The organism is Pseudoalteromonas sp. DY56-GL79 (assembly GCF_041414765.1).
Classification (GTDB): domain Bacteria; phylum Pseudomonadota; class Gammaproteobacteria; order Enterobacterales; family Alteromonadaceae; genus Pseudoalteromonas; species Pseudoalteromonas piscicida.
On the sequence record NZ_JANHZS010000033.1, the window covers coordinates 1 to 57,671 of the forward strand.

The 57,671-nt window shown below is 42.8% G+C and carries 43 protein-coding genes (1 of these 43 running past the window's edge); 16 read left to right on the forward strand and 27 right to left on the reverse strand.

Translation table 11 applies throughout. The features are described from left to right. Positions 1–501 precede the first annotated feature (501 nt). From NO992_RS20490 to NO992_RS20500, 3 genes are all read right to left on the reverse strand, one after another. A complete protein-coding gene (locus tag NO992_RS20490; RefSeq protein WP_371380185.1) occupies positions 502–789 on the reverse strand; it encodes a type II toxin-antitoxin system RelE/ParE family toxin in 288 nt (95 codons plus the stop codon). Next, positions 786–1,067, reverse strand: coding sequence for a type II toxin-antitoxin system Phd/YefM family antitoxin (locus NO992_RS20495; RefSeq protein WP_010377832.1), 282 nt, complete (start codon positions 1,065–1,067; stop codon positions 786–788). Before NO992_RS20495 ends, NO992_RS20490 begins: the two co-directional genes overlap by 4 nt. A 313-nt stretch (positions 1,068–1,380) precedes the next feature. Beyond that, the gene (locus NO992_RS20500) at positions 1,381–2,079 is read right to left on the reverse strand and encodes a hypothetical protein (protein WP_045963565.1); all 699 of its coding nucleotides are present in this window, start codon (positions 2,077–2,079) and stop codon (positions 1,381–1,383) included. Between the two features lie 332 nt (positions 2,080–2,411). Between NO992_RS20500 and NO992_RS20505 the strand changes: the two genes are divergently transcribed. Beyond that, on the forward strand, positions 2,412–3,020 hold the full coding sequence (locus NO992_RS20505) for a hypothetical protein (protein ID WP_017216656.1): 609 nt from the start codon (positions 2,412–2,414) through the stop codon (positions 3,018–3,020). On the opposite strand, the gene NO992_RS20510 is transcribed toward NO992_RS20505, so the two are convergent. Then, entirely contained in the window at positions 3,021–3,827 is an 807-nt protein-coding gene (locus tag NO992_RS20510) for an aminotransferase class IV (protein WP_371380189.1), read from the reverse strand. 107 nt (positions 3,828–3,934) lie between these two features. Between NO992_RS20510 and NO992_RS20515 the strand changes: the two genes are divergently transcribed. Next, positions 3,935–4,861: a LysR substrate-binding domain-containing protein gene (locus NO992_RS20515; RefSeq protein ID WP_371380191.1), complete on the forward strand. Its 927-nt coding sequence runs from the start codon at positions 3,935–3,937 to the stop codon at positions 4,859–4,861. Here the strand turns inward: NO992_RS20515 and NO992_RS20520 are convergent. The 3 genes from NO992_RS20520 to NO992_RS20530 all read right to left on the reverse strand — a co-directional run bounded on the left by NO992_RS20520 (position 4,823) and on the right by NO992_RS20530 (position 7,478). Continuing rightward, on the reverse strand, positions 4,823–5,443 hold the full coding sequence (locus NO992_RS20520) for a LysE family translocator (protein WP_371380193.1): 621 nt from the start codon (positions 5,441–5,443) through the stop codon (positions 4,823–4,825). The two genes, NO992_RS20515 and NO992_RS20520, sit on opposite strands and share 39 nt — an antisense overlap. Before the next feature lie 104 nt (positions 5,444–5,547). Further along, positions 5,548–7,161, reverse strand: coding sequence for a PepSY domain-containing protein (locus NO992_RS20525; RefSeq protein WP_371380195.1), 1,614 nt, complete (start codon positions 7,159–7,161; stop codon positions 5,548–5,550). Beyond that, entirely contained in the window at positions 7,158–7,478 is a 321-nt protein-coding gene (locus NO992_RS20530) for a hypothetical protein (RefSeq protein WP_253106845.1), read from the reverse strand. Before NO992_RS20530 ends, NO992_RS20525 begins: the two co-directional genes overlap by 4 nt. A 541-nt stretch (positions 7,479–8,019) precedes the next feature. Here NO992_RS20530 and NO992_RS20535 point away from each other — a divergent pair. From NO992_RS20535 to NO992_RS20565, 7 genes are all read left to right on the forward strand, one after another. Then, positions 8,020–8,769, forward strand: coding sequence for a substrate-binding periplasmic protein (locus NO992_RS20535; protein WP_371380198.1), 750 nt, complete (start codon positions 8,020–8,022; stop codon positions 8,767–8,769). Between the two features lie 115 nt (positions 8,770–8,884). After that, positions 8,885–11,035, forward strand: a complete 2,151-nt coding sequence (locus NO992_RS20540; protein WP_371380200.1) for a DUF6351 family protein — start codon at positions 8,885–8,887, stop codon at positions 11,033–11,035. 59 nt (positions 11,036–11,094) lie between these two features. Next, entirely contained in the window at positions 11,095–11,448 is a 354-nt protein-coding gene (locus tag NO992_RS20545; protein ID WP_371380202.1) for a gamma-glutamylcyclotransferase family protein, read from the forward strand. Between the two features lie 245 nt (positions 11,449–11,693). Further along, on the forward strand, positions 11,694–14,030 hold the full coding sequence (locus NO992_RS20550; protein WP_371380204.1) for a TonB-dependent receptor: 2,337 nt from the start codon (positions 11,694–11,696) through the stop codon (positions 14,028–14,030). Between the two features lie 76 nt (positions 14,031–14,106). Continuing rightward, a complete protein-coding gene (locus NO992_RS20555) occupies positions 14,107–15,234 on the forward strand; it encodes an alkaline phosphatase family protein (protein ID WP_371380206.1) in 1,128 nt (375 codons plus the stop codon). Then, positions 15,231–16,310, forward strand: a complete 1,080-nt coding sequence (locus NO992_RS20560; RefSeq protein WP_371380208.1) for an alkaline phosphatase D family protein — start codon at positions 15,231–15,233, stop codon at positions 16,308–16,310. The genes NO992_RS20555 and NO992_RS20560 overlap by 4 nt, the downstream gene beginning before the upstream one ends. Before the next feature lie 198 nt (positions 16,311–16,508). Then, on the forward strand, positions 16,509–17,264 hold the full coding sequence (locus tag NO992_RS20565; protein ID WP_371380210.1) for a hypothetical protein: 756 nt from the start codon (positions 16,509–16,511) through the stop codon (positions 17,262–17,264). A 287-nt stretch (positions 17,265–17,551) separates the two neighbouring features. Here the strand turns inward: NO992_RS20565 and NO992_RS20570 are convergent, their stop codons facing one another. The 10 genes from NO992_RS20570 to NO992_RS20615 all read right to left on the reverse strand — a co-directional run bounded on the left by NO992_RS20570 (position 17,552) and on the right by NO992_RS20615 (position 36,473). Continuing rightward, a complete protein-coding gene (locus tag NO992_RS20570) occupies positions 17,552–29,533 on the reverse strand; it encodes an Ig-like domain-containing protein (protein ID WP_371380212.1) in 11,982 nt (3,993 codons plus the stop codon). Positions 29,534–29,635: 102 nt separating this feature from the next. Then, positions 29,636–30,958 (reverse strand): S8 family serine peptidase, encoded by a 1,323-nt coding sequence (locus NO992_RS20575; protein ID WP_371380214.1) that lies wholly within the window; start codon positions 30,956–30,958, stop codon positions 29,636–29,638. 145 nt (positions 30,959–31,103) lie between these two features. Then, positions 31,104–31,637, reverse strand: a complete 534-nt coding sequence (locus tag NO992_RS20580; RefSeq protein ID WP_371380216.1) for a phage tail protein — start codon at positions 31,635–31,637, stop codon at positions 31,104–31,106. An 11-nt stretch (positions 31,638–31,648) separates the two neighbouring features. Next, positions 31,649–32,173, reverse strand: coding sequence for a phage tail protein (locus NO992_RS20585; protein ID WP_211865748.1), 525 nt, complete (start codon positions 32,171–32,173; stop codon positions 31,649–31,651). A gap of 10 nt (positions 32,174–32,183) precedes the next feature. Continuing rightward, positions 32,184–32,705: a phage tail protein gene (locus tag NO992_RS20590; RefSeq protein ID WP_371380219.1), complete on the reverse strand. Its 522-nt coding sequence runs from the start codon at positions 32,703–32,705 to the stop codon at positions 32,184–32,186. A gap of 12 nt (positions 32,706–32,717) precedes the next feature. Continuing rightward, positions 32,718–33,011 (reverse strand): hypothetical protein, encoded by a 294-nt coding sequence (locus NO992_RS20595; RefSeq protein ID WP_223192109.1) that lies wholly within the window; start codon positions 33,009–33,011, stop codon positions 32,718–32,720. Positions 33,012–33,130: 119 nt separating this feature from the next. Continuing rightward, complete coding sequence (locus NO992_RS20600; protein ID WP_039494928.1) at positions 33,131–33,640, reverse strand: GNAT family N-acetyltransferase; 510 nt, start codon at positions 33,638–33,640, stop codon at positions 33,131–33,133. Positions 33,641–33,658: 18 nt separating this feature from the next. Then, positions 33,659–34,966: a hypothetical protein gene (locus NO992_RS20605; protein WP_371380222.1), complete on the reverse strand. Its 1,308-nt coding sequence runs from the start codon at positions 34,964–34,966 to the stop codon at positions 33,659–33,661. Between the two features lie 59 nt (positions 34,967–35,025). Beyond that, complete coding sequence (locus NO992_RS20610; protein WP_253106873.1) at positions 35,026–35,643, reverse strand: aspartyl/asparaginyl beta-hydroxylase domain-containing protein; 618 nt, start codon at positions 35,641–35,643, stop codon at positions 35,026–35,028. A 98-nt stretch (positions 35,644–35,741) separates the two neighbouring features. Further along, positions 35,742–36,473 carry a hypothetical protein gene (locus tag NO992_RS20615; protein ID WP_371380224.1) on the reverse strand — a complete coding sequence of 244 codons (732 nt, stop codon included), beginning with the start codon at positions 36,471–36,473 and terminating at the stop codon, positions 35,742–35,744. Positions 36,474–36,729: 256 nt separating this feature from the next. Between NO992_RS20615 and NO992_RS20620 the strand changes: the two genes are divergently transcribed. Genes NO992_RS20620 through NO992_RS20635 form a run of 4 tightly spaced genes read left to right on the forward strand, consistent with a single transcriptional unit; the run spans position 36,730 to position 43,255 of the window. Next, positions 36,730–40,602, forward strand: coding sequence for a TOMM system kinase/cyclase fusion protein (locus tag NO992_RS20620; RefSeq protein WP_371380226.1), 3,873 nt, complete (start codon positions 36,730–36,732; stop codon positions 40,600–40,602). Continuing rightward, on the forward strand, positions 40,595–42,082 hold the full coding sequence (locus NO992_RS20625) for a hypothetical protein (RefSeq protein ID WP_371380228.1): 1,488 nt from the start codon (positions 40,595–40,597) through the stop codon (positions 42,080–42,082). Before NO992_RS20620 ends, NO992_RS20625 begins: the two co-directional genes overlap by 8 nt. Further along, positions 42,075–42,320, forward strand: a complete 246-nt coding sequence (locus tag NO992_RS20630) for a hypothetical protein (protein WP_069019668.1) — start codon at positions 42,075–42,077, stop codon at positions 42,318–42,320. The genes NO992_RS20625 and NO992_RS20630 overlap by 8 nt, the downstream gene beginning before the upstream one ends. 20 nt (positions 42,321–42,340) lie before the next feature. Beyond that, positions 42,341–43,255: a hypothetical protein gene (locus NO992_RS20635; RefSeq protein WP_174169354.1), complete on the forward strand. Its 915-nt coding sequence runs from the start codon at positions 42,341–42,343 to the stop codon at positions 43,253–43,255. Between the two features lie 140 nt (positions 43,256–43,395). Here NO992_RS20635 and NO992_RS20640 read toward each other — a convergent pair whose 3' ends face one another. Then, positions 43,396–45,579, reverse strand: a complete 2,184-nt coding sequence (locus NO992_RS20640) for an OsmC domain/YcaO domain-containing protein (RefSeq protein ID WP_371380231.1) — start codon at positions 45,577–45,579, stop codon at positions 43,396–43,398. 263 nt (positions 45,580–45,842) lie between these two features. Between NO992_RS20640 and NO992_RS20645 the strand changes: the two genes are divergently transcribed. Beyond that, positions 45,843–46,745 (forward strand): phytanoyl-CoA dioxygenase family protein, encoded by a 903-nt coding sequence (locus NO992_RS20645; protein ID WP_371380233.1) that lies wholly within the window; start codon positions 45,843–45,845, stop codon positions 46,743–46,745. Between the two features lie 81 nt (positions 46,746–46,826). On the opposite strand, the gene NO992_RS20650 is transcribed toward NO992_RS20645, so the two are convergent. From NO992_RS20650 to NO992_RS20680, 7 genes are all read right to left on the reverse strand, one after another. After that, the gene (locus NO992_RS20650) at positions 46,827–47,435 is read right to left on the reverse strand and encodes a GNAT family N-acetyltransferase (RefSeq protein ID WP_010377767.1); all 609 of its coding nucleotides are present in this window, start codon (positions 47,433–47,435) and stop codon (positions 46,827–46,829) included. Between the two features lie 128 nt (positions 47,436–47,563). Beyond that, positions 47,564–48,157, reverse strand: coding sequence for a sulfotransferase family 2 domain-containing protein (locus NO992_RS20655; RefSeq protein ID WP_081629142.1), 594 nt, complete (start codon positions 48,155–48,157; stop codon positions 47,564–47,566). Between the two features lie 69 nt (positions 48,158–48,226). Further along, positions 48,227–48,889: a hypothetical protein gene (locus NO992_RS20660; protein ID WP_371380236.1), complete on the reverse strand. Its 663-nt coding sequence runs from the start codon at positions 48,887–48,889 to the stop codon at positions 48,227–48,229. Positions 48,890–49,086: 197 nt separating this feature from the next. Then, positions 49,087–52,200, reverse strand: coding sequence for an efflux RND transporter permease subunit (locus tag NO992_RS20665; RefSeq protein WP_371380238.1), 3,114 nt, complete (start codon positions 52,198–52,200; stop codon positions 49,087–49,089). A 12-nt stretch (positions 52,201–52,212) separates the two neighbouring features. Further along, positions 52,213–53,940: an efflux RND transporter periplasmic adaptor subunit gene (locus NO992_RS20670; protein WP_371380240.1), complete on the reverse strand. Its 1,728-nt coding sequence runs from the start codon at positions 53,938–53,940 to the stop codon at positions 52,213–52,215. Continuing rightward, positions 53,933–55,255, reverse strand: a complete 1,323-nt coding sequence (locus tag NO992_RS20675; protein WP_371380242.1) for a TolC family protein — start codon at positions 55,253–55,255, stop codon at positions 53,933–53,935. Before NO992_RS20675 ends, NO992_RS20670 begins: the two co-directional genes overlap by 8 nt. After that, on the reverse strand, positions 55,255–55,728 hold the full coding sequence (locus NO992_RS20680; RefSeq protein WP_371380244.1) for a DUF411 domain-containing protein: 474 nt from the start codon (positions 55,726–55,728) through the stop codon (positions 55,255–55,257). The genes NO992_RS20675 and NO992_RS20680 overlap by 1 nt, the downstream gene beginning before the upstream one ends. 267 nt (positions 55,729–55,995) lie before the next feature. Here NO992_RS20680 and NO992_RS20685 point away from each other — a divergent pair, with 267 nt between their 5' ends. Continuing rightward, complete coding sequence (locus tag NO992_RS20685) at positions 55,996–56,136, forward strand: hypothetical protein (RefSeq protein ID WP_371380246.1); 141 nt, start codon at positions 55,996–55,998, stop codon at positions 56,134–56,136. A gap of 11 nt (positions 56,137–56,147) precedes the next feature. On the opposite strand, the gene NO992_RS20690 is transcribed toward NO992_RS20685, so the two are convergent. Beyond that, positions 56,148–56,333 carry a hypothetical protein gene (locus NO992_RS20690; RefSeq protein ID WP_371380247.1) on the reverse strand — a complete coding sequence of 62 codons (186 nt, stop codon included), beginning with the start codon at positions 56,331–56,333 and terminating at the stop codon, positions 56,148–56,150. 55 nt (positions 56,334–56,388) lie between these two features. Between NO992_RS20690 and NO992_RS20695 the strand changes: the two genes are divergently transcribed. Then, the gene (locus NO992_RS20695; RefSeq protein ID WP_371380249.1) at positions 56,389–56,997 is read left to right on the forward strand and encodes a hypothetical protein; all 609 of its coding nucleotides are present in this window, start codon (positions 56,389–56,391) and stop codon (positions 56,995–56,997) included. Positions 56,998–57,030: 33 nt separating this feature from the next. Here NO992_RS20695 and NO992_RS20700 read toward each other — a convergent pair whose 3' ends face one another. Beyond that, positions 57,031–57,671 carry the 3' portion of a LysR family transcriptional regulator gene (locus tag NO992_RS20700; protein ID WP_045963512.1) on the reverse strand. The gene runs 277 nt beyond the window's last position, so only the last 641 of its 918 coding nucleotides appear in the window; the start codon falls outside the window, past its right edge; its stop codon occupies positions 57,031–57,033.

Consider the following 57,671-nt stretch of genomic DNA (forward strand, 5'->3'; position numbering starts at 1 on the left):
AGCCCAGCCCCAGTGCGATATCGACAGCTTACTGCCCTGGCATGTTAGCCTCCAGGTGTAGTTCGCCGTACGCTTACCTTTTTTACTTCACTTCCCCAGCTTGAATATCAATAGTGGTGGATGTCACTTATTTTCCCTCCTTATTTTCCCTCCTTATTTTCCCTCCTTATTTTCCCTCCTTATTTTCCCTCCTTATTTTCCCTCCTTATTTTCCCCCAGCTTGAATATCAATAGTGGTGGATGTCACTTATTTTCTTCAACTTATTTTCCCTTATTTTCCTCACAAGTAAAGGGCATTGGCGCAGTTCCCCCCAGTATTCAATAGGCTTTAAGCTTAAATTATCTGAAAAACGAGGGACTATATTCACTCAGAGACGGATGGATAAAAGTGCATTACCCAACCGGGTAATCTGTTAGATGAAACGCCCTGTACGGACCCGTATGCAGGGTGTTGTGGGGCTGAGGGCTAGATACCCTCGGCTACTCGATTATAAAACAGTTTTACACGTCATCTTCTGACAACATTTGACGACAATTACGAACTGTTAGTACGCGAATCTCATGGCTTAAGCTATAGATAATACGATAGTGATCAAAAATGATTTCACGATAGTTAGTATTGGGCATTTCAGGAACAAAACGCCCCATTTCAGGCATACTTCCAAGTAGTTCAGTTTTGTCAAAAACTTCGTTTACCCACTTTTCTGCCGCAGGTGGATTATCCAAAGAAATAAATTCCGCTGCATCTCCTAGCTTCTGAAGCGCTAATGGAGACCAAACTACTTTCATTTCTTAATGCGCCCCAGTGCTTGAGCACGAGCATCTTCATTGGAAACACCAAGCCCTGAAGCAAATTGAGCTTCAGCTGTGCGCATTTCTTCAAGTAATTCGATTTTCTCTTGCATTGCTTCATACTCTGCAACATCGAGAACAACAGCTACACCTTTACCACGTTGTGTAATGACCAATGGACGGCGAGTCTCATTGATTTGTTTGATGTAAGAAGCCACACCTGAGCGAAATTCAGATAACGGCTGAATATCTTGATCGAAATGAATACGACTCATATTGAACTCCAATTGGTACAAAATAACGTACAAATAATAGTTCAACTAACCGTTTTGAGCAAGGAGTTGATTCTGTGTTATAGACATAATGACTCCCACACGGTGTTAGCCTTCGCTTTTAGTGGGTTAGCTTAATAGAACGTGCGCTTTGTGGAACAAAAGTAACGTTGACGACCGTCTTTTGTTCGCTCAAAACGTATGTCAGATAAAGTCTAGCCCCGTTCTTTTTAAACGGTGAGATTCGGGTATGGGCTACTACATTTTTTACCTGGTAAAAAGTGCAGATCCCAGCAAACAATAATGTTCACGGCAATCAAGTCGCGCCAGTTACTGGCATATCCGAATCAAAGCCAACACTGGTAAACAGGCTATCTAATTCAAGCTCAAAATCTTTGCGATTAACATCCAACGCTTTTAATGTTGTTCCGCCAAGTAACGCCTCTTGGCCCTTCTCTAGGCGTGCATGTAAACTGGCAATTACCGCACGAATGCGATCTCTATCTTGCTGTGCCAATGCTTTTTGACTTTCAGTTTCATGGTCAAGCTTTGCTAACATTTCCAACCGCTCAGAGAGCTCCTTGTACGCTAAAAAATCTAGCTCTAAATTTTTAAACAGTAATTGCTGCGCTTGGTCTTTACTGCTGATATCAACCTTTACGGGTCTTGTCATCATATCAGCCAGCAACGCTCGGAGCTTTTCGTAAGCAGCCTCATCATGAGAGGCGATGCTTGTAAGGTCGAATAGTATTTCATGATCTGCAAATTGGAACTGCAGTAGCGCTTCACTTTTGTCATGTTGCGACGTTTCGCTAGCCGAGCCATTGCTCATGGCATTCATAAAGTTTTGTTTAAAGGTGTGAGCACGCCCCCCACCAGCAGCAAGGCGATTGTCATTTGCTGTAAGCTGATTATGAGCGCTCGGGATCACTAACTTCTCTCGCTCTACAGGTGAAAAGTTCAGTGAAGTAGGCTCTATGAGCGATACTTGATGTCCAGTTAAAAACGTTGGCATTGGGCAAGTCTAAAAAAACAATCTCGGTGCTAGACCTTTGCAAGCATTATTCCAAATAAATATTTTCAACAATCAGCCGATGAATTCATATCAATAGCCACTGAACACGGAAATATTTCATTTTCTTAAATAACTCGTACAGCTTCATGGGCAATTCATTGCCGCTTAGGTACGTTAGGTTGCCCTATTTGAAGGCTAAATGGCAACAAGTCTACTGCTGAACAAATTGCAAAGCCCGTACTTAAAAAAGAAACGCCGCAATAGCAACGAAAGCGGAATTTGGTATAAACCTTGCTGTATAAATATCAACCACCCAATGGATGTGCTTAATCATGAAATTGACGAAGGAAGAATTACAATTCATTAACCGAACCCTAGCCGGTAATCGCGTTGCAGGCTCGCTATTGCCGGAAGCTAGGGATCAAAAACAGCAAACTCACAGTGAGATTAAAAAGTTACTTGCGAGTATTTCAAATAGTTCTCAGTTTAGTCTCGTTGCCAAAAATGCCAACGAGCAGGTCGAGTTTCCACTTAGCGACCTGTCGGCATTGATGGAGATTTTAGACAACAACTTAGAAGCACCTAATATCGTGGAAGCCGCTAACTCTAGTGCGCCACGTAGCTGGCGTACCTGCCCATCAACGCCGGTCAGATTTAGATTGTCTCCTCAAATGATGCCGTTTAACATGGTCTCCATATCCCAATCTGGTGGACTGATTAATACTTTTCCCTACCAAGCAAATGCAATCCAAATTAATGTGATCAGTCGGATAGCTAAATTATATCTTGCTGACCCTATTCCACTGTTTGCAAACGTCCACTCAATAAAAGTGGCAAGCCCGCTGGAGCTCGCCGTATCCTTTGCAATGAATAAAACCGATAACGAAAAACTCAAAGCATTTATTCTTCATAACTACATACAGCGCAAAGGGTTAGATTAGTTAGACCAAGCTAGTCACAGGCGCCTTATCGTGTAACGTTCGTAGTAATGTATAAAAGTCTTGGTTTAGATTTAGCTGTATACCATCAAGCGCAGCAACCGGAACACAGGGTGTCCAAGAGTTGAGCAGTGCAAGCCCCTCTAGCTGAGCTATTTCACTGATTGAAATATCAACACTTCTTTGCTTTATACCGGTTTGATGCGCCATTGCTTCTATTGTTTGCATCATAGTACCGTGTAATTTGGCCCCTTTTGGCCAAACTAACCCTTCGCCATCCCAGCCAACAAGATTCCAAATACTGCCTTCCAATACTCGATTGTCATGAACGAAAAGTGCGTCGTCAAACCCGGCTTTGTTTGCTTCACGCAAAAAATAAGTTTTTGCGATTTCACCTACATGTTTAATGTCAGCAAGTGGGCGCTGATAATCATAAGATTTAAGGCTCATCGTCCCCGCTGGACCATCATGTGCAGCACTTGTTTTAATCATAATATTGAGATCCGCATCTTTTGATTTTTGCGTAAATTCACCATCTGAACTAAATACCGTGATTAAGATTGAGCCATCCTTTGGAGCTTCCTTTACCGCAGCTTGTAGCTGCTCTACCACATCAGTCTCTTTCAACTCCATTGAAAATATTTTTTGTGAAGCTTGCCGTAACCTTGCAATATGAAACTCAAATCCTTTTACTCCATATTCTCGCATTTGCATTGCAGTAAAATGTGCATGCCCTGCAAATGCCAGATTTTCTAACTCCTCTATTTTCGCTACATTACCATTGATAAAAGTAGAAAACTTATCTTTCATTTCACTAGTCCAAATACCTCTGTGTGGTATTATTCTCTCGAAACTAGGGGGTTTTGAAAAACGAATAGTTTTTTCAAACACTACAAATTTAATTTGCAGGGTATTAAATGAAGTACTTAAGTGGTTCTCTCTTACAAATCTTAGATGCAAGCTTGCGGCTTAACAACTTTTCAAAAGTAGCAGAAGAACTTGGACTTACATCTGCAGCCGTGAGCTACCAAGTTAGACAACTTGAAAGTCGACTTGGTTTTTTGTTATTTACACGACAAAGTGGAGGTCTTGAAGTGACCAAAGAAGGGCAACTCATTTGCCAACAAGCTTCTAAGTCGCTTACACAAATGCACTCGGCAATAGCGCAAGCAAAGCAGCTCAACCAAGGTAATAAAACATTACGCATTACCGCCAGTACGCGCTTTGCCACTCAACTACTGTTACCTAATTTAGCTCGTTTTAAATCATCAAACCCTGATATCAACATTGAAATCGATATTTCGGATAAAATACGACCATTGGTACAGAGCGACTTTGATATTGCGATACGCTTTTGTGATGGTGTGTTGGAAGGAGCTGTTGAAATAAAAAAATTGATGAGTACCAGCCTTATCGCCGTCTGCAACAAGGCTTTTTGGCAACAGCATCAAGCCTTGTTGGAAAATCCTAAAACATTTCCTCAATTTTTGTTGTGTTCAGTTAAGTGTCGCGTCGGTTCTTTAGAGTGGCCTAGTTGGTCAACTTGGTACGAAAGCATCACCAACAACGAGCTCAGCAGTTTTGAACAAATTTCGTTCGATGAAATGACACAAGTGATCCAGTATATACAAGATGAGAATGCAATTGGCCTAGTTGAGCCTAAACTGGCTACTAGAGAAATTTCTAGTGGTCGATTAGTTCAGCTTGATAAGCGCGAACTGGCGATCCCCGCTCCCTATGCATATTATGCGATCATCCCTGATGGGCGCAAAGATAGAGCGCCGACCAAGAAGTGCTTACAATGGCTACAAGGATTGGTAAATCACTCGCATGGCAAGCAGTAAAAAGGCACAGCCCAGTATTTTATCAATCACAGCACGTTTGGCCGTTAAATCGAATTTATCTCTTGCTGAAGCACTCAAAATTGAGACAATAAAATACCACAACGCATCTATCGTTAGCACGGTGATACACATGATAAAACCTACCGTTAGTGTCATCTTTTCTGGGTCGATAAACTGCGAAAAGAGTGCGACGAAGAAAATAGCCAATTTCGGATTCAAAAATGCAATTGCAAAACCATCCTGCGCAGCGTTGGCATACGACGTTGCTGCTTGAAACTGTGATACCGCTAACCCTTGGCTCTTACTCATTAAGATTTTTATCCCCATCCATGCCAAGTAGGCAGCACCACCGTAAACCAAAAATTGGTATACAATCGGAAATTGATGAATGAGCCCTGACAACCCTAAGATTGCTAGGCTGGCATAAATTCCAACTCCCAAACCATGCGCAAGGCTTGCGACGATACCATGTTTGGCACTATGAAATAGGCTATAACGCAAGACAACCGCTAAACTTGGGCCTGGTGACATCGCACCAAAAGCACAAATAGCAGCAAGGCTTAACCAAGCTGTAAGCTCCATAATTTTTCCGTAGAGAATTGCAAAGCGAGTAGGATAACAGATTTGAAAAAATAGATGACACTTTGTAAGTAAAAAGGAGCTACTCGCCCCTTTTTACATTTTTACTACGCTGACTGCGTTTGTAATTCACATTCGCTTTGATGTTGACCAATAAACCAAATGCTATTGGCTTCGCCATAGTAAGCTCTATGCTTTGTCTTATCTGCCATTCGCCAAAAAATAACACCTAAGATCATAGCAGTTAACTCCAAACCAATAGAGGACCAAGCTGTCGCAGGCCAAATGCCAAGACTTGGGATTGCAAACACAATGACTGAAGTCAGTGGCAACGAGAAGCACAAAATGGCAATCGCCCTTTGTGACCAAATTGCCGTTTTACTCATACCGATAACGAATGCCGCAATCAAGGTAAACCCAAAACACAGATAATAGACCCACATATACACAACATTAATGTTCATTGTGGTCAACGCAGTCCATTTTGTTACGGCAAACGCCGCGGCTACACCCAATAATGAGCCCATTGCCACGCCAATAGTTAATTTACCCATCACTCGGCTTGATTTTGATTGCTCTGGCTGTTTTTGCTTACGGCGCTTCTCAAGCCACAATAAGTTACCTGTATAAAACAGCACTGCGCCTAAAATCCCCATAATAAAATAAGCCCAGCGTCCAAATTCACCACCGTAACTCCCAAAGTGAAGACCGAATAACGTGGTAACCACCGCCCCCCAGATACCTTGATCGCCGTTCATAACACTGCTTGTAGAAATCTCAAACGTATAAGGATTCATAAACAAAAAGTCTGTGTTAGGTCCGCGCATTAAGTGCTCATCACTTACGAGTTGTATAGAAGCTGAAGGTCCTTTGCTATTTAAGCGACTGAGGGTAATTTCTTTAATTTGATGTTCAGGTGCATAAGCACGTGCCTTTTCCATGATTTCTTCAATGCTGGGTAAGTTCTCAACTTTAAACTCAACCGCTGACGGCGCTTCACGCCCAAATAGTGGTTTATCACCGTAAAGTTTGCCTAGACCATCGTATAAGAAATCATGAAATGCGAATACAATCACCGTAATCGCGATAATAATATGAAACGGTAGGCTGGTGATCCCAATTAAGTTATGCGTATCTAACCAAAAACGGCTAGCCCCTTTTTTGTCTCTTAACGCAAAGAAGCTCTTCACTAGGGTTGGCAATAAGAAGATCACCCCAGATACCAGTGCTAAAAAATACAAGATTGCAGCTATTCCAAGTACATAAACTCCAGCATGGTCGTGACCGATTTCACCTACAATACCTGCGCTGCGGTGAAGGTAATCAACCAATGACGACAACTCATTGATATAGCTGGTATGGGCTTCAAGCTCACCGGACTCATTCAATGTACCATGCCATAGCTGCTTATCTAAGCTTAACCCTCTCGCATTACCTTGTTGGTACCACGTAATGGGAGATTGTCCTTCCTCAAAACTGACTTTAATCCCGTTTTGTGACTCTGGATATTGTACGAAAGCACGTCGGAGCAACTCATCGTACTGGGTGGTTTCTACTTGCGACAATTGATGGGAAGGAGGCGTAGCCCATTTATCGATACTGCTCGCAAACATCGTAATAGCACCAGCAAAGAATCCGATAAACAGCAGCAATCCTGTGGTGATCCCCGTCCAAGTATGAACGCTCTGGTAAATCCTTAAAATATCAGCGCGGATCTTCATGCCATCCCTCTTACAAAATACAATAATACATACACAACGATATTCGCCCCACCCAACCAAAGTACTGCTTGCTTATAATTTTTAAACATAAATACAAAGCTTAAAATTAACAGCCAAATAGGTGAAACCATCCACATATTGAACTGGGTGCGCCAACTGTGCTTCTCGACACTTATAGTTTGAGTTAGGCCATCGCTACCAAGCCAAGCGAAAAGGCCAACTAGACCAAAACTCAACGCTAGGCCTAAAATAATACCTGCCAGCGTTTTACCTAACCAATCGGGTTGAACCTTTTCGACTTGTGACAACCGGCTCATTGTGATTTCCTAAAAAGTATTAAGATGGTGAAGGGAATAAGCGCGGTAAGCACCATGACACCGATAAGCCAACTAAATACGACCGCTGCACCTGCAAAAATTTGTATTGCAAAAATGAATGTAATTGCCAGAAGAATGTAGCCAGCAGATCTGGCATTGTTTGGCAGAGGTCGCTTTAACAAGCGCTGATGCTTGTTTGTGCAGTAAATTAACGTAATTGCAAGGCTCAGAAGAGCGACAAAAAACACACTTAACAAGGTAAAACTCCGTTTTACAATTAGATTGAGGATTAAGGTGAGGTTAAGATTATAACTAATGTTTTATTTTCAGCAACACAAAATACAATTGATATGATAATCATTTTTATTACATAAAAAGTTATAGTGAATATCCTGATACTTCTGTGTGCAAAGGCATGTTAATAGCAGCCACATTGAATTGATTTTTGTATAAACATGAAACGCCCATAATATGTTCTTTTGTTGCGCTTTTTCCAATCTATCATTACGCTTAGAGAAGGTAATTTAGGATAAACGCACTGATGCAAATTGTTCTCTTATTGCTACTCGCCCTACTTAGTACCAGTGCACTTGCAAAAACGGATAGTCGTGCGGTACACATTTGCTTTGAGCGGTGGTGGCCTTACAGCTTTGTTAATGAGCAAAAACAAGTTCGGGGCATAGAGGTTGATATAATTAAATCAGCACTTATTGGCACTCCCTATCGAGTGACATTTCATGAACTTCCTTATCGTCGCTGTTTAGCAGGCGTTGCCGATGGTACTTTTGATTTTACTTTACATGTGGATGAGGCCGATGGCTTTCCAATCATTGATGTGTCATTCACCACTTGGCTGCTCTCTCTTGCGGTAAAACAAGGTCGCTTCAGCAACCCTGATGACTTTTATCAACTTGCCGCCCCAAGAGTCATGATCTCAGAGGATTACAGCTACCCGGAAGCGGCTGTACAAGGGCTGAAAAAAATCAACGCAGCCATTGTCAGCCGTTCATTTTATGAGCAAAACCATGACGACGGCAAAAAGTTTTTTAGCGTACTCAATAACAACAGAGTTGATGCAATTTTAGTCGATAAAGTGTGGGCTTTAGAGATGATCCGCCGCCATCAACTCGAAGTCACTTTTCTACCGCGTCCTTTTCATGCTGAGCAGCAATTTATGGGATACAACATCGCTAACCAAGCGATGGCGAAGCGTATCGAATCGCTCTTAGAAAAGGTTTCGGATAAAACAATTAAAACTATTGAGATTAAATACTTAGGCGATGATTTTTAATTCCTAACGCAATAATTTCATGTTCAAATAACAAACAAATAACCACACTGCGATGATCTAGTTCTACACTTATAATATCCGTTTATCCATTTGCCTCGCACTCGAAGGAGCTCATATGAAGTCCTTATTTTCTTGGCTCACCGCATTATTATCTTTGATTATTCTTGGCGCTTGTGGTTATTGGTTTTGGCTAACGAGTGAGCAAGAAGAAATATACAGTGTAGAAAAAATAGCAAACAGCGAAAGCAATCCTATCATTGAGTTTTATCCGCATATTTCAAAAGTTACAAGACCCGTCGATACCTTCGTATTTCCGATTGCGATAGGAGATATTGGTCCTAATACCAACCTATACTCTGGCCCTAACCAATATCCTTTTTACTGTATGACTCTCGACTCTGGCCTTGGTCAGCCAGAGATAGATAACCACGCGGGACTCGGAGTGCCGGTGATGGATGAGCAATCAAACCAAGTACTTGGTTTTAGTAAAGATTGCATGGCAAAAACACGGTTACGCTACTTTGCGATAACCTCTGACAATCAAATCAAGCAGTTAGACAAGGGAAACAAAGCGATAGACACAAGCTTACTGTTGCGCGTCGAGCAAGGCACCATAAATCGCTTCATTTATACCATAGTGATGCCAATCACAGTTGACGAAATGGGTGATAGACAGGCAAAGTCTCAATGGAATAACCGACTTATCTACCAATTTAATGGTGGTTCTGGGATTGGCTTTAGACAAGGCAGGCAAAAACCGGAGCGTGTGATAGATAGACAGCTTGAGCAGTTAAAGCTTGGCTACGCAGTTATAAGCTCTAGTGGCAATAAAACCAGCTACACCTACAACATGTTATTAGCCGAAGACACGGCAAGACGGGTGAAAAAGCAATTTACTAGTTTGTACGGAGAGCCGCTCTATACGGTCGGAATTGGCGGCTCTGGCGGTGGACTCGCACAATATTTGATTGCACAAAATAGCCAAGGGATCTTAGATGGCCTTATCCCACTTTATAGTTACCCTGATATGATCACCCAAACCACTTACGCGTTAGATTGTGATTTACTAAATAACTACTTTACTTTTAGAGCTAATGACAGAAAAGCATGGCGTGATTGGACCCGCCGCCGTCATATTGAAGGCATGAATGCAATTAACGACTTTCCGCAAAGGGCTGGTTTTTTGCAACCACTCAACCAATTAATGTCAGGATTTGTGCCTTCCTTCCCTGATGGCAATAGTGAATGTATTAATGGCTACTTTGGATTATCTACTTTTATTAATAATCCAAGGCAAGGGTTTTTAAGGGCCTTTTTTGAGGATGAGGTAGTAGAGAGAACAAACTGGAGTTACTGGCAGGACATGGCCAACGTATTTGGCACGGATCAATCAGGCTTAGGATTAAGCACTTGGGATAACGAAGGCGTTCAATATGGACTAGAAGCATTAAAGGCTCAGCAAATCACAATGGCTGAATTTATTGATCTCAACAAAAAAATAGGCGGATGGAAGCCCCAAAACCAAATGCAACAAGAAGAAATTGTATTACCGTTTGGCCACAAAGTACCTATTTGGCTCACTCTTTGGGGCAATCATAATATCACCACGCCAGATGATAATGGTGTCGCACCGAGGCACAGCGGTAACCTTGCGGCGATGGAAAAAGCATATCGCTCTGGACAGGTATTTATTGGCAAAGTTGATATTCCCATCATTGACGCCAGACATTATCTTGAGAATGAGCTAGATATGCATCATATGTCTGCTTCATTTTATACGCGATTGAGAATGTCCGCCGCAGATTCAAACCCAGAGAATCAAGTGATTTGGGTCGCACATCAAGCATTTAATCCAACTCAGCTCGCATTTGAAAAAATGGATGAATGGTTACTCAACCTCAAAGCACAGCCAAATTTATCCGTTGCAGACGCAAAACCGAAGACACTTGCTGATACGTGTTTCGACGAACAAGGTAAAGTCATCGCCAGCGGCAAAGCAGTGTTTAATGGTATCTGGAATAACCAGCCGCAAGGGACCTGTACCGCTAGATATCCGATGTTTTCTACCAGCAGAATTCAAGCCGGTGCAAACTGGGCTGGTGATATATTTAAGTGTCATAAAATATCGATTGAAGAGGCGCTTGCCAAACGGATCTACGGGGATGTAGATATCTCAACGCAACTCACCACACTTAAACAAATTTATCCAAAAGGCGTATGCGATTATAGCCAGTCCGATATGGGTAGACCGCAAGATCTTGATTGACCGTGAAAATGTCGCAGCTTAGACTTAGACCTCGCAGGAGAGCAACGGATTAGAATTAAGTGATGCAAGCATTATTTTCATACGGCACATTGCAACAGGAGCAAGTGCAACTAGATACGTTCGGCAGACGCTTAGAAGGCGAGAAAGCGGTACTTTGTGGATTTAAAGTAGGCCAAGTTAAAATAACGGATCCTGCTGTTATCATCAGTAGTCAAATGGATATTCATCCCATTCTAATCGCGACAGGTAATGTAGAGGATGAAGTCAAGGGCACTGTATTTTTAATCACTGAAGCTGAATTAGCTCATGCAGATGAGTACGAAGTGGATGACTATCAACGTATTTCAGCAACACTAAGCTCGGGAAGAATCTGCTGGATTTACTCGGCAGCTCCCAATGCCCAATTAATTTAGTTCCTAACTAATCCTCGAGTTATTCGTTGTGAATAACTCCGCTTTTCCTTTGTTTGCTATTCAGAGTCACTCTCAAATATAGATCTTACGTCCCACGAATAAAATACAAATATGCCCTGTGTCTTAATTCTTTAAACTTTTATTAATTGAACGTTCAATAAAAATGGCCTGAATTGTCATAAAAGCTCCCCATACTTGCGCCGACTCTTTCAGCGATCACAATTAACCTAGAAGTTGGAACAATTATGAAAACGCAACGCAAGCTAAACCTGATCACTACCGCACTATTATCCACCCTAGCAATTAACGCCTACGCTAACGATGACAAGACTAAAGACGATAAAGTCATTGAAGAAGTTACGGTTGTTGGACAAAGTGTTTCCTTTGCAAATAACGCAACAAGTGACGAAATGAGCAAGCAACAGTCTGCTATGACATCAGCTTTGGCTGTTATCGATAATTTACCTGGTGTACTCATCAACGAAGGGGATACATTTGGTTCTGACGACTGGTCAACCACCGTTTCTATTCGTGGCTTTCAGCTGAGTTTAGACGAGCAGCAAATCGGTATTACGGTTGATGGCATTGCCAATGGTAACTCAAACTATGGTGGTGGTGCGAAAGCAAACCGCTACATTGATACTGAAAACTTGGGTGCAGTGCAAGTATCTCAAGGTACCGCTGATATTGCCTCACGCTCCAATGAGGCATTGGGTGGTACACTTAACTTCACAACCATTGACCCCACTGAAAAACAAGGCTTAACGCTCTCTATCACCAGTGGTGACTTTGAAGCTCAAAAGTACTTCGCTCGTTATGAAACCGGTGAAATAATTGAGAATACCTATGCTTGGATCAGCGTTTCTAGCTCAAGTAACTCAGACTGGATCCAACAAGTCGCGAATAATGAACGCGACCATTTAGCCGCTAAAATAAAACACCAAAATGGCCCACTGACGGTAAAAGCTTATGCATCTTATGACGATGTGGTTGAAGCAAACTACCAACGTGTAAGCCAAGAACAATTTGAAGCAGATCCAGCATGGGATAGACTAACGGATACTATCACCGGTATTCCACATATAGACCAAGTATACCGCAATGGCTGGCGTACGCACCGCGAAAACATTTTCGGCTACATAGAAGCAACCTATGAACAAACTAATTGGGCACTAACGAGTAATGTCTATTATCACACCAATGAAGGTCGTGGTGATTGGGTTCCTCCCTATTTAGTTGATATCAACAACGACGGATTAAATCAGCCTCATTCAGAAGTAACAGGTACTGCGCCTTATACTGGCGGTAGTCCTATCGGACGCATTTACTTCGTTGATAGCGAAGGTAAAGCACTAAAACCAAATGCAAAATGTACCTCAAGCCTGACTTTCCCATACGGTGGTGCTGACGAAGAGTATGATCCGGCATGTTATGGTGCAGGCGCAATTCCGGTAGGCTCTTATCGACATACGCACTACGGTAAAGACCGTCTCGGGATCAATGCTGATTTTACTTTCTACGGTAAAATTGCCGATATGAATAACACCATTCGCGCAGGGTTTTGGTATGAAGACTACCAACGTGAAGAATGGCGAGATTGGCACAAGCGTATTGATGCTCGAGTCTCTACTAATTTTGATCATACGCCATATTGGATCCAATATAGCCGTGAGTTTAATGTCGATACAACCATGCTCTACATTGAGGATGAATTAGACTTTGGCTTGGCTCGACTGCGTGTTGGCGCCAAGAAATTCTTGGTCGAGTTAGAAGGTCTCGACAAGTTTAGCGGTCAAAAAGTGGCGCTAGACTCAGACTCTGACGCATTGCTAAGCGCAGGGATCGTCGCCCCTATGCCAATCGAAGGCCTAGAGTTATTTGCAGGCTATGCCGAAAACTTTGCAGCTATAAAAGACAACGTACTAGAACGCGAAGCCTCTGCACTTGAACAAATCGAGCCTGAAACTGCTGAAAATATTGATTTAGGTTTTAGGTATTCATCTACCGAATTTAATGCCAGCCTGACCTACTATGATGTAACGTTTGATAACCGAATTAGTTTTATTGCTCCAGATTCACCAGATGGTATTGATTATCTGATTGGCACTAATGGTTCATATGTGAATGTTGGTGGTATCGAGTCGAGCGGTTTTGAAGCTTCTGCAACTTGGTATGTAACAAACAGCTGGGGGATTTATGCATCATATACATATAACGATTCCACCTACACGGGTGGTTTGAATGACTTCCCGGCGGGTAACACAGTATTTGGCTCTGCAGAAGATTTAGCTGTTATTTCTATTGATTGGGCTGAGGGGCCATATTTCGCGGGTCTTTCAACGAAATGGGTGGGCGAACGTTACATGGATGCGAAGAATACTCAAAGAGTCGATAGCTATATGACTTCAGATTTTTATGCCGGTGTTGCGATTGATTCACCGCTATCTGGTGTTGAAAATATGGAACTAAGATTAACTATCAATAACCTAACTGATGAAAGTTATTTGGGTGGTATTGCAGGTCAATCTGCATGGATAGGTGCTCCACGCACCGCTGCTGTGAACTTTAAGCTCACTTTTTAATAATAAAAACAAGTAAATAAGGGCACTTCAGTGCCCTTTTTACACAGATACGCCCTAATGTGGATTGGGAGATAAAATGAAGCGTGCAATGTGGTTATTCATACTCACTTTTAGTGTATTTACTCAAGCAAAGCAAAGTGATCCGAACCTTATTCTGGTTACAATAGATGGTGTGAGATGGCAAGAAGTGTTCTACGGATTGGATAATCAGTTAGTTACCGATAAAGAATCAACAAGCGATCCAAAAGCGCTAAATACACTTTTTCAAGGGCACAACGCTCAACAAAGCCGTGAAAAGCTAATGCCATTCTTATGGCAATACGTGGTCGAAAACGGCGTCATTCTCGGCGATAGAAAACAAAACTCAACAATGCGAGTTTCCAATCCATGGTATTTTTCATACCCGGGTTACAACGAGGTAATTACTGGTATTGCCGATCCCAATATTGACTCAAATGACAAAAACCCGAACCCAAATATATCGTTTTTAGAATGGCTGCAATCTCAGCCTAGTTTCGAGCCAAACCTTGCCGTGTTTGGTAGCTGGGACGTGTTCCCTGCGATTTTTAATAGTGAAAGGAGCAAATTGCACATAAACGCTGGATTTGAAATTGCAAAACACACAACTAATCCCAAGCTGCAATTTTTAAATGAATTACAAGAGCAAGTTCCGAGCCCCTGGTCTTCAGTGCGCTTAGATGCCTTTACGTATCAATATGCAAAAGCCTATCTTCAAACCCAAAAACCAAGAGTGATGATGCTAGCACTTGGCGAGCCAGATGATTATGCGCATGGTGGAAACTACGACGAGTACATCAAAGGTATTCACCGTGCTGATAAAATATTGGCCGACTTATGGCAAACCTTACAAGCAATTCCGCAATACAAAAACAACACCTACCTACTCATTACTACCGATCACGGCCGAGGTATGGATCGTGAGGATTGGAGACACCACTCATCAAAAGCAGCGATTGAAAAGAACTACCCAAGCATGCTTGAGAAGCAGCCTGAGGGGATCGTAGGTTCTGAGCAAGTTTGGTTTGCAGCAATCGGACCCAAAATAAAAGCTAAAGGATTAGTGTTCCCAAAGCAAGAGCAAACCTTGTCGCAAGTTACCGCGACTGCGCTTCAATTACTCGGACAAAACCCTTCTACCTTTAACCCCAAGATAGCACCGCCGCTTGAAGGCATCGCGAAATGATCAAACTAAAACGAGCTAAACTCGCTAAGCGCAAGCATTTCACTTGTCTCATGCTATTTCCTTTAATGACGTTTGTTGCAATGAACGTGTATGCCAATGAGCAAGCCACTTTGTCAACAATTCGCTTTGGTTCATGTTCTCATCAAGATAAACCTATGCCTATATTAGCGGCAATTAATAAAGAGAACCCAGAGCTATTTATCTTTCTCGGAGACAACATCTATGGTGACACCACGGATATGGATGTGCTTAAGAAGAAATATGAAAAGCTTAACGCAAACGCGGCTATACAAGAATTACGGCAACAATCTCAAATTATCGCCATTTGGGACGACCATGACTACGGTGAAAATGACGCAGGTTTGGAATATTCTCAAAAAGAAGCCTCACGAAAGATCATGTTAGGCTTTTGGCATGAGCCTGCAAACTCTTTGCGACGCACTAGAGACTCCGGAATTTATACCTCGTATGAATATGGCCAAGGAAATCAGCTAATTCGCGTCATTATGCCCGACTTGAGATGGAACCGACCGGCGTTAACGTCAGTATCAAAATCAGAGTACGACAACAAACGTAAGCCAAAAAATAGGGGACCGTATAGCCCGGTTCCAAATACGAGTATGCTGGGTGATCAGCAGTGGCAATGGCTTGAGTCTGAGTTAAAAAAACCTGCCGCTATTCGAATTATCGCCTCTAGTCTACAATTATTACCCGAATTTACTGGGTGGGAAGCTTGGGCCAACTACCCTACTGATAGATCACGCCTTCTGAACTTCATCACGCGCGAAAAACTTGGTGGCGTTATCATTATTAGCGGTGATACACACTGGGGTGAAATTTCGAAGGTAGTACACCAGGACTACCCTTTTTGGGAAGTCACCAGCTCGGGGCTTACAGAAGAGCGGAAACAAGTCAGCCCAAATCAACACCGAGTGTCTGGGTTTACTCATGATGTGAACTATGGGTTCATCGATATTGATTGGTCTCAACCAGATCCCACAATCACAATTGGCTTAAAAGATGTGGAAGGTAAAGAAGTGATGTCAAATATGCTTAAGCTATCTGATATTCAATAAACACCGCCAGTTAAGTCAGATACCTCCATTGTTTCTTCATATTTACACAATAATATGACAGCGTTTTTATCTAGGAACACGGAGGTTCCCTTTCTACTTTACATCACCACAAATTGTTATAATTTGTTAAACCCTATTCTAGAAACATTAAAATAGCGCTACACTCTTTTTGCACATATTGAAGAAAAGGAAATATTCGTGAAACGAGCCAGCGTTTTATCGAGCTGCATTGCTTTAGCATCAATAATTGGTTGTTCAACTGAATCAACACAATCAGATGTAGTAAAAACAGAAGGGATTTGGGCAGATATTCGTGTTACTTCAAATGCTGAAGGCTCCCGAGTTGTTACTGAGTTCAATTTAAACAGTAGTTCTGGTGCGAACGTCATTCTTTCTGATGGAGATAGTGTTAGAGCAACACTCGGTAATGAAAGAAAGATATTGGTAAAGGATAACGACCTATTCGATGTCGATTATCAGGGTTATTTTACAGCAACCGCAAAGAATTCTGAGCTAACACTTGAGTTCATTCGTGATAAAGAGAATGAAAAATTAACCTCTAGAGTGAAACTTCCTGCACCAATAAAACTTTACGCTCCAGTTTCTGAACGATTCAACCGTAATGATGACATTTTGGTCGAGTGGAGAGAGGAGAGTGACATCACTACCAAGCTTTTTCTCGAATTTAAATCGTTTTGTACAAAGACGACTGGCGACTCAAGCCTTATAAGCTTCGAATCTGAAATACTAGAGTCTGGTGGGCAATATAAAATTCTATTGAGTGAATTTGCAGGCTTTGATGATGACACACTGGATAAAACAAAGCCATGCGACACGACTGTAACATTGTTCCGTACCCGAAGAGGCGCTATCGATACCAAATTTAAATCTGGCAGTCGAATAAATGCCATTCAGGAAAAACAATCTGAAAAGTTCCAAATTACTCTTAACTAGTTAATTTCAATAACTTTCCCCCTCTTCTAAAAGTTATTTTAAAAAACTAATTAAGAGTAAACATAGCCCAAAGCTCTCGCAAGAGAGCTTTTTCTTTAATGTTTATCCCATCCCTCATATGTACTTTCCGATTCAAAGCAGATAAAGATTTCCAATAAGTTATTGAAGAAGCTTGCCTTGCATCAAAATGTCTCCATCATGAAACACGCTGGTACTGGGTGGCGTCCAATATAAAAAGGCCTCAACATGTAGTTGAGGCCTTTGCAATGCTAAAACTGTAGTTAAACTTAAAAACGATAGCTCAAATTCAGTGCTAAGTCGTTTACATCATTTGCAGAAATGAAGTAGTGGCTAAAATCAACTCCTAATGTCAAAGCTTCACTGAGTTGATAATGAACACCGCCTCCTATGTAACCGCTAGTACCGCTGTCTTCGTAACGAGTGGAAAATCGACCATCCCGAACGCTGTTAATCTTGTAATCCCAATTAAACGCACCCAAGAACATTTTACCAACAAACTTATCTGCAAATGATTTTGAGTAATTGAATTGTAATGCAGGACCTTCAGGCAAAACCGGGGCAACTCGCGCCAAAGCCATTTGGCTTTGCTCAGGATCCGCACTCAAGCCTGTAAACTCCACGCTTCCCTGACCAAGGTCAATGTAGCGAAGTCCTACTTGCCAATTAGGGACTAATTCATAAAACGCCCCTATTGACCAACTACTGCTGTCTTCATCTAAGTTGACGATGTTTAAGTCTGAAGCGTTAATTTCACTATCTGCTGTAGATTGTCCGAGCGTTGCCTCCACTTGCCAATTGCTCGCCTGTGCTTGTGTGCTTAATAAACAACTCGTACTCACCAATGCAAAAGCGGGTAAAAGTGATTTTTTACGGCGCAGTACCAGCGCGCTGATTAATAGTAACAACATGCCTCCCATAGTCCCTGAGGACTTATTAGTTATGGATGTAACTTGTTTAACTGATACCGTGACGCTTACCTGGCCCTCAGCCATAGCGCCAAATTCATCTTTAACAACATAGTTAATTGTATCAACACCTTCAAACCCAACTTTTGGTGTGTAACTCAGCGTACCATCAATATTAATGGCCACTGTACCTTGGCTTGCAGTTGCAGAAACAATGCTTAACATTCCACCTTCAGGGTCACTATCATTTGCAAGTACATCAATAATGATTTGCGCACCATTTGAGGTTGCGGTGTCATTCGACACTTGCGGTGGTTGATTGGCGATAATAGAAACAGTCGCAGTACTATTACTCGAGCCGCCCTGTCCATCAGTCACACTATATTGAATAGTCGCATTACCTATAAATGCCGCTGGTGGCGTATAGCTCAATTGATTATTTTCGATACTAACAACACCGAAATCGACACTCGCCCCCGTTATGGAAAGTGTATCATTGTCACTATCCGTATCGTTTTCGAGCACATCAATTATAATTGTTTGACCAGAGACAATTGTCACACTATCAGCATTAGCGACAGGTTGTGCGTTATTTGAGATTGGTACTGCAATTCCACCTGGGTCGACAATACTACCATTGGCAATACCATCATCATCATTTGGACCCCCATCAACAATACGTAGTTGCACACACCAATCACCATCGCTAAGGCCTGTGCTCCATTCGTTGCTTCCTGGAGGAGGACAGAAACCTGGCTCACCTTGAGTTGAGAGCAACTCGTTACCTTCTCCAATCACAAAGTCTTGCCACTCACCGCCAATTAATTTGCGATAAACCGCATTAAGTGGGATAGGTTTGCGTTGTGGTAACACGATACTATATACATCACCGGGTTGTGGTAACCCCGTCGCAATAAAGTCGAACAAACCACCTGCATTATTGGCATTGGGATCTGAAGGCAGCTCTGATTCCAACAGCTGTAGACCACCCGTATTATTTTGTGGCACGGTAGCGCCTTTACGTAAACATACACCTGGGTCACCTTCAACTAAGAACTGGCTAGATTCTAACGCTTGTTCTTGCACCACATTACAATCAGTGATCGCATCCATGAAATCAGGAATACCGTCTTCGTCCTCATCGGCATAGCCTTCTTGATCATCCGGAATTAAGTCACCGTCACTATCCTCTCCTGTCAACGGTGCTAAAGAATCAACAATTTCTACAAAGACATTGCGAGATGTTGACAGACTTGGCGTCGCATTATCTTCAGCCGTAATCCTTACTTTATAAATACCCGCAGCGACATTGGCAGGGTTAAACTCAAAGATAAATGGATCATTCGATGTATTGACTAACGCCGCATCCGGCTGCCAGCTGACACTCACAAGATCATTCGGGTTAGGATCAGCGACTATAGTTTCTATGGTAACCACTTCATTAGAGGCGGTAATTAAGCTACGCTCTTCACCATTTTGCTGCACAACTGCCGATAAACTTGGTGCCACATTTTGCTCAACAATGGTTACTGTTGAAGTAGATTTAGCGCCTCTGTTTACTGAGTCACTCAGGGAGATCACAATGGTTTCGTTATCTTCGCTTATACCATCAGCAAATATATTAAAGCTAATGCTAGCACTCGTGCCTGAGCTTATTACTACTTCACCCGACTGTAAGTCATGATCACTGCTATCCGCTGAACCCGAAACGGTATAAGGTACGGTTACTGGGTAACTTGGTGCAGGGCCATTTAGATACACCTTAATCGAGTGACTGCGATCTTCTGCAACTCTACTATCTTTTTGCAGTGACACCAGAGGGTTGACGTTAAGATTCTGGCTCGCAGTGGCTTGTTGTCCTTGATTATCCGTTGCCTGCCAATAAACAATGTGTTTACCAGGCGCGAAGATAGGAATTCCTCTGACTAAAGATACCGGAAGTGGGTTCCCCGAGCTATCTGATGCGACAGCAGTACCAAGATTCACTTTGGTGAATAAACCAGTTGCGTTAACGGTTAAGTCACTCGGTGCAGTAATTGATGGCGCATTGCCCGTACCCGTACCATTAATCGTGATACTAGCATTTGCCTTTGCTCTTGCTTTACTATCATCCTCAATCAAATAAGTAACGACTATTGGCGCTTGTGAGTTTTGCACAGCTTGGTAAGTCAAGGTGTTATTGGCGATGAACGCAGAACCAATTGAGGCTTTAGCGCCAATAATTCTGAGCGGTCCGCCATCAGGATCACTGTCATTGCTCAACACAGGAAGCACATACTGATTAGAAGCTACTGCATCGAAGGTGAAACTGTCATCAACGGCAATAGGTGCATCATTTACGGAAGTTACTGTCATCGCGACTGAAGCCGTATTTGACTTAAACTCACCGTCTGACACTGTGTAAGTAAATACATCAGAGCCATTAAAGTTCGGCAATGGTGTATAGCTAAACACAGTACCTTGAATTTGAACTACACCATTTTGTGGCTGCGATACTAACTCCATTGTTAATGCATCACCATCGGCATCACTAACCTCTGCCGAGAAGCTCGTAGTACCATCTTCAAGTACCGTTCTTTGCATGTTGTTTGCTACCGGCGCGGCGTTAACCGGCTCAACGTCAATTTCAAATGCCGGTAAACTTGCTTGTAATGCACCATCACTGACACTCACGATGATATTACTGTAAGTGCCCACGTCATCTCTAGTCGGTGTCCCCGCCAAATTACCTGAGGACGTATCGAAGCTTGCCCAAGCTGGTAAATTGGTTACAGAGAACGTCAATGTTTGAGAATCCACATCGGATGCTGTCGGCGTAAAGCTGTATGCTTCGTCTTGTTTGACACTTGTTGATGGTGTACCCGAGATAATTGGTGCGTCATTTACAGCATTCACCACTATGCTAAACGCAGGCAAGGATGCGTCAGCTTGACCATCCGACACCGTAATTACGATGCCGCTATAAGTACCGTCTTGTCCTTCACTTGGCGTGCCAGTAATCGCGCCTGTTGTATCGTTGAAACTTGCCCATACTGGCAGGTTCGCCACACTGAATGTTAAGCTATCACCGTCGGTATCCGATGCCGAAGGAGTAAAGTTGTATGCAACATCTTCATTAACAGACGTTGCTGGAACTCCAGAAATAACCGGCGCATCATTTACTGATGTCACTGTAATATTGACTGTCGCTGCGTTCGACACTAACCCTTCTGCATCTTGTACCGTATAAGTAAAGCTGTCATTTCCGAAGAAATTAGCATTCGGCGTATAAACAATACTACCTGTCGTTAGTATTTGCAGTGAACCGCCTTGAGGCTGACTAACAATTGCAACACTTGCGGCATTGAGCTGACTATCTACGTCCGTGTCATTACCCAATACGTTGATTTCAATATTACCATCTTCGAGTAATTGAGCTGTATTGTTAACAGCAACTGGCGCATCATTAACCGCGGTGATATTGACTGTAACCGTTGCAGGGTCAGAGCGTAATCCTTCACTATCTTCGATAGTATAAGTGAAAGTCAATGTACCATTTTGATCTTGTTTAGGTGTAATCGCTAGCACACCATCTGAACCAACCGTAACGGTGGCAAGGTCGTAGTTGCCCGCACCATCGCCTTTATCTTCAAGCACAATATCCGAACCATCAAAACCTTGATCTTCAACATCAGAGTCATTTGCAAGAATTGCCAATGTTGTTGCAGTATCTTCGTTTGTTGTTACCGTGTCATTTCCTGCCACAGGTCGGTCGTTTACAGCACCAATATTAACGGAAATCGTGGCAATATTTGACTTACCACCTTCACTGTCAAGAATCGAGTAAGTAAAGCTATCACTCCCCGTCTCATTAGCATTTGGCGTATAAGTAATGGTGCCATTATTCAAGTCTATTGCCGCTTGGCCTTTACTTGGCTGAGACTCAAGTGCAATAGCCCCTGTTGGGTTGGTATCTTCGACATCCGTTGCATTTGCCCTAACCGCCAATGCTGATGTTGGCGTGTCTTCGTCTATATTCGGTGTAAAGTTAGCCGCGACTGGTAAGTCATTTACCGGCGTTATAGTAATACTAACCGTTGCCTCATTTGATTCAGCCTGAGTTGAATCTTTAACCGTATAAGTAAATGAGTCAGCACCATTTGCATTGGCAGTTGGCGTAAAGGTGACAATGCCATTGGTCACACTGACTTGGCCTTTTGTTGGCTGCGTTTTAATCGTGACCGATGATGCTACCATGTTGTTTTCAGGGTCACTATCATTGGTAAGCACATTCACCGAGTTAGAAGCATCTTCAAGCGTAGTGAGCGTATCGTTCACAGCCGTTGGTGCATCTTCAACCGCATTCATATTGATTGTCACGGTATACACAGGCGAACTAGCATTCGCACTGTCTTCAACATGATAGGTGAAGCTATCGGTATGATTTTCACTCCCCCCGTGAACATAGCTAAAACTACCGTCGGTGTTGAGGGTTAACGTGCCGTATTGCGGATCGGTGTCTTTCACTATCGTTAGACTGTCGTTGGAATCAAGATCATCGTCACTCGCAAGCGACAGTAGACCATTATTGAAGTCCCGCGTTAGTGTTGCGCCTTCATCTATCGTGAAGCTAGTATTTTTCCCCGTTGGAGCATCATTGGTATTAACAACTTCAATATTAAATGCGGTGAGCGTATCGCTATCCGTACCATCGCTTACTGAAATTTCAATATTAGAAGTGGTGCCAACGTGAGAATCATCAGGAGTACCTGAGAGCTTACCCGTTTGCGTATCAAATGTTGCCCAACTTGGTTTATTCGTAATACTAAAGGTATGAGTATCGGCTGTGTCAGAATCAGTCAAGGTCGGCGTAAAGTCGTATTCACTGTCTTCATTGACGCTCGTTGCCGGTGTGCCTGTGAGCACAGGGGCAACATTATACTTTTTAGTGACGGTGTCAGTTACCGCACTCGATTCATTCCCAGCGTTATCAGTTACAGTAACAGATAACGTCAATGTTCCTTCGTTTAATGAGGTGACATTAATTCCGGTCTCTTGGTGCGTAGTACCCGTTATAGATATTGCACTTGAGCTAGTTACTGAACTGCTACCGTCTGAGATTTCATAAGTAAAACTACCCGCTGATTCCAAGCCCGTTAATGTGAAGCTAAATGCAGTTTCATTACCTGCATTGATTAAATCTTGGTCAATCGCAGCTGAAATCCCACTTGGTGCGGAGTTGTCTAGCGTGACTGTCGTGCTCGCTGCGCTTGAGGTATTGCCTGCAGCATCACTTTGCGATGCCGTTACCGTCAATGTGCCATTGTTAAACGTGCTAACATCAAATTCTGAGCCACTTATTGTCCATTCGCCGGAACTATCAGCAGTGACAGTACGATCCAAACTATTCGCACCATCATTGATAGTGACAACTACGCTATTTCCAGCTTCCGCTCCCGTTCCTACTATCAAAACATCATCATCTTCTGACGCATTTATTAAATCATCGCCTTCTATAGGCGTTGTGATCGCAGGTGCTGAAGGTGCTGAGTTATCCAATGTGATCGTGGTGCTAGCTGCACTTGAGGTATTACCTGCCGCGTCACTTTGAGTAGCTGAGACCGTCAATGTGCCATTATTAAACGTACTGACATCAAATTCCGAGCCACTTATAGTCCAGGCCCCTGAGCCGTCCGCAGTGACCGTTCGATTAAAACTATTTGCACCGTCATGAATAGTAACGGTTACACTATTACCCGCTTCAGCGCCTGTTCCTACAATCAACACATCATTATCTTCCGCCGCATTTACTCGGCCATCACCTTCAATTGGTGTCGTAATTGTCGGTGCAGAAGGTGCTGTATTATCGAGTGTAACAGTGGTACTTGCTGCACCAGAGATATTTCCTGCTGAATCTGTTTGCGTCGCCGATACAGTTAATTCGCCATTACTAAATCCACTAACATTGAACTCACTGCCACTGATAGTCCAGTTCCCGCTACCATCGGAAGTTACATTTTGATTCAGCGTTGCTGAACCGTCAGTAATACTCACGCTAACAGTCACGTTAGCATCGGCACCAGAGCCAGCAATCAAGACATCATTGTCTTCAGCAGCATTAATTTGACCATCACCCTCAATTGGAGTCGTAATACTAGGCACTGAAACACTCGTATCAATGACCATTGATAAGCTACTGCTATTGGTAATATTACCGGCGGTGTCCGTTGAGCGCGCTGTGATTGCGTGCGTACCACTGGTCATCGCCGAACTTGGAGTAATAGTCCATGCACCTCCCGCAGCTGTGGCTGAGCCAACAACGCCATCAAGATCAGAAATTAGTGTCACTGTGTCGCCGGTAGATGCACTTCCTGTGAATGTGGGCGTTGTATCATTAGTAATGTTATCTGCATTTGAGGAGCCGGTATCACTCCCGGCGGTCAAATCTGGCGTGCTTGGCGCGGTAGGGGCTGTATTATCGATCGTTACGCTTAAAGCACTAGAGCTACTACTTACGTTCGTGCTCGCATCCGTGGCGGTCGCAAAAATCGAATGTGATAACCCTGCAGTCAACGGATCCGTTGTAATTTGCCAATTACCACCTGTTGCTGTGCCAGTACCAATGACCGTGGTGCCTCCACCTACCTGATCACTATATAATTTAACCGTCGCCCCGCTCTCAGCAGTACCACTGAAAGTTGGTGTGGTGTCATTGGTAATGTTGTCTGAGCTTGAAGCCCCAGAGTCTGAAGCCGCATCCAAGTCTGGTGTCGATGGCGCATTTGGGGCCACGTCATCGTTGACTGTTATCGTGAATGACTCTTGATAACTTGCGGTTCCATCACTCGTTTGAATACAAATAACATAGTCACCCGGAGATGTTGATGCTTGCGTTTGTAACGTAGCTCCTGAAAATTGGAAACTGCCGTTACCCGTATTTGCGCTACATGTACCACCATCGCTACTGCCAGCCGTAACCAAGCTATAGGTATGACTGTCACCACTTTCCACATCTGTGGTGCTGGCTGTCGCCACGGTCGCAGCAGTTCCGGTATTCGATTGGTCTATGCTTGTTGCTGTCAATGCAATATCGGTAGGGGCATCATTTACGGGAGTAATAGTAACTGCGGCCTGATTTGTACCAGTACTGTCTGCCGTACCATCATTAAAGGTATAGTTAAGTGTTACAGATGAGCTTGGATCCTCAGAGCTGTTACCGTAGCCAATTGATTGCAATACATTATCCACTAGAGCAGAAGTAGCACTGCTGTTGAAAGTGAGTACCAGTGTGCCTGCAGAGTTAGTTGTTACTGTACCGACCTCAGTGCTATCGTAACTTAACGTGCCTCCCTGAGTCAGCGTACCAAGCAACCCTGTGTTACTAAAGATATCTTGACTGTTAGCGCCACCTGAGCGTGAGATTGTTAGCGACGCACCATCATAGTTACCATTTCCGCCATTGAGTGCGTCAAGCTCAGTATCTGCAATGGTTACATCACTGTCTATCGCAATCGAAGTGCCATTTTCAGTAAAGGTATTACCACCATTTAAATTACTAAAGACAGGCTCATCATTCGCAGCTGCAAAGGTGATCACTGTATCACTGCCAGAGTCAGCGACCGTGAATGCAAGGTCCTCCCCTGGGGCGTTCGTAAGGGAAAGCGACACTTCTATACTGGTGAAATCAGTTGCATTGGTATCCACCTCTAACGTGCTCGTGCCGCTGAAACGAATATTGCTGGTTGATAACCCTGTTACGCCTGTAATTGTTATCTTATCTCCGATGCTAAGATCGGCTATTGTGTCACCATTTAAATCACTTTGTTCACCGATAAAATTATCGTTACCATCGTTACCTGTCATGGTATCTGTACCGCCGCCAGGACGTATAGTGTCTGCACCACTACCACCTGTGATCGTATCAGAACCATCCAAATCTGTTGCCGTTATTTCTAGCACATCACTAGAAAAGGCAGAAGCGTCTATGACTAAGTCAGACGTGATTGCACTGCCGCTGGCATTTGTAACCGACACAGTTTGACCGTCGGCATTAAAGTTATCAGTAAGGGTGATCGTTGCTGCGCTATTGGTGCCAATTGAAATGCCTTCAACAGCAGAAACCGAGGTGGTCGAGAAGTCAAATGCTCCACCATCCATAAGTTTTAATGTCTCACTGCCCGCCGCCCCTGAAATCGCTGTTGCAAAATCACTCAGATTGGCCGTATCAATCGCAACAGTTGCACCACTTGATAGACTAAGGTTTCCTATATTGAAGAATCCACCTCCAGTTACATCCGCACCATCTGACGCTAAAACAAGATCTGCTACGTTCGTGTCGCCAGTTAAATCGCCAGTGTAGGTGCTACCACCTATATTGAAGGTAATCGCATCATCATTAGCAGTTGCTGAAACATCAGTGGTACCGTTACTGATGGTAATGGTCCTAGTATTGCTAGAATCGTCACCAACACTATAAACTTCAACCGAAGAGAAAGTTGTGATATCCCCATCACCAGAAATATTGATAGTTTCTGATCCAGCTGCTGAAATATTACCAGTAAAACTTTCATGTTGAGCTACTGTCATGGAAACAGACGCGCCGGAGGCTATCGTTAAATTACTGACCGCGTTTATATTTGCTGCCGTAATATCAGCACCAGAACTTAAAGACAAAGTATCGGCAGTGGTATTTTCGCCTGTAATTGTTCCAGTATAAGTGAGCGAACCTAAATCGAAGGTAATTGCGTCTGAAGTTGAAGTACCAGTAACAGAATGACCTGCACCGCTCACGGTCACCGTTCTTGAATTGGTTAAATCATCAGATAAAGTATAATTTTCAAGCGCTGAAACAGTTGTAATATCGCCATTGCCAGAGACAGTTAGAGAATTAGTGCCGCCGCCGGAAACCGTACCAGTAAATGACGACAACTGAGATACTGAAACTGTTGCAGAGCCACCAGTTGCGACAGAAAGGTTTTCAAAACCGCTTACTGACGCGCCTGCGATACTTCCGCCATCACTAATTGAAAGCGTATCTGTACCACTGCCTCCTGCTAGAGTACCGGTAGCTGTGAATGTACCAACATTTACGGTGTCGTCACCACTGCTGCCTGTTACACTTTGCCCAGCAGCGCCAAGCGTAAAGGTATTAGCCGCTGAAAGTATGTAAGTTTCAATTGCACTGTTACCCGTTAAACCATCACTCACATCACTGATTGTAATCGTCTCGGTTGCCGCTGCTGTGATTGTTGAGAAGCTGTCATGCTGAGCTTCCGTCATAGTGACTGACGCATTATCACTTAAGGTCAGTGATTCGAAACCGCTGAGCGTAGCGCCACTGATGTTTGCACCATTATCTGCTTGTAGAGTATCTGTGCCTGCGCCAGCTGCGAGCATACCTGATGGCGTAAACCCGGTTACATTAACCGTGTCATCCCCGCTGCTACCCGTCACATTTTGTGCTGCTGCTCCCATGGTAAAGTTCATTGCAGCACCTAACACATAGGTTTCAATATCGCTATCACCGGTTAGGGTTTGATCTCCATCAGCGCTAGATATTGTAAATTGGTTTGTACCTGAACCATTGATGGTAGTAAACGCATCATGCTGTGCTTCGGTCAGCGTTAAAGAACCGTCATTGTCTGGGGTTAATGTTTCGAAATTAGTTAATGACGTAAAGTTAGCTAGATTAGAGCCAGTTACTACAAATAGCGTATCGGTACCAGCGCCCCCATCCGCAGTTGAACCGGCGATATGACTAGTATCAGCAATAGTCAGTGTTTCATCGTCACCAGTAAAGGTGATTGCTGGAGATAAGTTTGTGCCGTTTGTTGTATTAAAACCGGCTGCGGCACTGCTCGCTGCAGTAACGTTGCTCACAGAGACAGTGGCTGTGCGAGATACACTATTGCTGGTACCATCGTTGATCACAACAGTTACGGTTCTTGCGGTTTCGTTGGGAGTACCGGAGGTATTGTTGTAAGTGATCGCCTGTAGGAACGTTTGCACTTCTGACGCTGAAGCCGTTGCGCCAGTGATAGAAATTGTATCTTGTAGCGAAATATCAGAAGAACCCGAAATTCCCGTCAATGCATCTTGAGCGGATGCACTGACATTCAGGCCTTCAGATGCACCGTCTTGATCGTTAGTAAGACTTACTGTTATGGTGGTAATTGTGTCGCCATCAGCTTCCGTCACAGCAGCATTCGCGGCGATATTGACCGCACCACCACCTTCAGAAAATGAAGCACTACTATCATCGCTGCCACTCGTTGAATCTAAATCAACTGCAGGTGCGGTGTTGGCCGTCGAGAAATTAAAGGTAGTATCGTCACTGATCCCCGCAAAACTGTTTCCCGCAGAGTCATCAACAGCAGTTGCATCAATACGAATGGCGTAGTTGCGATTACCGGTTAGGTCATTAGTAGGGTTTATATAAATTTTATCATTTGTAATGCCAATACGACCTGCACTTGGGCTAGTCGTCGTACCGTCGCTTTCTGTCGCGACATCAAACACTTCAAAATCACTACTACCACTGACGTCACGAATAGTAATGTTACCAGTTCCAAGGGCTATATTTTCGTTGAAGTCAATAGTAATATTACTACTTCCTGAGACCCCTGTCGCATTGTCATTCGGTGTTGAGTTTCCACCATCGAACGTAGGTGCAACCTCATCGATATCTGTAACCGTAATGGTAATATTTTGTGTAGCCGTGTTGTTGCTACTTCCACCGTCATTGGCAGTAACCGTAATATTGTAAATATTGTCGCCGCCGTTGTCTCCCGGCGATTCATAATCCGGTGCAGTCTTAAACGTGATGACACCAGAGCTTGAGTTAATATTGAACTGCGAAGCGTCTGTACCAGATAAGGAATAAGTGATCCCTGAGTCATTGCTACCGCCATCACCATTGTCAGCATTAACATCCAGCACTGTGCCCGTGTCATTTTCTGCAAAGTTAGTCGATGCGCTGCTGTTAAAGGATGGAGGATTATTACTAGGCGTTCCTGGATCCCAATAACAAACTCCCGCAGGACAATTAGCCTGATTATAAGTTTCACAAATTCCTACAGGATAGCCAGGTAAGGGTGTACACTGCAAAAACTCGAGCCGCCCCCAATTTGGGTCGCGTGTGACCGTAATGGTTTTGCTAGTCAATCTTGACTGCACGTGCTCTAGCGCTTGCTGATTAACAGCGGTATGAGCCGCCCCCCCCTGTAATGTCTCTGCATTTGCTAGCGTTGATGAAGCCACTGCCACAGGTAATTGAATGGCTGCACTGCATAGCAATGCGGCCTTAATATGGGTTTGTAGTTTACTGTGCGTAAATACCATTGCGCTGTTATGTTCTGTATCCATAGTTTTATCCACATTTTATACCCAGAAGCTCACTTCCAAGGTAGGAACGACCTTTATCCAACTTGTTGTGTTATCAGTAGCTAACACAGCCGTTTAATTACTTTACTTACTCCGGTTGTCCAACGCTAAACCAGACACTTGAGCCAGCTTTTGTTTGACTTTACTTACCGGTAATTCGGGTTCAGCGGCCAACAGCAGTGCAATCATGCCCGTACCATATGCCGCTGCGTAAGAAGTACCACCAAAACCACTGTAAGCATTATTTTTTGCGGTTACCTTGGCGCTGTAACCTGGCATCCAAGCACTTACCGATTTACCAAAGTTGCTAAAACTTGCCGGCATACCGCCACTATTCATTGCGCCCACCACCACCGCAGACGCAATACTCGCCTCTGTGCTGTTTGCTTTAATCATCTTCCCGCTGTTTCCGGCGGCTATTACTACCAGCGCACCTTTACCGCCTCGGCTGGTTTGTGCTAAGCCATCAATGGCATCTTTTATTGGTTCTAGTAGTAACTGTGTTCGCCAACTCATGTTAACAACATCGGCTTGCGCCAGTTGCGCGATATGTAACGACTCCAATGTATGGCTTGTCCAGCTTTTTGTTTGCCTTATTGCAATAAGCCCTGCGTCGATTGCAAGGCCCGCCATTTCAGCTGGCAAAGCGTCATTTGCTCTGGCAAAAATCACTCCAAGTACCTTAGTACCATGTTTATCAAAGCGGCTTTGCGGCTGTACGTCCTTGACTCTTCTTTCAATATCGTAGGTGAGTAATACCTTAGTTTTACTTAAGGCCTCATGTTTTAAATCAAAGCCATCATCGATAACAACTATTTTTACTCCCTCGCCTTGAGTCGATTGTTGTAGTTCTTTTTTCCATTTCTCTAACTGAAATAAACGAAAAGGTAAGCTTTTCATAGAATCTGATTGCGACAAGGTTTTTGTTAGCCATTGCGCAGCGCTATTGTTTTCAACTTCGAGCTTACTTTTTATTTGTAAAATATCTGGTTGAGCATATATTACCCCCTCCAAACCACTGGCAATCGCTAGTGCACCAGTCAAGCGCTTTGCGGACGCGTCTTTTAGCGATACCACCATAAACTCGTGCTCTGCAAATGGCCCAAAGGTGGCTAGCTGACTCACCTCTATTTTTTGTTTTAAGGCGTTTGCAGCGTTACCGCCCATCCCAACCTTTATTTTTATGATTATTCTGTTACTCAGCTCTACCAATTGTTCTGAATTAGCAAACTTATACACACTCTTAGGTTCAGCGCTGCTCTGTTCAAGCTTTATCTTGTTGCCAAAATTAACAAACTCAACTTCCTGTGCATTCGTCGTACCAATAGATAAAACAACAAATATAAAGCACAGCACCAGCTTTAATCTTGTTAGATAAAAAAGCTGACAAACCTCTTTTTTACACATTGGTTACCACTCTTACAAACACCACAGTAAGTTACTAATTTAAAAGCGATAATAACACCCAATTACCGCCGTAAAATATAAGTATTAGTAAGGATCAGCACCAACAACAAGCCAATCTCTTACTAATACTTTGCGCCTTACTAAGCTAGTTCCTTGGTGGAAATGTACCATCTAGTGCCAATGCAAACTGAATCGCCAAAAATGGTTGGCGGTTTTCATGCCCGGCATTTGCCATACCATTGGCACCAAGCGCAGTATAGTCCATCGCTATCTGCTTTTGCACATCAGGAGCATTATCATAAATAGTACCAGTTGTAGACTGAGCGAGTAGATTCCCCTGTGCCGTATCAACCGTTCCGCCTAATGAAGTCGTACCATAAAAAGTATGGGTATGAGCAGGTAAGTTCGACTCATATAGCACAACTTCATTTTCGCCTTGCTTTTCAGTTAACCAATTTGGTGTCAGGCCAGGACCTGTCCCCGTCCCCATCGGAACTCTACATTGTAAATCTGGTACCCCCATGGTGGTGCGACAATCACCACCAAAGTTACAGCCTATTACCGCAAAAAGTGCTGAATTTTGCGATATAGGTAGTAGCTGTCCTCCACAACTGGTCCACCACTCTGGTGTAAAATTGCATACAAACATTCGAACTTCACCTAAAAAACAATCAGCCATTCTTCTTCTCCTTAATTTCTAGGTGGATACATGCCATTTAGGCATATGATAAAATTAACCCCAAGGCTAGGCATTTTGTTTTCATGAGCCTGATTGCTTCCCGCAGAGGCAATGATGCCGTTATACATAGCTGAAGGACCATCACCATTCTGGGCCGTTGCTGGTTCACAGTAAATATTCGCTTTACCCAACACTTGCCCAGCAGGGTTTGTACCCGTAGCGGTGTTGTTACTTACCTGAAAATTATGGCTATGCGATGGTATTTGACTGATATCTAAGGTGACCGTTTCTACCCCTTTCATTGTTCCTATCTGTGTTGGCGTTAATCCGGGACCACTGCCGAACCCCATAGGTAATCGACCCCGCATATCAGGAAACCCAAAACTACTTCTACCATCTCCACCATAAGTATTCCCAAGCAAAGAGAATAATGCTTCATTCCCTGGAATTGCGGTGATCTGTCCGTAGCAAAACGCCCATTTAAACGGCGAGTAATTGCCAGCAAACATCGTTATCTGTCCAATAAACCCTTCCATTACGACCTCCTTAGTTTCGGCTCGGATAAATGCCAGTAAGTGCAATGGCAAAGTTAAGAGATAAGCTGGGTTGCATATTATTGTGGCTCTGACCGCCGCCAATGCTTGATACCGTGGAGCCCGAGGTATTTACCAAACTTGTGGCTGCGGCATATATAGGCTCTGCCGTCTGCGTCGCCATTTGGTTTGGTCCCGGAATGTTAGCAAGTGGGAAGTTAGCCGTTTTCGTACTTGCTTGCACATCGTGGGTGTGTGCAATATTTGCTAAGGTTAACGTTACGTTTTCAGCGCCACCAGCATTGCCTCTATCGTAACTAGCGCTTCCTAAGTTACCAAGCCCCACCGGCACTCTGCCACGAAAGTCTGGTAAACCAAAGGTTGTTCTACCATCACCACCATACGCGGTGCCGGTGAGAGAATAAAGCGCTGGATTTTGGCTAATTTGAATTAGCTGACCATTACATAAAGACCAATTTTTAGGTGCCCAATTGTAGCCATAGAGGGTAACCTGTCCAATATAGGGTTCTGACATTATTAAACTCCTTTATGCTTCTTTTTTTATGCTGATAATTATTTGATACTTGTCTTTTTCGTATGCAGATAAAAACAGTGGCATTTCACCCAGCTTTTGATGCTTTAATGTATACGTATCATCAGTAAGCGGAAAATTTGATTTGGCGGTTAACGTTACAGAAAATCCTTCAAATTCATTACTGTTTAGCTTGCACTCATCAATAGCATCAACTTGCAACTCGTTTAGCTTATGCTTGCCATCGGCCGTAAAAACTTCAACATCCTGACCGATTAAGTCTTCAAATAAACTACTAGTTAGTTTCACAACACTTGCTCCTTTGCTCATTAAGTTAGACTCGCTCTTGTTAACTAAAAAACAGTTATTAATACCAATGATCAAGCGAGGCGCTTTATTACCTTTCGTTCATTACCCCTCTTTTTAAATTAACCTAAAACTATATTCCTCAAAGCTGGCGGATACCAAATTAGTAACTCATAAGGAGCCTTAATTGATTCAATTTTAAAGCCTAGCTTCTGATATAAACGCTTTGCATCGTAATTATTTTGCAATACCGACAAAGTCATCGGCACGCCGGATTGAGCAGCAGCTTGCTGGAAAGATTGAACAACTGCTGCACCAAGCCCTAATCCACGAGCTTGAGGTATTAAAGCAATTTCTATTAATCTCACTTCATTATTACCAAAGTCAATTGTCGCCTTGCCTATTCGCTCATGGTGTTTTTCAATAATGAAATACATAGCGTTTGGAAATTGATCTCCATAGCCATTACTTTGCGCTTTAAACTGCATTTCAATAATTGACTCTATAAAATCCTTATCTCCATCAATCAACTGCAAATCTTGCCGAGTGCTATGGTGTAAGCTTTCCAGAAAGCCTTTATCTTCTGGTTTTGACGGTCTAACATATAAACCATCTGGAGGCGTAAACTTCATCACTCTTACCTTTATATTTTAACTATAAAAACCAACTACTTTTCGATTAATAGCACCAACTAATTTATCATCAAGTCGATTACCAATTTTATCAAGCAGCCAAAACTCAAATTCCTCAAACAACCTAAACCGATACAAGGCTTCTAAAACCAATTCTAAACTTAACTCAAGTTCACCCCATATTTGTGTATCCAAAGACCACTCACATTCATGGTTGTTAATATCAAGCTTATTTATTTTATTTAATTGGCATTTAACGAAGATACGTTTAATTTGGAAAATTCCAGACTCACCCACCTCATGATAAGCGGGAAGATTTGGTAAACTTTCATCAGGGAAGCTAAAGATGAACTCAGGTATTGGATCGTCAATATACTCAAAAGTAATCCGATCACCGGCCTTTAGATTTTTATCTTGGTACTTAATTGGTAAATTCAAGCTGCATTGGTTTTCGGTGAGTCTATGCTCCCTATAGACTTTGATTTCCGTTTTCAATTCCAGTGTATGATAAACTTTCCCGCAATCCGGTACCTCAAACGAACCAGATAAAACATCTAGGTTATTCTCATTGAGTGCGCTTGCTGTGTTTTTATCGAGACGGAAAAACGAACCAAGCTCAGCTGGGTTGACTCTATGCTCACTTTTCGTCAGAGAACTTGGATTGCATAGCCAAGCAGTAAGCTCAATTTCTTGAGGTATGAGCTCTCCATCTGGCTTTAAAAACTGTTGAAGGTGGCTAAAAATCCATACTTGAGGCTCTCTGCGTAATAAGGTATTCATGGTCTCGGAAATGATGAGATCAAACTCTATTGGTTCTTCAGGTAGCCAAGTTGTTGCATCTGCGTGCACTATACGTTTCACCATATGAGCGATATCAAGTTTAGTTACCAGCTCATGTATTGCTTGCGTATTTTCTGGATGAATATCTAAAAGTGTTACTGAGACTGGACTCGTTTTGTGGAGCGCGAGAAAAGGTAATAGTAATACACCATATGGCCCGGTCCCTGCGTAGAGGATATTTATATTATCTTGCTGATTGATTTTGTCTCGTATCGCGCTCGCAACGCCCTGCATAAATATCTGACTACGTAGCGTTTCTAGTAAACATTTAGCTGCCTGAACAGGTGAAATCGCGACCCCTTTGTCAGTGTTTATATCAGACCAATCATTCATATCGAAGTCAGTGGATACGCCTGTTAGTTCAGCTAGAGCCTCAGACATAGATACTGCGTGAGGTCTATTTAGCCCAGCATCAATCTCATTTAGGAGCAAAGCTTGAGAGTGCTCTAGCAATTTTTTTACTTGGTACACGCTGCCAGACGTCATTACAGATCCTTCAACCTATTATTTTTAAATCACTTGCTAACGAAACACACTGCATTTTTTTAACTTGTACAATTTTCACAAGGAACGTCCATTGAGCCTGACTGGCAATCTATTAACCAATCATTTACTTTACAATCAATAACGATATTGACTCTATCAAGGTTTCCTCGGTTAGCGACACTGTGTATTTTGTCCGCATTTATGTACCACACCTCTCCCTCTTTCATTGGTACTTGCATACCATCAACAACAAACTCAAGAGCAGTGTCAATGACCAAAGGTATATGAAGTCTTGCTTCACCATTTTCGATACAAAGGCCGCCATCTCTGTGAGGTTTTATAAAAGCACCAGCTTTCAATCGCATGATTCTTACGGAGAGAACTTCACAAGGGAAATTATCAACAAATGATTTAAGTAGCGGCTTTTCTTCTAATATAGGTAAGTTTTGCCAGTGAGTGCCTGACTCAATCGCAAAGTTTTGTAAGATCGGGTGAGCAGATAAATGCTCTGACAAACAACGCAACGCAACTACGTCCCAGCCGCCGTCGTAATTCGCTTTATTTACATGGTCAGTCCAAGCCAGCTCCTTCAGTGTCCCTAGCTCGTCGAGTACTTGTTGATGTTCTAGAAAAATTGGAAGCTTAAAATAAGCTAACCGTTCCTTACTATATGGCATAACCATCCTTAAGTGCACAGATAACTAACCTAACGTAACTCAAGCTCCAAACTGCTTAAGTGGCAAAAAAGTAAAATCCGATCAAGCCCTTACTCAGCTTAGTCCACCTCGATAAAATTGCGAATATTTTGATCTAATTTCCATTGGCGATCTGAAAACTTCCCACCATTGATAATAATCTGATTAGCGCCATCGATACTTGTAACTGTGCGTTTTTGCTTTTGACTCAATGTATAGTTTTTTAAAAATACTCCATTGCTTTCAAAAACTTTGATACTAGAACTGCCAGAATTCAAAACAAATAACTGATTAGACTTACCAATGGTGATGCTCTTTGGACCATTAAGTTGATAGTCTTGCTCAATTCCGAACTCACCAAAAGTGCCCACTATTTCACCGCTAAAGTCGGCTAACACTATGTGGTGCTTTCCAGGTTGCAATAAATAAAGCTGTTGTTGTGTCGGATCTACAGCAAAATCTTTAAGATCGCTAATGTATTTAGGTAAAGGCAATTCATTGGAAGCAGGGTTACCCTGGGTATCAAAAACCCTGATCCCCCTCTCATGTTCGAAGTAAACGTAGAGAGAATCTCCGTAACGCCTAATTATATTGGCTCTTTTTTTAAAAGAAACTCGTTCCCCTGAAGGGCTTAGAACATCCCTGATAGGTACTTGAATACCGAGTTCATTTAATAGCTTTTCAGGAAGCCTTTCCGTTGTATCTTTTGATACTCCAGAAGCAGTGAAGCTTTGTCTAGCAAAACTAACAGGAGGCAAGACTGATGCAACCGTGAGTGCTGCACCAGCAAACATAAACGTTCGGCGTTTCATTCATTTTTCCTTTTTATTCTTATAGGTAAAGTATGCCAACTTTTTCGAGCAGAAGGAATTACACTCCATTACAAGCAATATTCCAAAAAACTCACCCAAATAAAAATATAATATTTTCAAATACTTATAAAATCCCACAGTCAACCCAGACTGTTAATTATCCAATTTTAAAAAACAATTAAAATTCTCATGCTAGACAAGTATTTACATTCCAATTACCCTATACCATTAACAAAAAATAAGAATTAGTAATCATATGTCTCTGACACAGTTTTCGGATAGCCATATTGTCGATGTATTCCAGTCTGACAAATACCAACTACTTGAAAAAATTGGAGAAGGTGGATTCGGTAAAGTTTTTAAGGCGCGCCAAATAAACACAGGGCAAATCGTTGCACTAAAATTTTTGGCGTTAGAACCACAACTAGAAGCGACGAAAAAACAAAGATATGCAGAACGTTTCAATCGTGAAACCTTACTTTGTAGTCAATTAAACCACCCAAATATCGTACGATTATTAGATAAAGGACAATTAAATGAAAATTTAATGTTTGGAGTCTTCGAGTATGTGGAAGGACAAACATTAAGGGACTATCTAAGTCAAAATGGCGCGATTGATTCTGTGTATGCAACCGACATCATGTTGCAGGTGCTAGATGCACTTATTCATGCCCATCAACAAGGCATCATTCACAGAGACATAAAACCAACCAATATTATGCTAAGCCAATCTGGTGCTAAGACTTACGCCAAAATACTTGATTTTGGTATCGGTACACTTGCGCAAGAAAGCCGCCAACATGACTTTGAAACAATCACGCTTACGCAAGAAACATTGGGCACGCCTTCTTACAGCGCACCAGAACAATTACGTGGCGAGCCAGCTTCTACCAAATCAGATCTTTATGTATGGGGTCTGGTATTCTTAGAATGTTTAACTGGCGTGCCTGCGGTAACGGGCACTAGCGTCGCATCGATTTATCACAAACAATTAAGCGATGTACACATTCCAATTCCAAGCGCCCTACTTGGCCACCCCCTTGCGGGACTGCTTAGGCGTGTACTCAATAAAAGTGCGTTGGAACGTGTGATCACTGCAACCGAGGCATTTTCTGAACTTGCTCGGATGAACGTATCGAACCTTGTTGGTGTGCTAAATGATGTTAAAGCCCAGCATGGTTACGACGAAACCACAGTAATGATCCGTGATGACGATCCTAATCATCGCGCCATTCAAGAATATACTGCGCTTACCGAACGCAAACAGCTAACCGTTCTTGCGGTAAGGTTAAGTGTCAAAGCACTCGACAACAATGAAAAAGACTTCGATGTCATAGACACGGTTTATAAATCTCAACGCAATCACTTTATTGATATCGCGACTCGTTACGGCGCTTATCATGTGGGTAATCTCGCCGATACCAGTTTGTTTTATTTTGGCTACCCCGTTAGCAGCGATAATGATGCGCGATTATCTGCCCGTACCGCACTTGAAATGATAAGCGAGCTTGCGAAGCGTAACGCGCTAATGCAAGAAGCTCACAGAGTCGCGCTTAACGCCCATATAGGCATTCACACTGGAATATTTATTACCTATGCTAATGCCGTACCTGAAGGACATCACGCGAATATTGCAGCAGCACTCTCCCGTGAAGCTGGCGAGCGTCAAGTCTTATGTAGTGCAGAGTCACGCTCACTCCTTGATGCTTTTTCTGAATTCAATCTGTACGGTCAAGTACAAATAGGCCCGTTATTTGAACTAACGCCGGTTTATAACTTGCAAGGAGAACGTCGCATCGAAGCATTTGGCTTTATGCGTGGTACAAAGAACCATCACGAACTTGTTGGTCGTCACCTTGAGCTTGAACAGACACTTTCACTCATTAATAACGAGGTCGAAGGTGCAACCCGCATCGCTCACATTCATGGTGAGGCTGGCATAGGTAAATCTAGGCTGCTGCAAGAAATTCGTGCTAATGCACCGCAATATCAACATTTAGTCGCCCAGTGTTTACCAGAGCATCAAAATAATGCTTTGTATCCAATTTTAACGCTGGTCAAGTATCTATTTAACACCGAGCAGCTAGATGCTCATTCAGCCAATACCGTTTTTAGTTATGTATTATCCAACATGGATAGTAAGCTCGATTTAGCACAAGCTATCCCTGTGTTGCTAGTTTGGCTCAATATCTCACTTGATGATGAAATCACGCCTTCTACACTTTCTCCCGATGAGCAAAAGCAAGTGTTGTTTAAAGGGCTTTGTGCATTGTTATTGTCAAATCGCCATGGACTCAGCAAGTTTAAGCTCTACATTATCGAGGACATTCACTGGGCAGATAGCACCACCTTAGAGTTTTTACATCACTTTGTCGGTGCGCTCGCTTCAGGTGATGTTTTACTAAGCACTTCAAGACAAGCGGTACCAACTCAGTTAAAAGACCTCACCTTAGTGGATGTTTGTCTGAAAAAACTAACCGAAAAAGCCACAGAAGATTTTATCATTAATTTGTTTGATGGCCGCCGAGTGTCAGAGCAAGTTCTCAAATTACTTACCAGCCGCACCGACGGGATCCCGCTATTTATTGAAGAACTCGTCAACATGCTTAAACAAAAGGCATTAGTTGGAGATAAAGGCGGAGAGATTGACTTCCTCGCACCTGACAAACTTGACCAAGTACCTACGAGTTTAAGAGAGTCATTACAACAAAAACTAGATAGCCTTAGTCACGCAAAAGAAACAGCCCAACTAGCAGCCACAATTGGCCGAGAGTTTGAATATGATTTACTCGTTGCGGCATCTTCTTTAAGCGAGAACCAGATCCAAAACGACTTAAATGAGTTGATAGCAAACGACCTTATTGTGCAGCAACGTCGTGTTGATAACGATAGCTATATTTTTAAGCATGCGCTGGTGAGAGATGCGGCTATAGCTAGCATTCCTAGCTTTCTACACACACAGCTTTATAAAAAGTTAGCAAATGTTCTTTTGTGCAATGATAGTACTCACTTTAATAGCCGTGTTTCTTTACAGCTCCAAGCCGAATATTACATTGGTGCAGAACTCATTGAACTTGGAATAGGCTCCCTGATTGCCGCTGGTAATGAACAGAATCAAAAAGGTGCCTATAAAGAGGCAATGAACCTATTATCAGGTGCTGAAGGCTTATATCAAAGTAAAGCGCTTGATAAGGTAGAAATTGCGTTGAGAATTTACCTTGGGATTGCGCACAGCCTCTCAGCAACCCTTGGTTTTTCTGATCCTCATGTCGAACTTTATTATAATAAAATTAACGAACTGGAGTTATCGGCAGCTGATCCTGAGCTAGTGTTGGCTGCTCACTTTGTGTCTTCAGTCTTTGGTATTGTTACCTGCCAACATCACATGACAAAAAGAGCGCTTGATAGCCTCTCAGAAATAGCAAATGAAAAAAATGGTCAGCATTTAAAAGTACCAGTTTTATTTCAGCTAGGGCAATTTGCTACTGTAAGCGGAAAGCCAGAAGAAGGTTTTTCATACTTAAAGCAGAGTTTAGCTGTATATGACCCCACGCACCGTAAGTTTTATAGTGAGCTAATAGCATACGATATAGAAGTTGCGATTCGAGTTTATGGCGCGCTAAATGCGGCACAGATTGGTGATCGTAAAATCGCTTTAGACTGGCTTGAAAAAGCCTTAAATCAGGCAAAATCTATAAACAACCCCCACACTATAGCCCATAGCTATGTGAGAGCATCTCAGCTTTATATAATACTTAGGCAACCAGAAAAAGTACTTGAATATGCTGATTTAGCACTAACAGTATCCAATTTACACGGCTATCAATTATGGACAGCTTTTGCGAAATGCTTTAAAGCATGGGCATTAGCAACACTTAACGGCAACCGTTCGGAGGAAAGCCCTGTTTCACTATTTGAACAAGGAACACAGTTTCTAGACGCTGTAGGACTAAAATCTCATGCACTCTGGTTAGCTGCGTTAAAATCCCAAGTTTTATATAAACTTGGCCACAAACCTCAGGCTTTAACGCTTATTTCAACTACAATCAAAGATCTGAAGACTAGCGATGAAAAGCTATATCAACAAGAAATTATCGACACAATAAGGATGATTGAAAATAATGAATAAGTTATTAATTAAACTAACTATTAATTTATCCTTTGTATTCTCTATTGCTTCCTCATGGGCAGCCGATCCGCTGACTGAGTTAAAGAATGAAATAAATAAAAGTATAAATTCCAAAAACTCTAGATTCCTAAAATATGGCAATACGAATAAAAAGTCTGAATTCCCTAGAGTGCCCAATCAGTTTATATGCACTTTCCCTGATGGAAATGAAATTTATAATATAATCAAAAAAAACAATGAAATTATTGAAAATATTACCGATAAATCAGTGCAACTTGCAATGGTTCAGGAGCTAAGGGCATTTGAAGAAAAAATAATGAACATTTCCGCTTGGGATTTGTTTCTCTCGGTAAACAGTAACATAAACAGTAAAGACAGTGCTTTTCCAGGCTCAGTGAGTTTTACCTCTGACTACATCCCTCGCTGGGGAGCTTGGCTTCACGACACGACATCGTCCCCCAAATTAGTTGATGCGAATACATTTGAGATGAACGCAAAATCGGTGAGCGATGGTAATTGGAAGTGCCAAAGTGATTGTCTGAAGAATACACTCGACTTGGAACTGTTTTCTAAAGAGCAAGGAGTAGATGGCGGTGGCATCCTAATCGACCAAGCTGGAAATCCTATCTACTACGAAAGCCGTGCAAACGGGCTGTTATATCAAGATCTTGCTGAAGGGTTTCAATATAGTGTTCCTATGTCTTTTCCTCTTGGGCAATGTACTGAATACATAGACATTGGTCTTGAAGTAGGTGGAGAGGCCGGTAAAAGGCAAAATATTTTACCTGTTGTTTCTGTGAAACTTGGATGGAAAATTCTTACAAAGCAAGACGATCCAAACAAATACTTTTCAATGGAAAACATTACATTAAATCAAAATGGCAAGACAGTTCAGTCCAAATTGGGACTAGTCGCAATGCATGTTGCTATTAAAGAGCAGCGCCAATATCAGTGGCGTTGGGTAACATTCGAACATATTGATAACCTCAACGAGCCAGAACAACATAGCTCTGAGACGCCAACTTTTAATAACCCTAATTGTCATGATTGCTGTGACAATTTACTACCAAAGAAAAGTGATAGTCCAGCTCAGCTAACACGACTTGAGCCCCTTTCAACTAATACAATTTTGCTAAATAATAAAATGCGCTCATTATTGAAAAGCAATAACTCCGTTTTTCAGCACTATAAGCTAGTAAGAACTCAATATACGAGTCTTGTCACTCCTAATTTGAAACAATTTTTTATCGAGCGAACACCTAGTGACGCAAGAAATGCTGTTTTAGAGCCATTTGTATTGCCAGAAATAACAAATTGCTCAAATAAAGAAAAATACATCGTACCTATACATACATTCAAAACTGGCTGTATGGGGTGCCATAAGTACGCAGAATATAAAACGAAAAATGGTAAATATGAAACCGCAGACTTTACTTTTATCTCTCCATTAAATATACAAAAGGAAAATACAAATGAGTAATAACAATATCGATTTCGCATATGCAGTGATCCATAATATTGATAATGCAACGGAAGATTTCAAAGCAAAACCAGAGATCCTTATGGCAAAGTTTGAGCTAGAAGAAAACGCTAAAGAAAAGCTAAGAGAAATAGGTAAGGCTTGGAGTAATGGACAAACCACAGATGTAGAAAAAGGCTGGGCAGAATTTGCAGAGCAATTCATAGGCCCTGAACTATTCGCTGCAATGCGCTGGTAGTCATAATTATGCAGGTTGTTATGTCAAACTATATCAAACTAGTCGAAAAAAGTCTTATAGCTCTGCGAGTAGATAACAGTGCGATAAGTAAGGTGCTGGATAAAGTCAATCCTATTGAAGCTTCTACTTCTAGTATATTTATCGAAACAAGACCTTTAGATCAAAGTAAGCTGGATATAACAACCTGCCACCACTTTACAAGAGATTGGGAATGCGCAGGTCTAGACAACTTAAAATTTGACCTAATAAAGAAACTGGATTTCAAATATAGACCAAAGACAGTCTGGTTGGAATACGATGACATTGCTGAAAGTGAGACTTCACCCGGCTTGCACCTTAGTGTAAACCAACAGACCATGGTCAATATATCTGAACTATGCGATATCCTATTTAATAGCGGCACACCTATCGACAATGAGCATTTTGAACGGTTATTACAATTAGCTGAAATACAGCATATTTCTAATCTTCACAGAGACCATGATGAAACGCTGAAACTACACCTCAAACCCAATAATTTGAGCAGTATCAAGCTCATAGAGGAGTTTTCTACATTTATCACTGACAACTCTTGTATGGAAATGGTTGAAAGTGTTTGCCAACTAGATGAAAGTTATTTTGACTATATATTTCTAGACTTAAGCTTTTATAACAACGCCCCTCTTCCCATAATTGGGATATATCTTTCTAATAAGAATAAAAAAAGTAAAAATTATTTAAGTGACTTTAAGCGGATATTAGCCTTCTTAGAGCTGGAAATTTCAGCTGTGGAAGCAATATTTTCGCTCATTAATAATGAAGAAGATGTCTGTCTAGACATAAAAATCGTCATCACAGCAGAAACTATTTACACTAAGCTTTACACCGGTGTCATAAATAGCCGAGCAGTAGATGTGGAAGAAATGGCAAAAAAACTGAAATTGGTTTTTAGTTAATGTAAAAACCAATGTCGGCGTATACGAGTTTTAAAGAGCCACTTTGGTATTTGTTAAGCACATTACTGAATAATACTTACATTAATGTTAACTCGATAAGAAATGTTAATAAAGGTGCTAAAATCTCAGCACCTTTAAGTTTATTTTAGGCAAATTTGCCCCCTTGCTGCATGAAGCTTCTTATAGCTTTCAATAAGACGCAGGTGCTTATCTAAACCTTCCAACTTCATGTTAGTGGACGTTAAACCATAGAATTTCACATCACCATTAATTGAGCCAATAACCGCATCCATCACGTCTTTAGAGAACATGCGGGTGAAGTTGTGGATGTAATCTTCTATTTCTAGCTCGTCATCCAATGCAATTTCAAGTGTGGCATGCATTGCTTGGTAGAATAAGCCACGCTCAACCGTGTTGTCATTAAACTGCAAGAAGGTTTCAACTAGTTCAATGGCCGTTTCGATATCGCCAAGCGCTAGATAGATTAAAATCTTAAGCTCAAGAATTGTAAGCTGACCCCACACCGTATTTTCGTCAAACTCAACACCAATTAGGGTGATAATATCGATATAGTTATCAAGCTGGCTGTCTTCTAAGCGCTCAACCAAGTTAGCTAATGCTTCGTCATCTAGAGAATGGATGTTGAGAATATCTTCGCGGTATTGCAACGCTTTATTGGTGTTGTCCCAAATCAGATCTTCAGCAGGATAAACTTCAGAAAAACCTGGTACCAAAATACGACAAGCGATCCCTAAGTCTGTAAATTCCGCAATATAGGCTTCTTTACCTAACCCTTCCAAAATGCCAAATAACTTATCGCACTCTTCTTCATTAGTGCCTGTAAAATCCCACTCAACAAAATCGTAGTCATGCTTCGCACTAAAGAAGCGCCATGAGATCACACCCGTTGAATCTATAAAGTGTTCAACAAAGTTCTCTGGCTCAGATACCGCCATGCTGTTAAACGTAGGTTTTGGTACATCGTTTAAGCCTTCAAAACTGCGCCCTTGTAACAGCTCAGTTAAACTGCGCTCAAGTGCCACTTCGAAGCTTGGATGCGCCCCAAAAGAAGCAAACACACCGCCTGTTTTTGGATTCATCAGGGTCACGCACATTACTGGGAATTGACCACCAAGAGATGCATCTTTCACCACCACTGGGAAACCCTGCTCTTCAAGCCCTTTGATCCCTTCAACAATACCTGGGTATTTAGCAAGTACAGACTCTGGCACGTCAGGGAGCACGATTTCTTGTTCGATGATTTGCTTTTTCACCGCGCGTTCAAAGATCTCAGATAAACACTGCACCTTCGCTTCAAACAGGTTATTACCGGCACTCATACCGTTACTTAGGAATAAATTTTCTATTAGATTTGACGGAAAATACACGGTTTCACCATCTGAATGGCGAGTGTACGGAATAGAACAAATACCGCGCGCTACATTACCTGAATTTGTGTCGATTAGGTGCGAACCGCGTAGTTCACCTTCTGGATCATAAATTTCACGAGTGTAGTCGTCTAAAATCTCAGTAGGAAGCGCATCATCAGCTTCAGGCTTAAACCACTTTTCGTTCGGGTAGTGAACAAATTCAGCATTTGCGATTTCTTCACCAAAGAATTGATCATTATAAAAGAAGTTACAGTTTAAACGCTCAATAAACTCACCGAGTGCCGAGCAAAGCGCGCTTTCTTTGGTTGCCCCTTTACCATTGGTGAAACACATTGGTGAAGCAGCATCACGAATATGCAAAGACCAGACGTGTGGCACGATATTACGCCATGATGCAACCTCAATCTTCATGCCTAAATCCGACAGGATCTTGGTCATATTTGCGATAGTCTGTTCCAGCGGAAGATCTTTACCTAGGATAAAAGTACTGTCGCTTTCGCTGGTATCAACCATCAGCATAGCCTGCGAGTCATCTTCAAGGCTTTCAACCGCTTCCACTTGGAATTCAGGTCCTGTTTGGATCACTTTTTTAACAGTACAGCGGTCTATTGAGCGCAGGATACCTTGGCGGTCTTTTTCAGAAATGCTTTCCGGAAGCTCCACCTGAATTTTAAAAATTTGGTTATAACGATTTTCAGGATCAACGATGTTGTTTTGCGCCACACGAATTCCATCCGTTGGAATGTCACGCGCATTACAATACACCTTCACAAAGTAAGCTGCACAAAGCGCTGAAGAAGCTAAAAAGTAGTCAAAGGGACTTGGTGCTGAGCCATCGCCTTTATAGCGAATTGGCTGATCTGCAATGACAGAAAAGTCGTCAAATTTGGCATCAATTCTGAGATTGTCGAGGTAATTTACTTTGATTTCCATTGGAAGGTTCCGGTGTGTTGCAATCGAAAACGCCAATTGTACTTGAGGATGCAAAGTGGTGCCAATGGAAGTTTCTGTTTATTCAAGTTGAGTTAATATAAACAAAATCCACAATGTAACCCACCGTAATTGCGCTAACTGGCATTTTACGACACTATAGTCAGTGCTGTAGCTGAGACAGGCTCTATTTGGCAGGCGAGTGAATATACTCGACAAACAACACTTAAGTCTGACAAGCAACAAAATAACTAGGAAGTACACGCATGACGATTGTGAGCAAAAGCAAACTCGATTTTTACAAAAACAACGGCTTCGTTTTATTTGAACAAACTTTACCCGACACACTGCTGGAAAAACTGAAACAGCTATCTAATGCGCTTGAGAGTAAAGCAAAACAAGCACAGCAAGATGGAAAAATCGCGACTCAATACCATTTATCAAATGAATCAGGTGAGCCAAAACTCTTTCGTTATAATGATTTGCTTTTTGAAGCGCCCGAGTTAATTATCGAACTACTCGCAACACCAGCAATGTTAGCGATCAGTGAACACCTTTGTGGTGTAGGCAGCGTTCCATTGCAATGTGACTTAGTCTGCAAATATCCACATCCCCACCCTCACATAGCTTGGCATCAAGATGCTCCTCATTCTCGTCATTTTGCATATTTAAATGTCGGTATCTATCTTGATGATGCGAATATAGATGACGGGTGCTTACGCTATTTGCCAAATTCCCAACACCAACTTTTGGATATTTATTCTCTCTCGAGCGAATATGGCTGGAACATTCCAGGGGTTGTACAGCAACCAGCTAAAGCCGGAGATATCTTAGTTCAAGACATGATGGTTTTACATGGCTCTGAGCCCAAACGCAGTGAAGGTCCGAGAAGGACAATATATGTAGAGCTTCGACCGCTTGCGGGTGTCAATGAAAATCAAAGTAGTGAATGGGCTGAGCTTAGAAAGCAATGGATGGCACACGTTATTCAGGCTGCAGACCCAGAAGACGTACCTGAGAAGTGGCTAGCTGTTTATGGTGAACCCAATTATGATTTAAATACGCTAGTAGAGCGTATCAAACAGAAACGAGAGGCCGTGATCCCAGCAGCTTGGGCACCGAAAATTGTTGAGCATCCAGACTACCCTACCCCCGCCGACCTACGTTAGTCTGCATGAAGTAATTGTCACCGCTTATCGATGACAATTACCTCTGACCATGCCGTGTTTGAAATTTTCTCTCACTCCACCTTAGCTAAAATCAAAAACACGATTTACTTCAATGCCATAGCACACTTCTTCAAACCTAAATCGCTTCATTGTTATCCCTTGGGCTTGGTCGAGGTTTACCGCTCCATGCTTTTCGTAAAAGCGTCTCGCTTGTTTGTTCTGCTCATAAATCCAGGTATACGCGCTTTGGCAACCTTGCTCATAAAGCTTTAATAGACGCGCCTTCAACAGCGCTTGACCTAATCCACGGTTCTGATGGCTTGGCAAAATATAACCGCGATATAGTTCACCGGCATTTATTCTCGATACTTTTTGGCTAACCGGATTATACATTCGACGGTAATTACCCGCCGCACCGCAGCCTAATATTTTCCTGCCATCAGTCACAAGCAAAGCCGTTTGGGTTGCAGAATTCTTAATGATATCAGACCAAATGGTTGCGAAAAATTCGACGGTTCCCCCTGCTAGCACTTGCTCTGGTAAAAAGCCACTGAAAGCCGCTTGCCAACTCACTTTGGTCACAAACGCCATTTCCTCTATATCTGCGGTACTGGCAGTCTTTATGGTGATTTTTTCTGGCAGGTTAAATACGTCAACAAATGCCTTTTTATCTAACTCAGTGATATCCATATAAACACTCAAAAGCTCTTTTAAGTAACAATTAACACATTATTGTTACAAGTTGTGATTTATACAAATATTTATTCCAACTTCCTTCTTGTTTTGATAGTTATCGTTTTTCACAAGGCTGACTACTATCAAAATTTATACCCAAATTGATAAATATCATCTAGGAAAAGCTCCTCGGCCAATTTTAACGCTAAATCTGAGTAGTAATCACGGTAGTGCCTACTTGATGCTTGATTATAATAAGGCAAATAATAATCTTTGCTCCCCAACTTCCTTAAAATTCGCTCACTGTCTTTTTGATAGTTTTCAAAGCGGCAAATTTCATTGACGAGTGAATTTCCCAAATGGTCGGATAACTGGGACCATTGACTCCATGCTATTCCGCCGTGCTGCTCTGCAACCATTTCTTGTACAAATAGTTCAAACCTCTCTTTCTCAGCAGAATGATGCTTCTCAGATACCGCTTCTGAGTGTAGACTTTTACCTTTCTCTAATAGTGAATACCAAGAAACGAGTCTTTCCCATGGGTTACGTACAAAAGCAAATTTAAACGTACTCTCAAACGCTTCCGGCAATGCCGCTCTAGCCTCTAGAAGCGATGCATGCTGGCTGCATATCATCCTTAGGTCTGGCGCCGTTTGCCTGAGGACACTACATAATGACGTACCGCCAGTGCGGCTAATGTGGCAGAACAAAAAATTGTACTTTTTAGAATAAAACATAATCCTCAATCATTTCAGACTGCAAATGCATTTTCTTCACTTTGTTAAAGCCTCCTTGGTCAAGAATAGCTACAAAGTCGAAATCAGGTCTCGCTGACTCACCTTACCAAGTTTAAGCTGCTCGTAAGAATGATAGATAGCTTTTTTGCTATCTTGCAGTCGCTGAGTAATATCTTCACCTTCAAGTAACGCGGCTTGCGCGGCCTCTAGCCTATCTTGCGTATCGGTAATAATTGCGGTTAGTTTTGCTTTATCTGATCTAATTAGCGTACTGTCCTGCTCAACTTTTTGCTCAAGCATAGTTAACAACTCTGATCGTACGGTAACCGTTTTATACTCTTTAAAGTCTAACCCCAAATGATTAAATAACAGCGCTTGATTCATCTCTTCTGGTGCAATTTCTACTTCAATTGGCATCTCTACAATGTTCGTCATCATTTCACGATACATCTCGATGTTATATTCACGACTGCCTATTTTGTGACTTGAACTCACCAAAGATTCATGGGCTAGCTTTTCAGCTTGCTCAAAATGCTTGGTAAGGTAGGTCGATTGGGTGTTGTTCGGCGCTTTTTCTTGTACAGCCTTTGCGGCTTCCATAAACGAAGGTGTTCCCGAGTTTTTTGCCGCCGATTTAGAAATGTCTTGATCACTCACAACATCATTGTTCTTTCGACTATAAAGATCGTTCGAACCATACCTTTGTGAATAGGGTGAATTTTGAATGTACATACTCGCTCCTTGGTGCATTGGCTGTTCTAGTACAGCAATAAGTGCGCCAAGGAAGCGTTATTAACCTGATCTCGGGTTAGTTAGAGTCCTAGGAGTCTTTTAACCAATTTTTCGATGTAATCGGGTTTTACCAAACCAAAGTTTGCCGTTCAAGCGCTAATATTACTGCGCTTGAGGCAAACTTTTTCCGCTATTGATTAATTAACTTTCTCACGCCAACGGATCATCAACATATATACTACGGGTAACACCACTAAGGTAAGTAATAGCGCGCTTGCCATACCGCCCACCATAGGCGCGGCGATGCGGCTCATCACCTCAGAACCAGTGCCCGAACCATAAAGGATTGGCAATAACCCGATAATAATCGTTGCCACCGTCATCATGACTGGACGAATACGCTTGCCCGCGCCTTCTAAAATGGCATTGTTAATGGCCTCAACTGTCAATGCGTGCGGTTTATCTTTAAGCTCACTAATGGCTTGGTTGAGATACACGAGCATGATCACGCCTATTTCAACCGCAACACCTGCAAGCGCTATAAAACCAACGCCTACCGCGACCGAAAAGTTAAAACCCTCAAGATATAATAACCACAGTCCACCAATCATCGCCATAGGTAACGTCGCCATGATGATTGCCACTTCGCTAAAGCTTCTAAAGTTCAAATAGAGTAAAACGATAATGATCCCAAGCGTGAGCGGCACCACATAAGTCAATTTAGCTTTAGCACGTTCCATATACTCGTATTGACCAGCCCAACTGATGGAATAACCAGCAGGTAACTCCAGCTGTTCGCTCAGTACTTGTTTAGCGGCTGCCACATAGCTGCCAACATCGACCCCGTCTAAGTCGATAAACGTCCAACCATTAATGCGAGCGTTCTCGCTTTTAATGCCCGGTGGCCCGTTTTCAATATAGATAGTTGCCACATCACCTAGGGCAATATTTAATCCCTCGGCGGTGACTATAGGAAGCTTCCGCAGCGCTTCGGGAGAATCGCGTAAGTCTTGCGGGTAACGCAAGCTAACCGGATAGCGCTCTTGTCCTTCAATGGTTTGCGTGACATCCATTCCACCAATTGCAGTTGCGACCACTTGCTGTACATCAGCAATATTGAGCCCAAATCGCGCGGCTTTATCACGTTGAATATCGACCTTAATATAACGCCCCCCAGCTACTCGCTCTGAATAGACCGACGCTGTACCCTCTACCTTGCTCAGAATACGTTCAAGATCTTGACCAATCTTTTGGATAGTATCTAAATCTGGACCTGCGACTTTAATCCCGACAGGCGTTTTAATCCCCGTCGCGAGCATATCAATACGCGTTTTGATGGGCATCACCCAAGCATTGGTTAGGCCCGGAAACTGCACTAGCTTATCGAGTTCTGCTTTTAGCTTTTCAGTGGTCATTCCCTCACGCCACTGATCTTTAGGTTTTAATTGAATAAAGGTCTCAATCATCGTCAACGGGGCAGGATCGGTTGCGGTTTCCGCGCGACCGATTTTACCAAAGACATTTTTTACCTCAGGCACCGTCGCTATCAACTTGTCGGTTTGCTGTAAGATTTCTCTGGCTTTACCAATCGAAATACTTGGATATGTAGTCGGCATATACATTAAATCCCCTTCATCCAAAGGCGGGATAAACTCGCTGCCGATTTTATCCATTGGATAAAAGCCAACGACAGTAATAGCTGCAGCGGCCAGTAACGTCAACTTGGGAAAGCGTAATACTTGCTTTAATAGCGGCGTATACGCGCCAACCAACAAACGATTAATTGGGTTTTTATGTTCGGGCACAACTTTACCGCGAATAAAGTATCCCATCAGCACAGGAATAAGCGTAATGGCAAGCCCCGCAGATGCGGCCATCGCATACGTTTTAGTGTATGCCAGAGGAGCAAACATACGCCCTTCTTGCGCCTCAAGAATAAACACAGGTAAGAAGCTTACGGTAATAATTAACAAACTAAAGAACAGCGCAGGGCCTACTTCAGAAGCCGACTTTACGACGATTTCCCAGCGATTTTCATCATTGAGTGGCGTTTCTTCCATGTGTTTGTGCATGTTTTCAATCATTACGATTGCACCGTCGGTCATCGCCCCGATAGCTATGGCTATACCACCAAGGGACATGATATTTGCATTCACGCCTTGAAAGTACATCACGATAAAAGCAACCAAAATGCCAAGTGGCAAAGTGATCACGGCAACCATGGAAGAGCGAATATGAAATAAGAACACCACACACACTAAGGCCACCACCACCAGCTCTTCGAGCAGTTTAGACCAAAGATTATCAATGGCTTTGGTGATAAGCTCGGAGCGATCGTAAACCGTCACCACTTCCACCCCTTCAGGTAAGCCTTGTTGTAGCTCAGCAAGTTTTTGCTTTACGCCGTCGATGGTTTTTTGCGCGTTTTCTCCAAAGCGCATGACTACAACACCGCCAACAACTTCTCCTTCGCCGTTAAGCTCAGCAATGCCACGACGCATTTGCGGTCCAATATTGACAGACGCAACATCTGCTATCGTTAATGGCGTGCCTTTGACAGCTTGCCCAAGTGGGATAGCTTCAATATCTTTAACGCTTTGAATATATCCCGTACTTGTCACCATATATTCGGCTTCAGCCATCTCAATCACAGATGCGCCCGATTCTTGGTTACCGCGTTGCAACGCCTGCTGTACATGCGTAAGTGGAATACCGTACGCGCGCAGTTTATTGGGATCAACCTGTACTTGATACTGTTTCACCATACCGCCAATCGGCGCTACTTCTGACACGCCGGCAACCGATTGCAGCTCAAACTTTAAAAACCAATCTTGTAAGCTGCGTAGCTGGCTAATATCGTGTTTACCGGTTTTATCGACTAATGCATAAAGATACACCCATCCCACCCCGGTGGCATCAGGACCCAATTGCGGTTTTGCCGCATCAGGTAATTGTGGTGCGACTTGACTTAGATACTCGAGTACACGACTGCGCGCCCAGTAAAGATCCGTTTTATCGTCAAAAATAACGTACACATAGGAATCCCCAAAGAAGGAATAACCACGTACGGTTTTTGCGCCCGGCACAGAGAGCATTGCCGTGGTCAGCGGAAATGTCACCTGATCTTGCACCACTTGTGGTGCCTGTCCTGGATAAGGTGTTTTAACAATGACTTGTACATCAGACAAATCCGGAATAGCGTCGACAGGCGTGTTTTTAAGGGTAAATAGCCCAGCCCCCACTAGCATTAGTGTCAGCAGTACCACAAAAAAACGGTTGTATACTGACCAGCGAATTATTGCTTGGATCATTGTAAACGCTCCTTAGTGGCCTGAGTGCATATTCATCGACATCTCACCTACAGGTTTGATATCAGTCACCACAAATTCGTCACCCACTTCAAAGGTGAAAGTCACCTTCATTCCTGTCATAAGCTGGCTTAAATCAATGTGCTCAGCTGCAACAAAGTCCATCGTCGTAGCTGGACGGTCCCATTTTTCAATGGCGTCGCGAGAAATATTAAGCACTCGGGTGTCAGGGGTGATAGCGTTTATCACGCCACCCACTGTTGCTGTGGGTAAGGGACTTTCGGTCGTACTGCCTTCAGACATAATGTGAATGCCAGTCAGTAATACGCTACCGTCATCCTGTTTCGTGGCTTCAAAATGCAAAGTCTGTCCGGCGTTTAGTGCGTCAACATCGACACTGTCAGCTACTGTAAAATCCATCACCATTTCAGGCCATTCCCACTCGGGTACGGGTTGATGAGCGATATTCACCACTCGACTTTGGTAGTTCACGCTTTGAATGTCTCCTTCAATCCAAACTGACTTAGCCTCTACAACTGGCGCCATACGCATAAAGTCAGAAGTAATGCTCGATTGAGAATCAATCAAGAATTGGGCTGACGTAACAATCTTGTCTCCTTCGTTAAGGCCATTGAGGATTTCAATGTTCTCATCACCAATTTGACCCAGTTCAACGGCAACCGATTTAAAGCTACCGAGTGCAACTTCAACGACAACACGATTTTGTTTAGCTGTGCGGATCACAGATTCACTCGGCACTTGCAATACATCGTCACGAGAATCGGCATGAATGTTCACTTGCGCAAACATATTCGGCTTTAATAGCGCATCACTGTTGTCAAACCTAAGCCTTACTCTAAGTGTCCGTGTTTTTTCATTGAGTGAGGGGTAAACATAATCGACTTGCCCTCGCCACGTTCTACCTGGTAAAAAATCTAACCTCATGGAAACGGCTTGTCCCTGAGCGACCAACATAGCATCACGTTCAAATACGTCAGCTTCGACCCAAATCTCGTCTAGTTTGGCGATGCTCATGAGCGTTGTGCCTGGCTTTACGTAAAACCCTTCTCGGATCTGGAGTCCATCCAACACCCCAGATTGACGCGCATAAAAGGTAATGCTTTGATGCACTTCACCCGTTTTTTTCAGCGTGTCGATAAAATCATCACTCAGGTGTAATGCCTTGAGCCTTTCGTGCGCTGCGTTTATCAGCGCCTGATTATTACGCTTTCTAGCGATAAGATATTCTTCTTGCGCATTGACCAATTGCGGCGAGTATAAGGTGTACAGAGGCTCACCCTGTTTCACTGGATCTCCTGCGGCTTTCACGTAGAGCTTTTCAACCCACCCCTCAACTCGAGGATGAATGTGGACTAGGCTATCTTCGTTGTACTGAACATACCCAACCGTACGGATTTGGTGAGACATCGCTTGACGCATGGCCACCGCAGTGCGAACGCCCAAGTTGTTTTCAACGTGAGGCGCTATTTCCACAACCCCCTCACCGAATTTTGCATTCGTGGACTCTTCTTCGTACACTGGCACAAGATCCATTCCCATCGGAGACTTACCAGGCTTATCACGACGATAGTTCGGATCCATAGGCGCAACCCAATAAAGTGGCGCTTTCTCAGCGTTTTGCGCTACCGCAGGCTCGTTACTTGAAGAGAGGTTCATCCCAACTAGCACGCCGACCGTTAATGTCGTGACGGCAACCAGCGTCATTTTTAAGTTGTTATTCATGGCTTGCACCCTCTTCAATTTGAGCCAAATAGTAATTACTGCGTACCACCGCTTTTAACAATGCAATATCAATGGAAAGCGCTGATAACTGAGCGTTCAATTTCGCGATGCGCGCCCTCACTACCTCGGAAAAGTCGCCATCATCATTGGTATAAGCAGTCAATGCAGCTTCGGCTTGCTCTGCACTTTGTGCCACAATTGATTTTACGTATAGCGATTGCCTCTCTTGCAATCTTTGGATAGTTTGAATTTCTCCATTTAAGCTTGAAAACAGCTGCTTAAGCACCAACAACCTGTCGGTTTTACTCACTTCAACTTGTGCAGTCGCTGCCGCTTTTTGCTGGTCTTGTTTTCCACCTGTAAATAACGGAACGTCGAATGACACACCAACGCTAAAAAAGTCAGTGCGAGACATTTGATTTGGTGCATCATCTCGATATGCATAACTCGCATTGACGGAAAACTGTGGTTTATATGCCTGCTCAGCTAACTTTACCCCTTGATTGGCGCGGTATGTATCAACGTCGGCTGCAACAACCAACGGGTGATGAGTCAAATGCTTTACTACAGCTTGGCTATCAACTGGGCGTTGCTGCATTAACTTTGGCGCAATTGAGCGGATCAACGGCAGTGTCACTTTGCTTTGATTAAGGACACTCAGCGCATTTGAATTAGTGAATGCATCATTTAAAAGCCATTGCGAAAGCTTTGCCTTCGCGGTGTTAAGCTGCTGATAAGCCGCAGAACGTTTGTCGTCTAACTGCATCACCTCAAGCTGAGCACGGATCACATCTTGCTGGCGTGTTGCACCAAGCGCATTGGAGTAGCTGGCATTGGCAATTTCGACCATTTGGTCAAACAGCACGCTATCACGCTCAATCAATTCTAAAGTTTTTTTGGCTTGTACAATATCAAGCCACACCTGAGAAACGTCGCGGCGCACTTGGGCTTTTCTATCCTCTTGTAAAATAGGTTGCTTCTGAGCATCAAGCGCTAACTGCCGGCTCTTAATTTCAAGGCTATCTCCTCGCGGCAACATCTGCATCACGCCAACTTTAAGCTGAGTCATCCCTTCTTGGTTAAACTCCCAACTATCCACAGGCAAATTCATCATACCGATGGACACCTGAGGATCGGGATAGCTCAATGCTTCGCGGCTCATAGATTGCATCGCAGAACGCTTGTATTGGCTAGATTTAAGCCAAGGATCGTTACTGATGGCGGCATCTATCGCTTGCTCTAACGTTGCAATATTGGCCTGTGCTATCTGTGGCAGTATCAGAGTTGCGATAAACAGGGAAACTTTGATTGTCATTAGAATTGCTCCTCATAGCTGTCGATTTCAGCAAAAACCTCATAGCTCCCATCTTTTTTAAGTAGCAATACTTGATAAGGCATAAAACGCTCGCCAACTTCCATACCGGGCGATCCAAGTGGCATAGCCGGCACACTTAAGCCGATATTTTGTGTGTCTTGAGTTAACGTTTCGTTTTGCAAAAACTGTTTAATAAACTTGGCAGGAACATGCCCTTCAAAAATAAAACCATTTTTAGAAACCCCGGTGTGACAAGATTGAAAATTTTGCTTAATACCAAACTTACTCTTAAGTGAGCCAAGATAATTTAAATCGGTGGCTTTGTGCGTGATACCTTGCGCAGTTAAATGGTTTAACCACAGCTCACAACAGCCGCAGGTTGGGGATTTAAAGACTTCCAATTCTATATTGGATTTACCGTATGCCATGGCACTCATTAGCCATAGAATCATCACTAAATAAAACTTTTTCATGCTAACCTCGCATGCAATACCAATTACGTTAGTGCAACAGGTATCAATCAATTCGTTGAAAATTACGCCAAAAAAGACGATTAATCGTACAAAACTTTGAAATTAAGGCAGATCTGCCCTGAGGTTAGGCAAGTATTGGGGGTTTATAAAGAGAGCGAGGATAGTCGCTAAGCTGGCCACTTGTGAAACTTAATTTATCGTTTTTCAGTACAATAGGCGCTATCCACTCTCTTGGCGAAAACGCTGCAAGATTTGTGGAGCACATATGTGTGGGACAAGTACAATCGCTGCATTGTGCTGTGTTCTGAGGGTCACAACAATCCATCTCAACCATCATTTCATGATGATGAGGCTCTGCCGATTGCACGTTACTTTGAAGCATTTGATGACTTGTTTCATGACTGGTAGCGCCATGCATTTCACATGCTGCCATAGAGGCAGCCGCGTTTTGACCACTTAGTGTAGCCACCACGAACATTGTGATAAGTAAACGTAAGAATACTTGCAAGGCACTTTTCCAAATCAAATAAGCGAAGTAATAATAAAAATCTAAGCAAAGAAATGCAAGTAAATAGACCAAGCTCGTTATTATTTTCTTTCATCATTGATATACTAAAGCCCAATTCTAAAAAATTATTCCGACTCAAGGATATGAACGTTATGAAATTTGCTTCAGTAGCTACTATTTTGGCGTTAGTTGTTTCGAGCAACGTCACTGCCGCAGACTATGGAGACTTTGGTGTCTCAATATATGGTGGCAAAACTTACAGCAGTGATATCAAAACTTCTCGCCATCAAAAGTATGAATTAGAAGACGATTCGCACTTTGGGTTAAGTATCGATAAATATGTACCTGAAGGCCGTTATGGCTTCTACTATGGAAAAACTGAGACCCAACTTACCGCTTATCCGCTAAATAAAGTGGAAATGGAGTATCTATTATTTCAAAGTGCGGTGGTACGCCCTCTCACAGATAACTTAGATGTTTATCTAGGCTTACAGCTTGGTGCGACCTTTGTTAACCCTAATTTTATCGACTCTGATACTTTCTTTGCATCAGGGTTATACACGGGTTTTGAATACAACCTTGGCGCAGGTTTTCATCTCGGTGCTGAAGCACGATGGATTGCAACTATCCTCAACAACAACTCTAAAGTCACTTGCGATGTCGACCCAGAAACCCAAAATACCTGTAGCTGGCACTTCGACAATGAGGTAATGAGTCAATATCAAGCGAGCGCAACATTAAGTTATCGCTTTTCACTGTAATTATTCCGAGCGGGTTTTAATATACAGTAAAACTCAACAACCCCTGGTAAGTCGCTGTACAATAAAATCAGCAAAAATACTCACTTTTGCAGGAATATGGCGAGTTGCTGGATATAGCATCCACAGCTCGCCTGAGTAGTGAGTCTCAAATTGCCATTCAGGTAATACCTGTATCAACTCCCCTGACGCTAACGCATCTTTAGCTACAAACATAGGTAAGCTTGTGATCCCAAGCCCTTGCAGCGCAGCATCTAACCTCACTCGAGTATGATTTGCTTTATAGCGCCCGCTAACTGGGGTTGTGAGTTTTTGTGTGCCTTTTCTGAATCGCCACTTAGCATCAGCATCCGTTTCCCCCAAGGCAATACAGCTGTGTTGTACTAGTTCTTTAGGGTGAGTAGGAATTGAGTGGGTCGCAAGATATTTTGGTGATGCCGCCACTATATGTTCTATCGTCATTACGCTTCTACCTATTAAGCCTTGTGGAGGCTCGTTGGTAATTTTAAATAGAATGTCTATTTCATCACGGATCAAATCCAACGCGTTGTCGTCTAGCACCAAATGAACGTCAATATTTGGAAATTCGCCTAGAAACGCCATCACATTTGGGTGAATTAGTGTATGTGCGACCGCTTTTGGCGCTGCGATTTTTACAGTTCCTTGTGCCGTTTGAT

What these genes read in the sequence shown, in the direction of transcription:
- NO992_RS20555 (WP_371380206.1), top strand. Translation starts at nt 14,107, where the DNA reads ATGAAGCGTGCAATGTGGTTATTCATACTCACTTTTAGTGTATTTACT.
- NO992_RS20610 (WP_253106873.1), bottom strand. Translation starts at nt 35,643, where the DNA reads ATGCCATATAGTAAGGAACGGTTAGCTTATTTTAAGCTTCCAATTTTT.
- NO992_RS20490 (WP_371380185.1), bottom strand. Translation starts at nt 789, where the DNA reads ATGAAAGTAGTTTGGTCTCCATTAGCGCTTCAGAAGCTAGGAGATGCA.
- NO992_RS20650 (WP_010377767.1), bottom strand. Translation starts at nt 47,435, where the DNA reads ATGGATATCACTGAGTTAGATAAAAAGGCATTTGTTGACGTATTTAAC.
- NO992_RS20590 (WP_371380219.1), bottom strand. Translation starts at nt 32,705, where the DNA reads ATGTCAGAACCCTATATTGGACAGGTTACCCTCTATGGCTACAATTGG.
- NO992_RS20605 (WP_371380222.1), bottom strand. Translation starts at nt 34,966, where the DNA reads ATGACGTCTGGCAGCGTGTACCAAGTAAAAAAATTGCTAGAGCACTCT.
- NO992_RS20655 (WP_081629142.1), bottom strand. Translation starts at nt 48,157, where the DNA reads ATGTTTTATTCTAAAAAGTACAATTTTTTGTTCTGCCACATTAGCCGC.
- NO992_RS20675 (WP_371380242.1), bottom strand. Translation starts at nt 55,255, where the DNA reads ATGACAATCAAAGTTTCCCTGTTTATCGCAACTCTGATACTGCCACAG.
- NO992_RS20645 (WP_371380233.1), top strand. Translation starts at nt 45,843, where the DNA reads ATGACGATTGTGAGCAAAAGCAAACTCGATTTTTACAAAAACAACGGC.
- NO992_RS20500 (WP_045963565.1), bottom strand. Translation starts at nt 2,079, where the DNA reads ATGCCAACGTTTTTAACTGGACATCAAGTATCGCTCATAGAGCCTACT.
- NO992_RS20630 (WP_069019668.1), top strand. Translation starts at nt 42,075, where the DNA reads ATGAGTAATAACAATATCGATTTCGCATATGCAGTGATCCATAATATT.
- NO992_RS20620 (WP_371380226.1), top strand. Translation starts at nt 36,730, where the DNA reads ATGTCTCTGACACAGTTTTCGGATAGCCATATTGTCGATGTATTCCAG.
- NO992_RS20540 (WP_371380200.1), top strand. Translation starts at nt 8,885, where the DNA reads ATGAAGTCCTTATTTTCTTGGCTCACCGCATTATTATCTTTGATTATT.
- NO992_RS20585 (WP_211865748.1), bottom strand. Translation starts at nt 32,173, where the DNA reads ATGGAAGGGTTTATTGGACAGATAACGATGTTTGCTGGCAATTACTCG.
- NO992_RS20670 (WP_371380240.1), bottom strand. Translation starts at nt 53,940, where the DNA reads ATGAATAACAACTTAAAAATGACGCTGGTTGCCGTCACGACATTAACG.
- NO992_RS20680 (WP_371380244.1), bottom strand. Translation starts at nt 55,728, where the DNA reads ATGAAAAAGTTTTATTTAGTGATGATTCTATGGCTAATGAGTGCCATG.
- NO992_RS20510 (WP_371380189.1), bottom strand. Translation starts at nt 3,827, where the DNA reads ATGAAAGATAAGTTTTCTACTTTTATCAATGGTAATGTAGCGAAAATA.
- NO992_RS20625 (WP_371380228.1), top strand. Translation starts at nt 40,595, where the DNA reads ATGAATAAGTTATTAATTAAACTAACTATTAATTTATCCTTTGTATTC.
- NO992_RS20520 (WP_371380193.1), bottom strand. Translation starts at nt 5,443, where the DNA reads ATGGAGCTTACAGCTTGGTTAAGCCTTGCTGCTATTTGTGCTTTTGGT.
- NO992_RS20505 (WP_017216656.1), top strand. Translation starts at nt 2,412, where the DNA reads ATGAAATTGACGAAGGAAGAATTACAATTCATTAACCGAACCCTAGCC.
- NO992_RS20550 (WP_371380204.1), top strand. Translation starts at nt 11,694, where the DNA reads ATGAAAACGCAACGCAAGCTAAACCTGATCACTACCGCACTATTATCC.
- NO992_RS20495 (WP_010377832.1), bottom strand. Translation starts at nt 1,067, where the DNA reads ATGAGTCGTATTCATTTCGATCAAGATATTCAGCCGTTATCTGAATTT.
- NO992_RS20560 (WP_371380208.1), top strand. Translation starts at nt 15,231, where the DNA reads ATGATCAAACTAAAACGAGCTAAACTCGCTAAGCGCAAGCATTTCACT.
- NO992_RS20690 (WP_371380247.1), bottom strand. Translation starts at nt 56,333, where the DNA reads ATGATGAAAGAAAATAATAACGAGCTTGGTCTATTTACTTGCATTTCT.
- NO992_RS20600 (WP_039494928.1), bottom strand. Translation starts at nt 33,640, where the DNA reads ATGAAGTTTACGCCTCCAGATGGTTTATATGTTAGACCGTCAAAACCA.
- NO992_RS20525 (WP_371380195.1), bottom strand. Translation starts at nt 7,161, where the DNA reads ATGAAGATCCGCGCTGATATTTTAAGGATTTACCAGAGCGTTCATACT.
- NO992_RS20635 (WP_174169354.1), top strand. Translation starts at nt 42,341, where the DNA reads ATGTCAAACTATATCAAACTAGTCGAAAAAAGTCTTATAGCTCTGCGA.
- NO992_RS20640 (WP_371380231.1), bottom strand. Translation starts at nt 45,579, where the DNA reads ATGGAAATCAAAGTAAATTACCTCGACAATCTCAGAATTGATGCCAAA.
- NO992_RS20535 (WP_371380198.1), top strand. Translation starts at nt 8,020, where the DNA reads ATGCAAATTGTTCTCTTATTGCTACTCGCCCTACTTAGTACCAGTGCA.
- NO992_RS20570 (WP_371380212.1), bottom strand. Translation starts at nt 29,533, where the DNA reads ATGGATACAGAACATAACAGCGCAATGGTATTTACGCACAGTAAACTA.
- NO992_RS20665 (WP_371380238.1), bottom strand. Translation starts at nt 52,200, where the DNA reads ATGATCCAAGCAATAATTCGCTGGTCAGTATACAACCGTTTTTTTGTG.
- NO992_RS20530 (WP_253106845.1), bottom strand. Translation starts at nt 7,478, where the DNA reads ATGAGCCGGTTGTCACAAGTCGAAAAGGTTCAACCCGATTGGTTAGGT.
- NO992_RS20575 (WP_371380214.1), bottom strand. Translation starts at nt 30,958, where the DNA reads ATGTGTAAAAAAGAGGTTTGTCAGCTTTTTTATCTAACAAGATTAAAG.
- NO992_RS20615 (WP_371380224.1), bottom strand. Translation starts at nt 36,473, where the DNA reads ATGAAACGCCGAACGTTTATGTTTGCTGGTGCAGCACTCACGGTTGCA.
- NO992_RS20515 (WP_371380191.1), top strand. Translation starts at nt 3,935, where the DNA reads ATGAAGTACTTAAGTGGTTCTCTCTTACAAATCTTAGATGCAAGCTTG.
- NO992_RS20580 (WP_371380216.1), bottom strand. Translation starts at nt 31,637, where the DNA reads ATGGCTGATTGTTTTTTAGGTGAAGTTCGAATGTTTGTATGCAATTTT.
- NO992_RS20660 (WP_371380236.1), bottom strand. Translation starts at nt 48,889, where the DNA reads ATGTACATTCAAAATTCACCCTATTCACAAAGGTATGGTTCGAACGAT.
- NO992_RS20695 (WP_371380249.1), top strand. Translation starts at nt 56,389, where the DNA reads ATGAAATTTGCTTCAGTAGCTACTATTTTGGCGTTAGTTGTTTCGAGC.